General features: G+C 65.0%; 51 protein-coding genes (2 of these 51 cut by a window edge). 26 read left to right on the forward strand and 25 right to left on the reverse strand.

Translation table 11 applies throughout. The features are described from left to right. The 6 genes from ubiA to recG all read right to left on the reverse strand — a co-directional run. Positions 1-27: the 5' portion of a 4-hydroxybenzoate octaprenyltransferase gene (gene ubiA, locus OKW44_RS24760; RefSeq protein WP_018419461.1), read on the reverse strand. The gene continues 837 nt to the left of window position 1, outside the view; only the first 27 of its 864 coding nucleotides appear in the window; its start codon is at positions 25-27; its stop codon lies off the left edge, out of view. Between the two features lie 191 nt (positions 28-218). Then, positions 219-716, reverse strand: a complete 498-nt coding sequence (locus OKW44_RS24765) for a Dps family protein (protein WP_018419460.1) — start codon at positions 714-716, stop codon at positions 219-221. Between the two features lie 153 nt (positions 717-869). After that, positions 870-1,034, reverse strand: a complete 165-nt coding sequence (locus tag OKW44_RS24770; protein WP_018419459.1) for a hypothetical protein — start codon at positions 1,032-1,034, stop codon at positions 870-872. Positions 1,035-1,130: 96 nt separating this feature from the next. After that, positions 1,131-2,585: a catalase gene (locus tag OKW44_RS24775; protein WP_280784300.1), complete on the reverse strand. Its 1,455-nt coding sequence runs from the start codon at positions 2,583-2,585 to the stop codon at positions 1,131-1,133. Between the two features lie 412 nt (positions 2,586-2,997). Continuing rightward, on the reverse strand, positions 2,998-3,957 hold the full coding sequence (locus tag OKW44_RS24780) for a LysR substrate-binding domain-containing protein (protein WP_018419456.1): 960 nt from the start codon (positions 3,955-3,957) through the stop codon (positions 2,998-3,000). A 101-nt stretch (positions 3,958-4,058) separates the two neighbouring features. Next, positions 4,059-6,407, reverse strand: coding sequence for an ATP-dependent DNA helicase RecG (recG, locus tag OKW44_RS24785; RefSeq protein ID WP_018419455.1), 2,349 nt, complete (start codon positions 6,405-6,407; stop codon positions 4,059-4,061). A 189-nt stretch (positions 6,408-6,596) separates the two neighbouring features. Between recG and queA the strand changes: the two genes are divergently transcribed. The 5 genes from queA (at position 6,597) to secF (ending at position 12,641) form a co-directional block, all read left to right on the forward strand. Then, positions 6,597-7,655, forward strand: coding sequence for a tRNA preQ1(34) S-adenosylmethionine ribosyltransferase-isomerase QueA (gene queA, locus OKW44_RS24790; protein ID WP_018419454.1), 1,059 nt, complete (start codon positions 6,597-6,599; stop codon positions 7,653-7,655). 115 nt (positions 7,656-7,770) lie between these two features. Next, positions 7,771-8,961 carry a tRNA guanosine(34) transglycosylase Tgt gene (gene tgt, locus OKW44_RS24795; protein ID WP_018419453.1) on the forward strand — a complete coding sequence of 397 codons (1,191 nt, stop codon included), beginning with the start codon at positions 7,771-7,773 and terminating at the stop codon, positions 8,959-8,961. 168 nt (positions 8,962-9,129) lie between these two features. Further along, positions 9,130-9,459 carry a preprotein translocase subunit YajC gene (gene yajC, locus OKW44_RS24800; RefSeq protein WP_018419452.1) on the forward strand — a complete coding sequence of 110 codons (330 nt, stop codon included), beginning with the start codon at positions 9,130-9,132 and terminating at the stop codon, positions 9,457-9,459. A gap of 116 nt (positions 9,460-9,575) precedes the next feature. Continuing rightward, positions 9,576-11,672, forward strand: coding sequence for a protein translocase subunit SecD (secD, locus tag OKW44_RS24805; protein WP_026225606.1), 2,097 nt, complete (start codon positions 9,576-9,578; stop codon positions 11,670-11,672). A gap of 18 nt (positions 11,673-11,690) precedes the next feature. Beyond that, the gene (secF, locus tag OKW44_RS24810) at positions 11,691-12,641 is read left to right on the forward strand and encodes a protein translocase subunit SecF (RefSeq protein ID WP_018419450.1); all 951 of its coding nucleotides are present in this window, start codon (positions 11,691-11,693) and stop codon (positions 12,639-12,641) included. A 95-nt stretch (positions 12,642-12,736) separates the two neighbouring features. On the opposite strand, the gene OKW44_RS24815 is transcribed toward secF, so the two are convergent. The 4 genes from OKW44_RS24815 to OKW44_RS24830 form a co-directional block, all read right to left on the reverse strand. Then, the gene (locus tag OKW44_RS24815; protein WP_018419449.1) at positions 12,737-14,014 is read right to left on the reverse strand and encodes an MFS transporter; all 1,278 of its coding nucleotides are present in this window, start codon (positions 14,012-14,014) and stop codon (positions 12,737-12,739) included. Between the two features lie 297 nt (positions 14,015-14,311). Next, the gene (locus OKW44_RS24820; RefSeq protein WP_026225605.1) at positions 14,312-14,881 is read right to left on the reverse strand and encodes a YceI family protein; all 570 of its coding nucleotides are present in this window, start codon (positions 14,879-14,881) and stop codon (positions 14,312-14,314) included. Between the two features lie 111 nt (positions 14,882-14,992). Beyond that, positions 14,993-15,556 carry a YceI family protein gene (locus OKW44_RS24825; RefSeq protein WP_018419447.1) on the reverse strand — a complete coding sequence of 188 codons (564 nt, stop codon included), beginning with the start codon at positions 15,554-15,556 and terminating at the stop codon, positions 14,993-14,995. Between the two features lie 8 nt (positions 15,557-15,564). Continuing rightward, complete coding sequence (locus OKW44_RS24830) at positions 15,565-16,125, reverse strand: cytochrome b (protein ID WP_018419446.1); 561 nt, start codon at positions 16,123-16,125, stop codon at positions 15,565-15,567. Between the two features lie 450 nt (positions 16,126-16,575). Between OKW44_RS24830 and OKW44_RS24835 the strand changes: the two genes are divergently transcribed. From OKW44_RS24835 to OKW44_RS24865, 7 genes are all read left to right on the forward strand, one after another. Continuing rightward, on the forward strand, positions 16,576-17,364 hold the full coding sequence (locus OKW44_RS24835) for a paraquat-inducible protein A (protein ID WP_018419445.1): 789 nt from the start codon (positions 16,576-16,578) through the stop codon (positions 17,362-17,364). A gap of 7 nt (positions 17,365-17,371) precedes the next feature. Further along, positions 17,372-18,022 (forward strand): paraquat-inducible protein A, encoded by a 651-nt coding sequence (locus OKW44_RS24840; RefSeq protein ID WP_018419444.1) that lies wholly within the window; start codon positions 17,372-17,374, stop codon positions 18,020-18,022. Next, entirely contained in the window at positions 18,015-19,676 is a 1,662-nt protein-coding gene (locus OKW44_RS24845; RefSeq protein WP_018419443.1) for a PqiB family protein, read from the forward strand. Before OKW44_RS24840 ends, OKW44_RS24845 begins: the two co-directional genes overlap by 8 nt. Further along, the gene (locus OKW44_RS24850; RefSeq protein ID WP_018419442.1) at positions 19,673-20,446 is read left to right on the forward strand and encodes a PqiC family protein; all 774 of its coding nucleotides are present in this window, start codon (positions 19,673-19,675) and stop codon (positions 20,444-20,446) included. Before OKW44_RS24845 ends, OKW44_RS24850 begins: the two co-directional genes overlap by 4 nt. Before the next feature lie 186 nt (positions 20,447-20,632). Then, positions 20,633-21,919, forward strand: coding sequence for a THUMP domain-containing class I SAM-dependent RNA methyltransferase (locus OKW44_RS24855; protein WP_018419441.1), 1,287 nt, complete (start codon positions 20,633-20,635; stop codon positions 21,917-21,919). Between the two features lie 228 nt (positions 21,920-22,147). Next, positions 22,148-22,531, forward strand: a complete 384-nt coding sequence (locus OKW44_RS24860; RefSeq protein WP_018419440.1) for a VOC family protein — start codon at positions 22,148-22,150, stop codon at positions 22,529-22,531. Positions 22,532-22,569: 38 nt separating this feature from the next. After that, complete coding sequence (locus OKW44_RS24865; RefSeq protein WP_018419439.1) at positions 22,570-23,313, forward strand: helix-turn-helix transcriptional regulator; 744 nt, start codon at positions 22,570-22,572, stop codon at positions 23,311-23,313. 66 nt (positions 23,314-23,379) lie between these two features. On the opposite strand, the gene OKW44_RS24870 is transcribed toward OKW44_RS24865, so the two are convergent. Genes OKW44_RS24870 through OKW44_RS24880 form a run of 3 tightly spaced genes read right to left on the reverse strand, consistent with a single transcriptional unit; the run spans position 23,380 to position 26,311 of the window. Further along, positions 23,380-24,831: an NAD(P)(+) transhydrogenase (Re/Si-specific) subunit beta gene (locus OKW44_RS24870; protein ID WP_018419438.1), complete on the reverse strand. Its 1,452-nt coding sequence runs from the start codon at positions 24,829-24,831 to the stop codon at positions 23,380-23,382. Continuing rightward, positions 24,832-25,158, reverse strand: a complete 327-nt coding sequence (locus OKW44_RS24875) for an NAD(P) transhydrogenase subunit alpha part 2 (RefSeq protein ID WP_018419437.1) — start codon at positions 25,156-25,158, stop codon at positions 24,832-24,834. Positions 25,159-25,168: 10 nt separating this feature from the next. After that, the gene (locus OKW44_RS24880; protein ID WP_018419436.1) at positions 25,169-26,311 is read right to left on the reverse strand and encodes a Re/Si-specific NAD(P)(+) transhydrogenase subunit alpha; all 1,143 of its coding nucleotides are present in this window, start codon (positions 26,309-26,311) and stop codon (positions 25,169-25,171) included. Positions 26,312-26,596: 285 nt separating this feature from the next. Here OKW44_RS24880 and OKW44_RS24885 point away from each other — a divergent pair, with 285 nt between their 5' ends. From OKW44_RS24885 to OKW44_RS24920, 8 genes are all read left to right on the forward strand, one after another. Further along, on the forward strand, positions 26,597-27,076 hold the full coding sequence (locus tag OKW44_RS24885) for an NUDIX hydrolase (protein ID WP_018419435.1): 480 nt from the start codon (positions 26,597-26,599) through the stop codon (positions 27,074-27,076). A 58-nt stretch (positions 27,077-27,134) separates the two neighbouring features. Continuing rightward, entirely contained in the window at positions 27,135-28,388 is a 1,254-nt protein-coding gene (mnmA, locus tag OKW44_RS24890; RefSeq protein WP_026225604.1) for a tRNA 2-thiouridine(34) synthase MnmA, read from the forward strand. 261 nt (positions 28,389-28,649) lie between these two features. After that, positions 28,650-30,260 carry an FMN-binding glutamate synthase family protein gene (locus OKW44_RS24895; RefSeq protein WP_018419433.1) on the forward strand — a complete coding sequence of 537 codons (1,611 nt, stop codon included), beginning with the start codon at positions 28,650-28,652 and terminating at the stop codon, positions 30,258-30,260. Positions 30,261-30,441: 181 nt separating this feature from the next. Next, on the forward strand, positions 30,442-31,449 hold the full coding sequence (gene glyQ, locus OKW44_RS24900) for a glycine--tRNA ligase subunit alpha (protein WP_084754037.1): 1,008 nt from the start codon (positions 30,442-30,444) through the stop codon (positions 31,447-31,449). Between the two features lie 15 nt (positions 31,450-31,464). Then, positions 31,465-33,564 (forward strand): glycine--tRNA ligase subunit beta, encoded by a 2,100-nt coding sequence (gene glyS, locus OKW44_RS24905; protein WP_018419431.1) that lies wholly within the window; start codon positions 31,465-31,467, stop codon positions 33,562-33,564. Between the two features lie 10 nt (positions 33,565-33,574). Then, a complete protein-coding gene (gene gmhB / locus OKW44_RS24910) occupies positions 33,575-34,129 on the forward strand; it encodes a D-glycero-beta-D-manno-heptose 1,7-bisphosphate 7-phosphatase (protein WP_018419430.1) in 555 nt (184 codons plus the stop codon). 39 nt (positions 34,130-34,168) lie between these two features. Beyond that, the gene (locus OKW44_RS24915; RefSeq protein ID WP_018419429.1) at positions 34,169-34,927 is read left to right on the forward strand and encodes a lysophospholipid acyltransferase family protein; all 759 of its coding nucleotides are present in this window, start codon (positions 34,169-34,171) and stop codon (positions 34,925-34,927) included. Positions 34,928-34,975: 48 nt separating this feature from the next. Continuing rightward, positions 34,976-35,869 (forward strand): M48 family metallopeptidase, encoded by an 894-nt coding sequence (locus OKW44_RS24920; RefSeq protein ID WP_026225603.1) that lies wholly within the window; start codon positions 34,976-34,978, stop codon positions 35,867-35,869. A 9-nt stretch (positions 35,870-35,878) separates the two neighbouring features. Here OKW44_RS24920 and OKW44_RS24925 read toward each other — a convergent pair whose 3' ends face one another. The 5 genes from OKW44_RS24925 to OKW44_RS24945 all read right to left on the reverse strand — a co-directional run bounded on the left by OKW44_RS24925 (position 35,879) and on the right by OKW44_RS24945 (position 39,747). Continuing rightward, complete coding sequence (locus tag OKW44_RS24925; protein ID WP_026225602.1) at positions 35,879-36,628, reverse strand: IclR family transcriptional regulator; 750 nt, start codon at positions 36,626-36,628, stop codon at positions 35,879-35,881. 99 nt (positions 36,629-36,727) lie between these two features. Beyond that, the gene (locus OKW44_RS24930) at positions 36,728-37,480 is read right to left on the reverse strand and encodes an amino acid ABC transporter ATP-binding protein (protein WP_018419426.1); all 753 of its coding nucleotides are present in this window, start codon (positions 37,478-37,480) and stop codon (positions 36,728-36,730) included. Continuing rightward, on the reverse strand, positions 37,477-38,121 hold the full coding sequence (locus OKW44_RS24935) for an amino acid ABC transporter permease (protein WP_018419425.1): 645 nt from the start codon (positions 38,119-38,121) through the stop codon (positions 37,477-37,479). The genes OKW44_RS24930 and OKW44_RS24935 overlap by 4 nt, the downstream gene beginning before the upstream one ends. A gap of 21 nt (positions 38,122-38,142) precedes the next feature. Beyond that, the gene (locus OKW44_RS24940; RefSeq protein ID WP_018419424.1) at positions 38,143-38,859 is read right to left on the reverse strand and encodes an amino acid ABC transporter permease; all 717 of its coding nucleotides are present in this window, start codon (positions 38,857-38,859) and stop codon (positions 38,143-38,145) included. 51 nt (positions 38,860-38,910) lie between these two features. Further along, positions 38,911-39,747 (reverse strand): ABC transporter substrate-binding protein, encoded by an 837-nt coding sequence (locus tag OKW44_RS24945; protein ID WP_026225601.1) that lies wholly within the window; start codon positions 39,745-39,747, stop codon positions 38,911-38,913. A 351-nt stretch (positions 39,748-40,098) separates the two neighbouring features. On the opposite strand from OKW44_RS24945, the gene gloA reads away from it, so the two are divergent. Then, entirely contained in the window at positions 40,099-40,494 is a 396-nt protein-coding gene (gene gloA, locus OKW44_RS24950) for a lactoylglutathione lyase (protein WP_018419422.1), read from the forward strand. 355 nt (positions 40,495-40,849) lie between these two features. Further along, positions 40,850-41,797, forward strand: a complete 948-nt coding sequence (locus OKW44_RS24955; RefSeq protein WP_018419421.1) for a DMT family transporter — start codon at positions 40,850-40,852, stop codon at positions 41,795-41,797. 42 nt (positions 41,798-41,839) lie between these two features. Here OKW44_RS24955 and rsmA read toward each other — a convergent pair whose 3' ends face one another. From rsmA to OKW44_RS24975, 4 genes are all read right to left on the reverse strand, one after another. Beyond that, positions 41,840-42,682 (reverse strand): 16S rRNA (adenine(1518)-N(6)/adenine(1519)-N(6))-dimethyltransferase RsmA, encoded by an 843-nt coding sequence (rsmA, locus tag OKW44_RS24960; protein WP_018419420.1) that lies wholly within the window; start codon positions 42,680-42,682, stop codon positions 41,840-41,842. Between the two features lie 108 nt (positions 42,683-42,790). Continuing rightward, the gene (pdxA, locus tag OKW44_RS24965) at positions 42,791-43,801 is read right to left on the reverse strand and encodes a 4-hydroxythreonine-4-phosphate dehydrogenase PdxA (RefSeq protein WP_018419419.1); all 1,011 of its coding nucleotides are present in this window, start codon (positions 43,799-43,801) and stop codon (positions 42,791-42,793) included. A 13-nt stretch (positions 43,802-43,814) separates the two neighbouring features. After that, complete coding sequence (locus OKW44_RS24970) at positions 43,815-45,179, reverse strand: peptidylprolyl isomerase (protein WP_026225600.1); 1,365 nt, start codon at positions 45,177-45,179, stop codon at positions 43,815-43,817. 65 nt (positions 45,180-45,244) lie between these two features. Next, on the reverse strand, positions 45,245-47,617 hold the full coding sequence (locus tag OKW44_RS24975) for an LPS-assembly protein LptD (RefSeq protein ID WP_026225599.1): 2,373 nt from the start codon (positions 47,615-47,617) through the stop codon (positions 45,245-45,247). A 224-nt stretch (positions 47,618-47,841) separates the two neighbouring features. Here OKW44_RS24975 and OKW44_RS24980 point away from each other — a divergent pair, with 224 nt between their 5' ends. Next, a complete protein-coding gene (locus OKW44_RS24980; protein ID WP_018419416.1) occupies positions 47,842-48,921 on the forward strand; it encodes an aminoglycoside phosphotransferase family protein in 1,080 nt (359 codons plus the stop codon). A gap of 3 nt (positions 48,922-48,924) precedes the next feature. After that, the gene (gene murU / locus OKW44_RS24985; RefSeq protein WP_018419415.1) at positions 48,925-49,638 is read left to right on the forward strand and encodes an N-acetylmuramate alpha-1-phosphate uridylyltransferase MurU; all 714 of its coding nucleotides are present in this window, start codon (positions 48,925-48,927) and stop codon (positions 49,636-49,638) included. A gap of 3 nt (positions 49,639-49,641) precedes the next feature. Here murU and OKW44_RS24990 read toward each other — a convergent pair whose 3' ends face one another. Then, positions 49,642-51,540 (reverse strand): ABCB family ABC transporter ATP-binding protein/permease, encoded by a 1,899-nt coding sequence (locus OKW44_RS24990; protein WP_018419414.1) that lies wholly within the window; start codon positions 51,538-51,540, stop codon positions 49,642-49,644. A 206-nt stretch (positions 51,541-51,746) separates the two neighbouring features. Between OKW44_RS24990 and OKW44_RS24995 the strand changes: the two genes are divergently transcribed. Beyond that, on the forward strand, positions 51,747-52,142 hold the full coding sequence (locus OKW44_RS24995) for an acyl-CoA thioesterase (protein ID WP_018419413.1): 396 nt from the start codon (positions 51,747-51,749) through the stop codon (positions 52,140-52,142). Between the two features lie 122 nt (positions 52,143-52,264). Continuing rightward, positions 52,265-52,876, forward strand: coding sequence for a glutathione S-transferase family protein (locus tag OKW44_RS25000; RefSeq protein WP_018419412.1), 612 nt, complete (start codon positions 52,265-52,267; stop codon positions 52,874-52,876). A gap of 51 nt (positions 52,877-52,927) precedes the next feature. Here OKW44_RS25000 and OKW44_RS25005 read toward each other — a convergent pair whose 3' ends face one another. Then, a complete protein-coding gene (locus OKW44_RS25005) occupies positions 52,928-56,116 on the reverse strand; it encodes a sensor domain-containing protein (RefSeq protein WP_018419411.1) in 3,189 nt (1,062 codons plus the stop codon). A 253-nt stretch (positions 56,117-56,369) separates the two neighbouring features. Further along, positions 56,370-56,795, reverse strand: the 3' portion of a protein-coding gene (locus OKW44_RS25010) for a nitrate reductase associated protein (RefSeq protein ID WP_018419410.1). The gene runs 51 nt beyond the window's last position; the window shows 426 of its 477 coding nt (coding positions 52-477); the start codon falls outside the window, past its right edge; its stop codon occupies positions 56,370-56,372.

Here is a 56,795-nt window from a genome sequence, read left to right on the forward strand (position 1 = left end):
CAGATACAGGGGAAATCGGGCGAACATGGGACGAATTCGGTGAAGTGCGAACACGGTGCGCCTATTTTACGGGAAGCGCACGGCGGCCCAGGATTCGCACGACCGCGTATCGAAGTGCCACGCGCTCGCATCAGTGCGTTACGCGGCAGCGGCGCAAAAAACAAAGCCTCCCGTGCAGGGAGGCTTGTGCGTTTTTAGCACGGCTCAACTGCGCCAAATCAGGCGAGCAGCGAGCGCAGCATCCATGCGGTCTTTTCGTGTGTCTGCATACGTTGCGTGAGCAGGTCGGCGGTCGGCTCGTCGTTGGCGGCTTCCGTCGACGGGAAAATCGCGCGCGCGGTGCGCACCACCGCTTCCTGACCTTCGACCAGCTGACGGATCATGTCTTCCGCGGCCGGCACGCCGTCCGCTTCGGGGATCGACGACAGCTTCGCGAAATCCTTGTAGCTGCCCGGCGCATGCACGCCCAATGCACGGATGCGTTCGGCGATCGAGTCGACCGCGAGCGCGAGTTCGTTGTACTGCGTTTCGAACATCAGGTGCAGCGTATTGAACATCGGACCCGTGACGTTCCAGTGGAAGTTGTGGGTCTTCAGGTACAGCGTGTAGGTGTCGGCGAGCAGACGCGACAGCCCTTCGGCGATCTTCTTGCGATCCTTGTCGCTGATCCCGATGTTGACGTGCTGTACTGCTGTTGCGGCTTCTTTCTTGGCCATGATGACTCCTTTGAAGAGTGATACGAACCGGTCGGCAGATGACGGTCTGCGGAAACACGAATAAAACGTTCGACAGTGTAGCGTGAATGCCGCAAGGATTGCGCAACACGTGCCCGAGAGCCTTGCTGCGCGGCCACTCTGGCGGTACTGCGCTCAGCCTCCCAGCGCGTGTTGCAACGCCTGCGCGGCGATTACCGCAAAGCCGCTCGCGACGATCGCAAAGCCCAGCGCCTTGCGAAACATCAACGCCTGCCATTGCGCCTGCTTGCTCGGCGCGGCGGCCGGACCGCCGATGCTCGCCATCATCATCCGAATCATGATCGTACTCCGGGTTCGTCTCGTGACGGACCGCAGCAATGCGCCGTGCCGTCGATTACTTTGCCACTGCTTTGCCATCCGCCGCGTATATGACGCCTATCGGTTCCTGCCTTCCCGCAACGCGGCGAGCGCCGCGATCACACCTTCCGCGTAAGCCGGATCGGCGCGGCGGAAATGCTCGATCTGACGCGCGACGATTTGCTGCGGCACGCCGTCGATATGTCGCGCGATATTGCCGAACAAACGCTCACGTTGCGCGTCGTCGAACAGCGCGAACAACATTCGCGGCTGCGTGTAGTAGTCGTCGTCCTCGCGATGCTCGTAACGCGCGACCGCGCCCGCCGCGAGCGGCGGCTCGGACGCGTTCTCGTCCTGCTCGAAGTCGCCGAAGCGATTCGGCTCGTAATTCACGTTGCCGCCGCTATTGCCGTCGGTGCGCATCGCGCCATCCCGATGAAACGAATGCGGGTTCGGAACGCGCGGCGCATTCACCGGGATCTGGTGATGATTGATGCCGAGCCGGTAACGCTGCGTATCGCCGTACGAGAACAGCCGCCCCTGCAACAGACGGTCCGGCGAAAATCCGATGCCCGGCACCACGTTCGCCGGCGTGAACGCCGCCTGCTCGACGTCCGCGAAATAGTTCGCCGCGTTGCGATTCAGTTCGAGCGTGCCGACGTCGATCAACGGATAGTCCTTCTGCGACCACACCTTCGTGATGTCGAACGGATTGAAGCGGTAGCTCGCCGCATCCGCTTCCGGCATCACCTGAATTGCGAAGCGCCACTTCGGGAAGTTGCCCGCGTCGATGCTGTTCACCAGATCGCGCTGCGCGCTTTCGCGGTCATTGGCGACCACCTGCGCAGCATCGGCGTCGGTGAAGTTCTCGATGCCTTGCAGCGACTTGAAGTGGAACTTGACCCAGAAACGCTCGTTGCTCGCGTTGATGAACGAGTACGTGTGCGAGCCGAAGCCGTGCATCTGCCGGTAGTTCTTCGGAATGCCGCGATCGCTCATCAGAATCGTCACCTGATGCAGCGACTCCGGATGACGCGACCAGAAATCCCACGCGGCGACATTGCTGCGCAGATTCGTGTACGGATCGCGCTTCTGCGTATGGATGAAGTCCGGGAACTTCAGCGGATCGCGGATGAAGAACACCGGCGTGTTGTTGCCGACCACGTCCCAGTTGCCTTCTTCGGTGTAGAACTTGATCGAGAAACCGCGCACGTCGCGCTCGGCGTCGGCCGCGCCACGCTCGCCGGCCACCGTCGAAAAGCGCATGAAAAGCGGCGTTTCCTGGCCGACCTGCGCGAATACCTTCGCCTTCGTGTAGCGCGAAATGTCGTGCGTGACCGTCAGCGTGCCGAACGCGCCCGAACCCTTCGCGTGAACGCGCCGCTCGGGAATCACTTCGCGATCGAAGTGCGCAAGTTTTTCGAGCAGCCAGACGTCCTGCAGCACCACGGGGCCACGCGGGCCGGCGGTCATCGAGTTCTGGTTATCGGCGACGGGCGCGCCGGCGGCATTGGTGAGCTTACGTTCGGACATGGGCACTCCTGCGTGGTTTCTATCGAATCGGGGGAAAAGCATGCGGCATCCGTGCGCGACGGACGCCGTCACGGGTAGGCACGTCAGGCGGCCAGCACCCGGTCGGCCAGCAACGACACGGCGACCGTACGGATACTCGGCGCGGCGACCGTCGTGGCCGGTTGCGCGGGAAAAGCGTGGATGGGCTGTGAAACCGCTTGCATGGTGTTTTCCTCCTGGCTTCTCTCGCGCCCCGACTCGGAGTCTGGGCGCTGAGCCTTGTCGAATAAGGGGATCGGGCGATCCATGGAGGAAACTATAGCAATATCTATCTAATATTCGTATTTGATTAAATTAATCTATTCGATAGGGCTTGCGCCCTTTTTGGCGGCAGGCCGCACCGGTGTCCGGCGCGGCTGCGGATGATGGCGAGTCAGTTGACGGCGGCCGGCAGATCGAGCTTTCTGACGCCCGGCAGGTCGCACGCGGCGATTGCTTCGCAGATCGCGTCGATCGCGGGCATGCGCGTGAAGCTCTTGCGCCACGCCAGCACGACGCGGCGATCGGGCACCGGCTCGTCGAACGCGACATAGCTGAGCAGGCCCGCGTCGATACCGCCCGCATGCGGCTTGACCTCGTGCACCGACATGCGCGGCAGCACGGTAATGCCGACGCCGCTTGCGACCATGTGACGAATCGTTTCGAGCGACGAGCCCTCGAAGGTCTTCTGGATGCCGTCGGCGTTCTGCGAAAAGCGCATCAGCTCGGGACACACGCCCAGCACGTGATCACGGAAGCAGTGGCCGCTGCCGAGCAGCAGCATGGTTTCCTGCTTCAGGTCGTCGGGGTCGATCTTCGGGCGGCTTTCCCATGCGTGGCCGGACGGCAGCGCGACCACGAACGGCTCGTCGTACAGCGGACGCAGCATCAGCCCGGTTTCGGGAAACGGCAGCGCCATGATCGCCACGTCGATTTCGCCCTGCTTGAGCAGCTCGATCAGTTTCAGCGTGAAGTTTTCCTGCAGCATCAGCGGCATCTGCGGGACGCGCTGGATCATCTGCTTGACGAGCGTCGGCAGCAGGTACGGCCCGATCGTGTAGATGACGCCGAGGCGCAGCGGACCGACCAACGGGTCCTTGCCCTGCTTGGCGATTTCCTTGATCGCGAGCGTCTGCTCGAGCACGCGTTGCGCCTGCGTGACGATCTGTTCGCCGATCGGCGTCACGCTGACCTCGCTGGTGCCGCGCTCGAAAATCTGCACGTTCAGCTCGTCTTCGAGCTTCTTGATGGCGACCGACAGCGTGGGCTGGCTGACGAAGCACGCTTCGGCGGCCCGGCCGAAGTGCCGCTCGCGGGCCACCGCCACGATGTATTTCAATTCGGTGAGCGTCATTCGGGGATCAATCAGTCCGATGGATTCGATAGGTTCTAGTTATACACCTATAGGGTCGGTTCGCCAACTTTTTAGCCGTTGCGCTTGCGGCGGGACGGCGGTCATGCTTTCAGATACTGCTCGCGCGCGCCGAGCCAGCGCGCCAGATGCTGAATGACCACGTCCGGATATTGGTCGAGCAGCGTCGCGGCGGCTTCGCGCGCCGGCTCGATCAGGTGCTGATCGTTCTGCAGGTCGGCGAAACGCAGCATCGCGGCGCCTGACTGCCGCGCGCCGAGGAACTCGCCGGGCCCGCGGATTTCGAGGTCACGGCGGGCGATCTCGAAGCCGTCTGTGGTTTCGCGCATCGTTTGCAGGCGCGCGCGGGCGGTCATCGACAGCGGTCCGGTGTAGAGCAGCACGCAGACCGACGCGGCGGTGCCGCGCCCCACGCGTCCGCGCAACTGATGCAGCTGCGCGAGACCGAAGCGCTCCGCATGCTCGATCACCATCAACGATGCGTTCGGCACGTCGACACCGACCTCGATCACCGTGGTCGCGACCAGCAGCTGGATCTCGTTGCGCGAGAACGCGTCCATCACCGTGGCCTTTTCGGCGGGCGCGAGGCGCCCGTGCACCAGCCCGACCTTCAGCTCGGGCAGCGCGGCCACCAGCGTCTCGTAGGTCTCGACCGCGGTTTGCAGCTGCAGGGTCTCGCTTTCCTCGATCAGCGGACACACCCAGTACACCTGGCGCCCCGTCAACGCCGCCTCGCGCACTCGGCCGATCACCTCTTCGCGGCGCGCGTCGGACACGAGCTTCGTGAGGATCGGGGTGCGGCCGGGCGGCAGTTCGTCGATCGTGGAGACGTCGAGGTCCGCGTAGTAGGTCATGGCGAGCGTGCGCGGAATCGGCGTCGCGGACATCATGAGTTGATGCGGCTGGAAGTCGGCCGCGCCGTCGGCGGCGCCCTGCGCCTTCGCGCGCAACGCGAGCCGTTGCGCGACGCCGAAGCGATGCTGTTCATCGACTATCACGAGCCCGAGGCGCGCGAACTCGACCGCGTCCTGGATGATCGCGTGCGTGCCGATCACGAGCTGCGCGGTGCCGAGCGCGGCCGCTTCGATCGCGGCGCGCTTCTCCTTCGTCTTCAGACTGCCCGCGAGCCACGCGACATTCACGCCGAGCGGCTCGAGCCAGCCGCGCAATTTGCGCGCGTGCTGCTCGGCGAGAATTTCGGTCGGCGCCATCAGCGCGGCCTGGTAGCCGGCGTCGATCGCCTGCGCGGCGGCGAGCGCCGCGACGATCGTCTTGCCGCTGCCGACGTCGCCTTGCAACAGCCGCTGCATCGGATGCGGCTGCGTCAGATCGAGCGCGATCTCGCCGCCGACGCGCTGCTGCGCGGCCGTCAGCGAAAACGGCAGCGCCTTCAGCAGCCGCGCGACCAGCGCCGACTCGTCGCCGAGCTTGCGGCGTGGCATGGCCGGCGCGGCGCGCGTGCGCCGCTCGTCGTGCGCACGCTTCAGCGACATCTGCTGCGCGAGCAGCTCCTCGAACTTGATGCGCACCCAAGCCGGATGCGTGCCGTCGATCAGCGCCGTTTCGTCCGACTGCGGGCCCGGATGATGCAGCGTGCGCACCGCGTCCATCAGCGCCGGCACCCCGAGCGGTTCGAGAAACGCGCGCGCGACCGGCGCGGGCAGCAACTCCGGCAGCGACGTGCGCGCGAGCGCGTTGTCGATCGCCTTGCGCAGATACGCCTGCGACACGCCCGCGGTGCTCGGATAGACCGGCGTCAGCGCCTGCGGGAGCGGCGTGTCTTCATCGACGACGCGCACGGTCGGATGCACCATCTCCATGCCGAAGAAGCCGCCGCGCACGTCGCCGCGCACGCGCAGGCGCGCGCCGGGCGCCATCTGCTTGACCTGCGAGCCGTAGAAATTCAGAAAGCGCAGCACGAGCTCGTCGCCGTCGGCGTCGCGCAGCTTCACGAGCAGCTGCCGGCGCGGACGATAGGCGATCTCATTGTCGAACACCACGCCTTCGGTTTGCGCGATGCCGCCGGGCAGCAGGTGAGCGATCGGCGTCAGCGAGGTTTCGTCTTCGTAGCGCATCGGCAGATGCAGCACGAGGTCGATGTCGCGTGTGAGGCCGAGTTTGGCGAGCTTGTCGGCGGTTTTGACGGGAGCTTTGGCTGCAGGTTTGGCGGCGGCCTTCGTCGTGGCCTTGGTTTTAGCGGCGGGTTTGTCGCCGTTCGGGGAGCCGGCTGCGAATTCATCAGGAGGGTCGCCCGCGGCGGCGCCGGCATGGTCGCCGTCGCGCCCGGCATCGTGGCCAGCGGCCATCATGCCACCTTGCGCGCCACCGTCCGCCGCATCCCGCTCCCCCGCCTCCGCCCGCGCACCGCGGCGCCTCGGTTCGGCGCCCGCTTCGAGGATGGCAACGGACGATCGGCGGTCGGACAAAGGCATGGGCTGCTTCGCAAGTACAATATCGGCTGTTGTCGAAAAGAAGTCGTGCCGCCCTTCGCGCGTCCAGCGTAGGCAGGATGCGGCACAAAGCGCGCGGGCCGCTTCGGCGTCCCGCCATCATAGCCGCCCGGCTCCGGCTTCGGCTCAATTCAGTCCCAAATCCGTCCCAACCCGCTTCCAGTCGTTCGCATGTTTACGCTTTCCGATTTCGATTTCGATCTGCCGCCCGAGCTGATCGCGCAAGTCGCGCTGCCCGAGCGCAGCGCAAGCCGTCTGCTCGACGTGGACGCCGCAGGCGCCGCCGATGGCGCCGCGCGCCTGATCGACCGCCGCTTCACCGAACTGCCCGAGTGCCTCGCGTCGGGCGATCTGCTCGTCTTCAACGATACCAAAGTGCTGAAGGCGCGCTTCTTCGGCCAGAAGTCAAGCGGCGGCAAGATCGAAGTGCTGGTCGAGCGCCTGACTGGCGAGCGCAGCGCGCTCGCGCAGATCCGGGCGAGCAAGAGCCCGCAGGCAGGCACGACGATCCGTCTCGCGGATGCGTTCGACGTCACCGTCGGCGAGCGCGTCGATCAGTTCTACACGCTGCATTTCCCCAACGACTGCCTGACGCTGATCGAGCAGTACGGCCGTCTGCCGCTGCCGCCGTACATCGAGCACGACCCCGACGCGACCGACGAAACCCGCTATCAAACCGTATTCGCGCAGAACCCGGGCGCGGTCGCCGCGCCGACCGCCGGCCTGCACTTCGACGACGCGCTGCTCGCGAGACTCGACGCCCACGGCGTCGAACGCGCAACGCTGACGCTGCACGTCGGCGCGGGCACGTTCCAGCCGGTGCGGGTCGAAAAAATCGCCGAGCACAAGATGCACAGCGAGTGGTATCACCTGCCGCAATCGCTCGCGGACAAGATCGCCGCGACGAAAGCGCGCGGCAACCGCGTGATCGCGGTCGGCACGACCTCGATGCGCGCGCTCGAAGCCGCCGCGCGCGACGCCGAAGCAGCCGGCCATCCGCTCGCCGCGGCGAGAGCGGAAACCGACATCTTCATCACGCCGGGCTACCGGTTCCGCGTGGTCGACCGGCTGGTCACGAACTTCCATTTGCCGAAATCGACGCTGCTGATGCTGGTGTCGGCGTTCGCGGGCGTCGAGACGATTCGCGCCGCGTACCGTCATGCGATCGACGAGCGCTATCGCTTTTTCAGCTACGGTGACGCGATGCTGCTCACGCGGCGCGATGCATGAGCCGGTTCGAGCACTGCTTCAGCGTATTGGCAGTTTTCCTGGCCGCCGCGATCCCTCGTGGCGGTTTTTCATTGATTGCGCCGGACTGTTTTCCGGTAGCACCGGAGTGATCCCCATGACCCTCGGTCATCCCTCGCAACAACCTGCCCACGAGCGCCCCGAGAACGGCCTCAAATTCGAACTGCTCGGCACCGACGGTCAGGCGCGCCGCGGCCGCGTCACGCTCTATCACGGCGTGGTGGAGACGCCGATCTTCATGCCGGTCGGCACCTATGGCACCGTGAAGGCGGTGCAGCCGCGCGAGCTCGACGAAATGCACGCGCAGATCATCCTCGGCAACACGTTTCACCTTTGGCTGCGACCCGGCCTCGAAACCATCGAGGCGCACGGCGGCCTGCACGGCTTCATGGGCTGGAAGAAGCCGATCCTGACCGACTCGGGCGGCTTTCAGGTGTTCTCGCTCGGCGATCTGCGCAAGATCACCGAGGACGGCGTCACGTTCGCATCGCCGATCAACGGCGACCGGCTGTTCCTGTCGCCGGAAGTGTCGATGCAGATCCAGAAGGTACTGAACTCGGACATCGTGATGCAGTTCGACGAATGCACGCCGTACGCGACCGACAACATCCCGACCTCGCACAAGGAAGCCGCCGAATCGATGCGCATGTCGATGCGCTGGGCGCAACGCTCGATCGACGAATTCCAGCGCCTCGGCAATCCGAATGCACTATTCGGCATCGTGCAGGGCGGCATGTTCGAGGATCTGCGCGACGAGTCGCTCGCCGGCCTCGCGGAGAAGAACTTCCACGGCCTCGCGATCGGCGGTCTGTCGGTCGGCGAGCCGAAGGAAGACATGATGCGGATCCTGAACCACATCGGCCCGAAGCTGCCGGCCGACAAGCCGCACTACCTGATGGGCGTCGGCACGCCGGAAGACCTGGTGGCCGGCGTCGCGGCCGGCGTCGACATGTTCGACTGCGTGATGCCCACGCGCAACGCGCGCAACGGCTGGCTCTTCACGCGTTTCGGCGACATCAAGATCCGCAACGCGACGCACAAAAACTCGCTGCGCCCGCTCGACGATCAATGCGGCTGCTACACCTGCCGCAACTTCACGCGCGGCTATCTGCACCACCTGCATCGCGTCGGCGAAATTCTCGGCGCGCAGCTGAACACGATCCACAATCTGCATTACTACCTGGAACTGATGCAGGAAATGCGCGATGCGATCGAGGCGAAACTGTTCGACGCGTTCCGCAAGCGCTTCCACGAAGATCGCGCGCGCGGCGTCGAACCGTCGTCCTGATGGCGCGATAGCTTACAATTTACTTTCGCCCCGGGGCTGAATTTGCCCCGAATCGGACCTTTAAACGGTTGATCCCAAAGCCGATTCGCCGCGCCGGCGCGCGCGTGGCCGGTGGTAGAATAACCGGCTGATTTTTTTGATCGTTTGACTGATAACGGAGAGACCAACGTGTCGTTCATTTCCAATGCCTTCGCGCAAGGCGCAGCAGCAGGTGGTATCGAATCGAACCTGATGAGCTTCCTGCCGCTGATCCTGATGTTCGGCGTGCTGTACTTCATCATGATTCGCCCGCAAATGAAGCGTCAGAAGGAACATCGCAACATGCTCGCAGCGATGGCCCGGGGCGACGAAGTCGTGACGAACGGCGGCATCGTCGGCAAGGTGACAAAGGTGGGCGAAGCCTACGTCGGCATCGAAATCTCGGAAGGCACGGAAATCACCGTGCAAAAGGCGTCGGTCACGACAATTCTCCCGAAGGGCACGATCAAGTCGCTGTAAGGCCTGCACTCCCCGCGTCCGGTGCGGCCTCGCCGGCGGTTCAGGCACTTCGCTGAACGGCCCGCGCTCATCGCCGGACGCATTGCATCCAAGCCAACCTTCCCGTTGGACCACTCATGAATCGCTACCCCCTCTGGAAATACGCCGTGATGCTGGTGGCTCTGGTCATCGGCCTCGTGTACACGCTGCCCAATCTGTACGGCGAAGCGCCGGCGGTGCAGGTATCGAGCGGCAAGGCCACGGTCAGGCTCGACGCCACCACGCTAGCGTCGGTCGAAGCCGCGCTCGCGGGCAATCAGATCAAGCCGACCGCAATCACGTTCGACAACTCGCAGAACAACGCGAACATCCGGGTGCGCCTGACGGACACGGACACGCAGTTGCGCGTGAAAGACCTGCTGCAGAAGTCGCTCAATAGCGACCCGAACGATCCGCAGTACGTCGTCGCACTGAACCTGCAAAGCGCGTCGCCGACCTGGATGACCGCGCTGCACGCGCTGCCGATGTACCTCGGTCTCGACCTGCGCGGCGGTGTGCACTTCCTGCTGCAGGTCGATATGGCCGGCGCGCTGAACAAGAAGCTCGATTCGGACGCCTCGGACGTGCGCACGCTGCTGCGCGACAACAACGTGCGCGACGGCGGCGTGAATCGCGTGAACCAGTCGGTGGTAGTGAATCTGGCCGATCAGGCCACGGCGGACGCGGCGCTCAAGCTGCTCGGCCGCAGCGTCAGCGAATTGCAGTGGGCGTCTCAGCCGAACACCGGCGCGGACGGCGGCGTGCAGCTCGTCGGCACCTTCACGCCGGCCGTGCAGCGCGCGGTGCAGGACGCCGCGCTCAAGCAGAACATCACGACGCTGCATAACCGCGTGAACGAACTCGGCGTGGCCGAGCCGGTGATCCAGCAACAGGGCACGGACCGCATCGTGGTCGAGCTGCCGGGCGTGCAGGACACCGCGAAGGCGAAGGACATCATCGGCCGCACGGCGACGCTCGAAGCGCGCCTCGCCGATCCGGTCAACACGCATCCGAACCCGAACGACCCGGTGCCGCCGGGCGATGAACTCTTCACTCAAGGCAACCAGACGCCGGTGCTGCTGCGCAAGCAGGTGATCTTCACCGGCGACCGCATCATCGACGCGTCGGCGGGCTTCGACGAGCATCAGCGTCCGTCGGTCAACATCCGTCTCGATTCGGCAGGCGGCCGCGCGGTGCGCGCAGTGTCGCGCGACAACATCGGCAAACCGATGGCGATGGTGCTGTTCGAACGCGGCAAGGGCGAAGTGCTGACAGTCGCGACCATTCAGTCGGAACTGGGCGACCGCTTCCAGATCACCGGCCAGCCGACCCCGCAAGCGGCCGCCGACCTCGCGCTGCTGCTGCGCGCCGGTTCGCTCGCCGCGCCGATGGAAATCATCGAGGAACGCACGATCGGCCCGAGCCTCGGCGCCGACAACATCAAGAAGGGCTTCCACTCGGTCGTGTGGGGCTTCGCGGCGATCGCCGTGTTCATGATCGCGTACTACATGCTGTTCGGCGTGATCTCGACGATCGGCCTGTCCGTGAACCTGTTGCTGCTGGTCGCGGTGCTGTCGATGCTGCAGGCCACGCTCACGCTGCCGGGTATCGCCGCTATCGCGCTCGCGCTCGGTATGGCGATCGACTCGAACGTGCTGATCAACGAGCGCGTGCGCGAGGAACTGCGCCACGGCGCGCCGCCGCAACTGGCCATCCAGAACGGCTACGCGCATGCATGGGCGACGATTCTCGACTCGAACGTGACCACGCTGATCGCCGGCCTCGCGCTGCTCGCTTTCGGCTCCGGTCCGGTGCGCGGCTTCGCGATCGTCCACTGTATCGGCATACTGACGTCGATGTTCTCGGCGGTGTTCTTCTCGCGCGGCCTGGTCAACTTCTGGTACGGCGGCAAGAAGAAGCTGAAGTCGCTGTCCATCGGCCAGGTATGGCGTCCGCAAGCGGCGGCCGCCGAATCGGCTGCGTACGCCGGCGGCAACAGCCTCGGCAGCAGCGACGCCGCGACCGACACCGCGCAGGCCATCGCCACGGCGAAGGCAAGCGCGAAGGCAAGCTCGAAGGCACCGGCCGCGGCCGGGTCGCAGGGTCGCGCGAAGCCGTCCGTGCGCCGCCGCAATGCGCCGGGTACGCCGACGTCGAATAACTCGACGCCGCAGAAACCGGGTTCATCCCGCTGAGTCCCGGAGAACAAGACCATGGAATTTTTCCGTTTCCGTAAAGACATTCCGTTCATGCAGCGCGCGTTGATCTTCAACGCGATCTCGCTGATCACCTTCCTCGCCGCCGTGTTCTTCCTCGTGCATCGCGGGCTGCATCTGTCGGTGGAATTCACCGGCGGTACCGTGATCGAGGTTCAGTATCCGGGCGCGGTGCCGCTCGACCCGGTACGCAACACGCTCGGCAAGCTCGGCTATGCCGACGCGCAGGTGCAGAACTTCGGCTCCTCGCGCGACGTGCTGATCCGTCTGCCGCTGAAGACGGGCTACACGTCCGCGCAGCAGAGCGAGCAGGTGATGGGCGCGCTGAAAGCCGACACGCCGGAAGTGCAGTTGCAGCGCGTCGAGTTCGTCGGTCCGCAGGTCGGCAAGGAGCTCGCCACCGACGGTCTGCTCGCGCTCGCCTGCGTGGTGGCCGGCATCGTGATCTACCTGTCGTTCCGCTTCGAATGGAAGTACGCGGTCGCCGGCGTGATCGCCAACCTGCACGACGTCGTCATCATTCTCGGCTTCTTCGCGTTCTTCCAGTGGGAGTTCTCGCTCTCGGTGCTGGCCGCGGTGCTCGCGGTGCTCGGCTATTCGGTCAACGAGTCGGTCGTTATCTTCGACCGGATTCGCGAAACCTTCCGCCGCGAACGCAAGATGACCGTGATCGAAGTGATCAACCACGCAATCACCAGCACGATGTCGCGAACCGTCATCACGCACGGCTGTACGCAGATGATGGTGCTGTCGATGTTCCTGTTCGGCGGCCCGACGCTGCACTACTTCGCGCTCGCGCTGACGGTCGGTATTCTGTTCGGTATCTACTCGTCGGTGTTCGTCGCCGCGGCTCTTGCCATGTGGTTCGGCGTCAAGCGCGAAGACCTGATCAAGGACAAGAAGGAACGCGTCGATCCGGACGATCCGAACGCGGGCGCCCAGGTTTGATGCGCGCGTAACCGCTGAGGATGCGCGGAATAAAAAAGGCCGGTCTGTCGAACCGGCCTTTTGCGTTTACGTACGCCGTAGTTACCGCCTCGTTCCTAGCGGAATCCCAGCTTGCGCCGCGCGCCGATCAGCGCCGCGATGCTCAGCAGCGCGGCAAACATCACGTAGTAGCTCGGCGCTGCCTTCGAACCGGTTGCGCTGATCAGCCACGCGATGATGAACGGCCCGAAGCCGCCGAAGATCGTCACCGCGATGTTATACGCGAGCGACATGCCGGTCGTACGCGTCTGCACCGGGAATATCTCCGACAGCAGTCCCGGCGTCGCGCCGAAGTAGCCGCTGACGAGAAGACCGAACACGATCTGCCACACGATCAGCGTGCCGAAGCTCGGATGCGCGATCAGGAGCGCGAACGCCGGATAGACGAGCACGAACAGCAGCACGGCCGCGCCCAGCATGATGCGTGTGCGTCCATGCAGGTCCGACCAATGCCCGGCCACCGGCGAGAACACCATCTGGATCAGACCCGTCACCGCGATCGCCGAGAACGCGACCGACGGCGCGAGCCCCAGTTGCCGCACGCCATAGGTCGGCATGAACAGCATCAGATACGCGGACACGGTCCCGAGGATCACCACGCCCATCGCGATCACGAGCCGCAGCTTCTGCGTCGCGAACGTATCGCGCAGCGGCGTCTGCGTCGTTTCGGCGGCGAGGAATTCGGGCGTCTCGTCGAGCCTGGTGCGGATGTAGAACGCAACGGGCCCGATCAGCAGACCGAAGAAGAACGGCACCCGCCAGCCCCACGATGCCATCTGTTCCGGCGACAGCTGGCCGGTCAGCAACGCGCCGAAACCGGCCGCGAGCAGCGTCGTCAGGCCTTGGCTCGCCATCTGCCAGCTCGCGTAGAAGCCGCGCCGGCCCGGCACGTGCTCGGCGAGAAACGCAGTCGCGCTGCCGAATTCGCCGCCGGCCGAGAAGCCTTGGATCAGCCGCGCGAGCACGAGGATCAGCGGCGCGGCGAGACCGATGCTCTGGTAGGTTGGCAAAATCGCGATGATCAGCGTGCCGCTCATCATCAGCAGGATGGAAAGCGTGAGCGCCGCCTTGCGCCCGGCGCGGTCCGAGTACGCGCCGATCACGATCGCGCCGAGCGGCCGCATGAAGAATGATACGCCGAACGTGCCGAGCGTGAGCAGCAGCGATACGGTCTCGTTGCCGGCCGGAAAAAACAGCTTGGAGATGGTCACGGCGAAAAAGCCGTACACCACGAGGTCGAACCATTCGAGCGCGTTGCCGATCGAGGCGGCCACCACCGCGCGCCACGAATTTTGCCGGCTTCCCGCGACGCTTGCTGCTGTCGTTGCATTCATCCAGATCTCCTGTACTGCGCGAAATATTTATCGACACGAACGCATAACGTCCGCCCAGGCCATCCCGGCAACGCGCAGCACCGGCATGACTGTTTGCGCTCTATTTAACTGAAAAAATAAAAGTGTTGCGAGCGACAAATGGCCGATGCGCGCCACCATGGCCGAGGCGTTCGCTACGGGCGACAAAAAACCGCTTCGTCGGTGAACGACCGAAGCGGTTTTCGTATTGCGGCGCAGCGCGGATCGAATCGCAACAGCGGCCCACACGCGACGCCGGCCGCGAAGCTGCCGGCGCGCCTACTGCTGCTTGATACCTTCCGACTGGATATGCAGGCGCGTCTGCATGCTGAAGCCGTACTTCGCGCCGAACTCCATGCCGTAATCGGCGCGATTGAATTCGGTGCTCGCCTCGACGCCGCATACTTCGCGCTTGAGGACCGGGTGCTGCATGCACTTGAACGAATCGATCTTCAGATTCACCGGCTTCGTGATGCCGCGAATCGTCAGCGCGCCGATCACCTCGACGGGCTTGTCGCCGTCGAACTTGATCTCAGTGCCCTTGTAGGTCACGGTCGGATACTTCTCGACGTCGAAGAACTCGGCGGCCCTCAGGTGATCGTCGAGCTTCGGGTTGCCGGTCTGCACCGAAGCGGGATCGACGGTGACGTCGATGGTGCCGGTTTTGGCCGCGCGATCGAGCGTCACCGTTCCCGTGGTCTTCGTGAATTTGCCGCGCCAGATCGACAGACCGCCAAAGTGGTCGGCCTCGAAGCTCGGAAACGTATGCATCGGATCAAGCAGATAGGTATCGGCGGCGAAGGCGCCGAGCGACAGCGACGAAGCCAGCGCGCCAACAGCGATCAACATGGACGTTTTCAATTCGTGCTCCTGTTTTGCGTTGAAAATCGCGGTGCAACCTGCGATGGGAAAGCGGCCGCGCCCCACGTGGCGCGGCGGACCTCGCGATCGCCGTGCGCGTTACGTGCGCGCGGCGACGATATGAAACTTGATCACGACCTCGTCGGCGACGACCGATGTGTCCTTCCATTCGCCGGTGCCGATGTCGAATTGCGAGCGCTTGATCGGCAGCGCGCCGTCGAAAGTCTGCATCGCGCCCTGCTGGCCGACCGTGACCGGCACCACGACCGTCTCCGACTTGCCCTTGATGGTCAGCTTACCGGTCACCTTGAACTGGTTGCCGCCGGCCGGCGCGATCGCGCTCGACACGAACGTCGCGCTCGGAAAGGTCTTCGCGTCGAACCATTCCTTGCCGCGCACCTGCTCGTTGTAGCTCTCGTCGCCGAGATCGTAGCTGGCGACATCGATGTTGAGCTGCGCGCTGCCGGCCGTCGGTTTGGCCGGATCGAAGCTGACCTGCGCCGTGAACTTGTTGAACTTGCCTTCGACCGGCACGTTCATCTGCTTCGAGGTGGCCGTCACCGAACTCTTCGCGACGTCGACCTGCGCGAGCGCCGCGCCCGCGGCGCTCAGCGACGCCGCCGCGAACGCGGCCAGCATGTAGCGATAAAACGAAACCTTCATGGTTGTCCTTATTTGAGGAAGGGGAGCATGCGCGACAGCAGGCCGTCGCGATCGAGCCATTGATGCTTGAGCGCCGCCGCGGTGTGTAGCGCGACCAGCACGAGCAACGTGTAATTCAACGCGATGTGCACGTTCTTCAGCACTTCCTTCAGGTGCGGATCGGGCGCGATGATTCGCGGCAGCGGGATCAGCCCGAGGTAGACGACCGGCACGTTCGCCGCCGAGCTATACAGATAGCCGGACACGGGAATCACGATCATCAGCACGTACAGCAACAGATGTGTGACATGCGCGGCGCCACGCTGCCAGGTGGGCATGCGGCGCGGCATCGGCGGCGCGGCGTGGGTCGCGCGCCACAGCACGCGCACGATCGCGAGCGCGAACACGGTCACGCCGATCCATTTGTGCCACGAGAAATAGCGCAGCTTGGTGGGCGTGAAGCCCGGGATGTCGGTCATCACCCAGCCGAGCGCAAAGCCGCAGACGATCAGCAGAGCGATCAGCCAGTGAAAAGCGATGGCGGTCCGCGTGTACGACTCCCGGGTACCGAACGATGGATTGAGTGTCATGACAGATCAACGCAGGCTATTAGAAGTTAACGGCGCGCCGCGGCCAGCTATTCCGCGATCACCGCCGCGCATCGGCGCTGCGCGCGCGGCCGATGCGGCGGATATCATCGCCGCGAAAGGCCGCCGGGCATGCCACGGGCGCCATGCTACCCCAAGCGCGAAAAGCTGGCTGGAGCGCGTCGGCGGAACCGGCCCGAATTTTGCGGCGCAATGGCCCCAAGGCGTCGCGCCACCGCCCTTGCGTTGAACGATTCGGGGACGGAAAGCCCCGAAGCGACGCAATTTCAGGCCCGGACCAGCGCGCGGCGGGGACGGCGCCACGCCCCGCGCCGCGCGCGGCTCGCCTCGGTCGCGAGGCCGCGTTTGGTACTATTGCTGCTCACCGCCGCCCGACCCCTCGTAATGAGCAGGCCTTGCACGCCGCCATTACCTCGTTAGCCCATCTGCCGCATGGAACATGACAACCTGATCGCGTGCCATGAATGCGATACGCTGTTCCGCAAGCCACGGCTTGTCGGGCGCGTCGCCGCGCGTTGTCCGCGCTGCGGCGCGTCGCTCTATCGCGGCGTCTCGCGCAAGCTCGACGCGATCTGTGCACTGACACTCGCCGCGCTGATCACGTTCGTGATCGCGCAGGGCTTTCCGATCGTCGAACTCGAAACCAACGGCATCACGTCACAGACTACGCTGTTCGGCGCGCTCGTCGCGCTGTGGGGCGAGGACATGGAGATCGTCGCCGTGATGGTGTTCTGCTCGACGATCCTCTTTCCGTTCACCGAACTCGTCGCGCTGCTGTACGTGCTGGTGCCGCTACGCGCCGGCTACGTGCCCGCGCACTTCAATCGCGTGCTGCGCGCGATCCAGTTCGTGCGGCCGTGGGGCATGATCGAAGTGTTCATGCTCGGCGTGCTGATCACGATCGTGAAGATGGTGAGCCTCGCGCGCGTGATTCCCGAGGCGGCGCTGTTCGCGTTCGGCGCGCTGACGCTGATGTTCGCGGTCGTCGTCACATTCGATCCGCGCGTGCTGTGGGATGTCGCCGACGAGATCGACGCGAGCGGCGATCGGCCGTTGCCGCGCACGTCGGCCGACAGCGCGGCGGTCGCGGTCGGCTCGCTCGCCGGCCCGCCGGCGCCGTCCGCGCTCGCGGGCTCGACCAGCGGCAACGCTGGTGGCACAACCAACAGCACGGCGGACGGCACCCCGCCCGGCTTGCCGCCCACGCCGCGCGAAGGATGAGCCCGCGATGAAATACGTCACCGCGAAACGCGCGGGCCTGCTGTCCTGCCATTCGTGCGGGCGCGTCGAACCGCGCATCCGCTCGGTCATGCCGCAGCACTGCGGCCGCTGCGGCGCGCATCTGCACTCGCGCCACCCCGACAGCCTGATGCGCACATGGGCACTGCTGATCGCCGCGGCGCTGCTGTATATTCCGGCGAACCTGCTGCCGGTGATGCACACGTCGTCGCTGCTCGGCTCCGAGGACGACACCATCATGAGCGGCGTCGTCTATTTCTGGACCTCCGGCGACTGGCCGCTCGCGATGATCGTATTCATCGCCAGCATCCTGGTGCCGATGCTGAAGCTCTCGGTGCTCGTGCTGCTCACCGTCACCGCGCAGCGCCGCTCGCGCTGGCGTCCGCAACAGCGCACGACGCTGTACCGGATGGTCGAGCGGATCGGCCGCTGGTCGATGCTCGACGTGTTCGTCGTCACGCTCACCGTGGCGCTCGTGCGTTTCAAATCGCTGGCCGAGATCACGGCCGGGCCGGGCGCGATCGCGTTCGGCTCGGTCGTGATCCTGACGATGCTGGCCTCCATGCAATTCGATCCACGACTCATCTGGGACCCCGTGGAAAGCAGTACCCCAACACCTCAGGATCTCGACCATGACTAGCCCGCAAGGACCGACGCCCGCTTCCGATGACGCGCCGCGCAACGATTCGAACGGACCCAGACTGCCGCCCCAACTGCCCGACCCCGACATCGAACCACGCAGCCGCTGGCTGCCGTCGCTCGTCTGGGTGATTCCGCTGATCGCCGCGCTGATCGGCATCGCGCTCGTGATCAGGTCGGTGACCGAGCGCGGCCCCGTGATCACGATCAGCTTCATCAGCGCGGAAGGGCTCGAGCCGGGCAAGACCAAGGTCAAGTACAAGGACGTCGATGTCGGTGCGGTGAAGACGATCACGCTGTCGCCGGATCTGTCGCACGTGCTCGTGCAGGTGCAACTCACCAAGGAAGGCGGAAAGTTCGCGGTCAAGGACTCGCGCTTCTGGGTGGTGCGTCCGCGCATCGGCGCAAGCGGCGTGTCGGGTCTGACGACGCTGCTGTCAGGCTCGTACATCGGCGCCGACGCGGGCCGTTCGTCCGATAGCGAGAGCAACTTCGTCGGCCTCGAAACGCCCCCGCCCATCACCGGCGACCAGAAAGGCCATCAGTACACGCTGCACGGCGATTCGCTCGGTTCGATCGACATCGGCTCGCCCATCTTCTATCGGCGCGTACAGGTCGGTCAGGTGGTCGGCTTTTCGCTCGACAAGAGCGGCACCGGCGTGACGATGCAGGTGTTCGTGTCGGCGCCGTTCGACCAGTACGTCGGCACCAACACGCGCTGGTGGCATGCGAGCGGCGTCGATCTGCGGCTCGATTCGAGCGGCTTCAAGCTGAACACGCAGTCGCTCGCGACGGTGATTGTCGGCGGTCTGTCTTTCCAGTCGCCGCCCGGCCAGAACATGGGCCCGCAGGCGCCGAACAACCAGACGTTCCGCCTCGGCTCGGACGAAGCGGACGCGATGCGCGAACCGGACGGCGTGCCCTTGCGCGTCGTGATGAACTTCAACCAGTCGCTGCGCGGGCTGTCGATCGGCGCGCCGGTCGATTTCCGCGGCATCGTGCTCGGCCAGGTGACCAATATCGGCATCGACTACGATCCGAAGACGCAGAGCTTCACGATGCCGGTCACGGTGAACCTGTACCCGGACCGCCTCGGCAAGCGCTTCCGCGAGAGCTCGCCGCAGCCGGGCACGCTCGCCGGCGAGAACCTGCTGCAGGAACTCGTCAGGCACGGCCTGCGCGGCCAGTTGCGCACCGGCAATCTGATCACGAGCCAGCTGTACGTGGCGCTCGATATCTTCCCGAAAGCGCCGCCGGCCAAGGTCGACGTGACGACCGATCCGCTCGAGCTGCCGACCATTCCGAACACGCTCGACGAACTGCAACTGCAGGTCGCCGACATCGCGAAGAAGCTCGACAAGGTGCCGTTCGACCAGATCGGCGCGAATCTGAACACCGCGCTGAAGAACGCCGACCAGCTGTTCTCGCGTCTCGACAAGGAAGTCGTGCCGCAGGCGCGCGACACGCTGACGGCCGCGAAGCAGACCTTCAGTTCGGCCCAGGCGACCTTGCAGCAGGATTCGCCGATGCAGTCCGACGTTCATCAGGCGTTGCAGGAACTGACGCGCACGTTGCAGTCGCTGAACGCGCTGTCGGACTACCTCGAGCGTCATCCCGAATCGCTGTTGCGCGGTAAATCAGGAGATAAACCATGATGTTTGCCCGGCTCCCCCGTCCGACGCGCGCGTTCGTGCGCGGTGCCGTACGCGGCGTCGCGTATGGCACCGCGCTGGCTGCGGCTCTCGCCATCGCGGCGTGCTCGTCGCCGTCGAGCCGTTTCTATACGCTGGGTGGCGCGGATAGCGCAAGCACCGCCGCGAATGGCGCCGCGCCGGCCGTTGCGCGCACGAGCGCCGCGCCTGCCTGGCTGATCGAAGTCGCGCCGGTCAACGTGCCGCCGCAGGTGGCGAGAAATCAGCTGGTCGTGCAGACGGGGCCGACTCAGGTGCAGTTGCTCGAACAGGAGCGTTGGGCGTCGCTGCCCGGCGATGAAATCCGCCGCGCGCTGTCGACGAATCTGACGCAGCAGCTCGGCACCATCGATACGTTCGGCACCGCGCACCCCGACGACGCGGCCGTCTACCGGATCGCCATGAACGTGCAGCGCTTCGAGTCGTGGCCCGGCTCGCATGCGTTGATCGATGCGGTGTGGAGCGTGCGAGCCGTGCGCAGCAATGCGGTGATGACGTGTCGCAGCGTGGTCAGCGAGACGGTTGGCGGCGGGTACGACGCGCTCGTCGATGGACATCGGCGCGCGCTCGCGGAAGTGTCGACACAGATCGCGATGGGCGTGCGCGCGATGGCGGCAACGGCCGTCGCTTCCACGAACACGACGGGCCGGCCTTCGTCTCCGGCCAGACCGGCCGCGGCGCCGGCCGTGCCGCCCTGTCCTTCGGCGGGAACGGCCGCGGGAGCCGGCGCCTGACAGTCCCGGCTGGCGCGGCGAGCTCAACGGTGTCCGGATGCCGGCGGGCGTCGCCGGCCAAAGCGGGACGCGAGGCGAGATGACGCGACGACAGACGACGACGACAGCCCGGCGCGCCAATCGCGCCGGCCCGCCGATCTCGACCGCGTACAATAGCGCCTTATCCAACGCCTTGCGGCAACCTCAATGTCCTTCGATTTCTTCCTTCCTTGCCCGCGCGGGCTCGAAGCTCCGCTCGCGGCCGAACTCGCCGAAATTGCCGCCAAACATCTGAACGGCGCCGCCTTCACGGACGGCGCCCAGGTACCGGGCGGCGTGCATTTTCGCGGCGGCTGGGCCGCCGGCATGGCTGCCAATCTGCACTCGCGTCTCGCGAGCCGCGTGCTGCTGAAAATCGCGCAGCGGCCCTATCGCAGCGAGCAGGACATCTACGCGCTCGCGCTCGAGCAGCGCTGGGAACAGTGGTTCTCCGCGCACGATACGCTGCGCGTCGACGTCACCGCGATCAAGTCGCCGCTGCGCAGTCTCGAGTTCACGACGCTGCGCGTGAAGGACGCGATCTGCGATCGTCTGCGCGAAAAAAGCGGCGCGCGGCCGAGCATCGACACCGCGATGCCCGACGTGCGCGTGTTCGCGTTCCTGACCGCGACCGACTGCACGCTGTACCTCGACACTTCCGGCGATCCGCTGTTCAAGCGCGGCTGGCGTCTCGACAAGGGCGCCGCGCCGCTGCGCGAAAACCTCGCGGCTGGGATTCTGCGTCTGACTGGCTGGCAGGCCGACACGCCGCTCTACGATCCGATGTGCGGCAGCGGCACGTTCCTCGCGGAAGCGGCGCAGGTCGCGTTGAACATCGCGCCGGGCGTCGAACGGCGCTTCGGCTTCGAGAAGCTCAAACAGTTCGACGCGCGGAGCTGGCAAGCGCTGAAGGGCGCCGCGCTCGAAGCGAAAGACGCGGCGCGCGGCTCGCGCGGCGCGGATCTGCAGATTTTCGGCAGCGACATCTCCGGCGACATGCTCGAAAAAGCGCGCGCGAACTTCGAGCGCGCCGGCTTGCCGCCCATTTCGCTCAAGCAGCTCGATGCGCGCGACATGACGCCGCCTGGCTGGGCGCCGGGCATCCTCGTCGCGAATCCGCCGTATGGCGAGCGGATCGAAGTGCGCGGCCGCAATGCGCGCGGCGAGCTTCGCGAAGGCCGCGGCAATCGCGACGACGACGGCTTCCGCCGCATTCAGGAAGAAGCGCCGGACAGCGAGTTTTTCCAGTTGCTCGGCAATGCGTTGAAGCAGCGCTTTGCCGGATGGCATGCGTTCATCCTGACGTCGGATCGCAAGCTTCCGGGGCAACTGCGGCTGCGAGAATCGACGAAGACGCCGCTCTTCAACGGCGCGCTCGAATGCCGGCTGTTCCGCTTCGATCTGATCGCGGGCAGCGTGCGGCAGCGTCCGCAGGGCGATACGCCGGCGGCTTGAGGCTGTTTCTAGCGGGGCGGCGCGCTGTCGTCGCCCTGTCGTCATCGCGTCGCTCGAAAAGCAGGCCACGCGCATGAGCGATGTGGTCGGCGTGTTTCAGTTGCTGGTGGGGTGAAGCGGGCGCGTCTTCGCACCCTACTGCCACCACGCTGTCAGCAGCACCCCCGCACACTCCTTCTCACGCCATCCGGCGCTTGAACGGCCTACTGCCAACCGAAGGAGAGTGTCATGTCCGCATTGCCCAAAGTCGTTGCCTGGTTCGAAATCCCGTCCGTCGATTTCGATCGCGCGGTGCGCTTTTACGAAGCCGCGCTCGACGCCCCGTTGAATCGACAGGAGATCGGCGGCCAGCCGATCGCCGTGTTCAGCTACGAGGAGCCCGCGAGCGGCGGCGCGGTCGTCCATAGTCCGTCGATGACACCCGGCGCCGACGGCGTCACCGTCTACCTGAACGCGCTGCCCACCGTCGACGCGGCGCTTGCGCGCATCGAACGGGCGGGCGGCAAGACTGACGGCCCGGTGATCAAGCTGCCGCAGGACATCGGCTATATCGCGTTCTTCACCGATACCGAAGGCAACCGCGTCGGCCTGCATTCGCGCACCAACGGCTAAGCGCGCCTGAAGCCGCCGCGCCCCCAACGAAGGCCGCCATGCGGCGCTATCATCGCGGGACCGTCCCCCTCCTCCTCTACCCGACGCCCACGATGACGCGCCGCGCCGACCGCCTGTTCCAGATCGCCGAACTGCTGCGCGGCCGGCGCCTGACCACCGCTCAGCAACTGGCCGACTGGCTGAACATCTCGCCGCGCACGGTCTATCGCGACGTGCGCGATCTGCAATTGTCAGGGGTGCCGATCGAAGGCGAAGCGGGCATCGGTTATCGGCTGTCGCGCTCGGCGAGTCTGCCGCCGCTCACCTTCACCGCCGACGAACTCGCCGCGCTCGCCGCCGGCGCGCGCATGCTCGAATCATGGGGTGGCGCGGGCTTCGCGAGCGGCGCGCGGGGCGCGCTGGCCAAAATCGCATCGGCGATGCCCGCCGACAAGCGCGCGACGCTCGAACGGCTCGCCATCTTCGCGCCGTCGTTTCACATCAAGGGGGATTTTTCGACGCAGCTCGACACGCTGCATCGCGCGATCGATGCGCGCCAGGTGGTGCGCTTCGCGTACACCGACGCGAACGGCGCCGACACCGAGCGCCGCGTCTGGCCGCTCGCGCTCGCGTACTGGGGCGCGCGCTGGACGCTCGGCGCATGGTGCGAGCTGCGTGCTGATTTCCGCAACTTCGGACTGGAGAAGATGCGCGATCTCGAAGTGCTCGAGACGTATCCGGATCAGGAAGGCAAGCGGCTCGCGGATCTGCTGCGGCATCTGAACGCGAAGCCGAACAGATGAAAAGGATCGCGGCAAAGGATCGCGGTGACCCACCGCGATCCTGACGCCTATTTCACCGCTAGCGATCTAGTCGACCGCCTTCACCATATCCTCGATCACCTTCTTCGCGTCGCCGAACACCATCATGGTCTTGTCCATGTAGAACAGGTCGTTGTCGAGCCCGGCGTAGCCCGCCGCCATCGAGCGCTTGTTGACGATCACGGTGCGCGCCTTGTACGCCTCGATGATCGGCATGCCGGCGATCGGCGACTTCGGATCGTTCTTCGCGGCCGGATTCACCACGTCGTTCGCGCCGAGCACGAGCACCACGTCGACCTGGCCGAACTCGCCGTTGATGTCCTCCATCTCGTACACCATGTCGTACGGCACTTCGGCCTCGGCGAGCAGCACGTTCATGTGACCCGGCATGCGGCCGGCCACCGGGTGAATGGCGTACTTCACCTCGATGCCCTTCTCGACCAGCTTGTCGGTCAGCTCCTTCAACGCATGCTGCGCGCGCGCGACGGCCAGCCCGTAGCCCGGCACGATCACGACCGTTTCCGCGTTGCCCATCATGAACGACGCGTCATCGGCCGAACCCGATTTCACCGGACGCTGCTCCGCTGAGCCGCCCGCGGCCGCGCCCGGCTCGTTGCCGAAACCGCCGAGGATCACGTTGAAGAACGAGCGGTTCATCGCGCGGCACATGATGTACGACAGGATCGCACCCGACGACCCCACCAGCGACCCGGCGATGATCAGCATCGGATTGTTCAGCGAAAAGCCGATGCCCGCCGCCGCCCAGCCCGAGTACGAGTTCAGCATCGACACGACGACCGGCATGTCCGCACCGCCGATTGGAATGATGATCAGTACGCCGAGCACGAAGGCGATGATCGTCATGATGATGAACGGCAGCCACGACTGCGTGAGGAAGAAGAGGACGCCGAAGCCGAGCATCGCGAGCGCGAGCATCAGGTTGATCAGATGCTGGCCGCCGTAGACGACCGGTGCACCCTGAAACAGCCGGAACTTGTACTTGCCCGACAGCTTGCCGAACGCGATCACCGAGCCGCTAAAAGTAATCGCGCCGACGAAAGTGCCGATGAACAGTTCGATGCGGTTGCCGTACGGCAGGAAGCCCTCGATCGGCACGTCGGGATCGACGAGGCCGAATGCGGCCGGCTCCGACACCACCCCATACGCGATGCACACGGCCGCGAGACCGATCAGCGAGTGCATCGCCGCGACCAGTTCAGGCATCCTGGTCATCTCGACGCGCGCGGCGACGAACGCGCCGATCGCGCCGCCGATCACGAGCCCGAACAGCAGCAGGCCGAGACCGAGACCGAGATTGGAACCAAGTGCTTCGGCCTGCCGCGAGATCAGCGCAATGGTCGTCAGAATCGCGATCGCCATGCCGACCATGCCGAAGGTATTGCCGACGCGTGCGGTTTTCGGATTCGACAGCCCCTTGAGCGCCTGGATGAAGCAGACCGACGCGACCAGATACAGCAGCGTGACGACGTTAAGGCTCATTTACGTACCCTCCTTGCCGCCAGCCGGTAGTTTCCTGGGTTCCTTCTTCTTGAACATCTCCAGCATTCGCCGTGTGACGAGAAATCCGCCGAACACGTTGACGGCCGCGAGCGCCACCGCGATCGTGCCGAAGAACTTTCCGGCGCTGCCGACGGTGAGACCGGCCGCGAGCATCGCGCCGACGATCACGATCGCCGAGATCGCATTGGTCACCGCCATCAGCGGCGTATGCAACGCTGGTGTGACGTTCCAGACCACGTGATAGCCGACGTAGATCGCCAGCACGAAGATGATCAGATTGATCACCGTGTGATTGATGACTTCCATCTTCGGCCTCCTATGCGTTGCGCGTGACCTGGCCGTCGCGTGCCAGCAGCGTGGCCGCGACGATGTCGTCCGCGAGATCGATGTTCAGCGTGCCTTCCTTGGCAATAATCAGCTTCAGGAAGTCGAGCACGTTGCGCGCGTACAGCGACGACGCGTCGGCGGGCACCATCGCGGCGAGATTCGTATAGCCGACGATCTGCACGCCATAGCGCACCACCACCTGGTCCTCCTCGGTCAGCGGACAATTGCCGCCGCGCCGGCCGTCGACTTCCGCGCCGCGGCCGGCCGCGAGGTCGACGAGCACCGAGCCCGGTTTCATCGCCTGCACGGTTTCGACCGACAGCAGCGTCGGCGCGGGGCGGCCTGGAATCAATGCGGTCGAGATCACCACGTCGGCCTGCTTCGCGCGCTCGTGCACGAGCGCCGACTGGCGCGCGAGCCACGACGGCGGCATCGGCCGTGCATAGCCGCCCACGCCTTGCGCGGCCTCGCGCTCCTCGTCGGTCTCGTAGGGCACGTCGAGGAACTTCGCGCCGAGCGACTCGATCTGCTCCTTGACCGCCGGGCGCACGTCGGACGCCTCCAGCACGGCGCCGAGGCGCTTCGCGGTGGCGATCGCCTGAAGGCCAGCCACGCCCGCGCCGAGAATCAGCACGCGCGCGGCCTTCACGGTGCCGGCCGCGGTCATCAGCATCGGCATGAAGCGTGGATAGAGCGTCGCCGCGAGCAGCACCGCCTTGTAGCCGGCGATGTTCGCCTGCGACGACAGCACGTCGAGGCTTTGCGCGCGCGTGGTGCGCGGCGCGGCTTCGAGCGCGAACGCGGTGACGCCGGCCGCGGCGAGCTTGCCCGCGTTGTCGGCGTTGAACGGATCGAGCATGCCGACGAGCGTCGCGGCGCGCTTGAGCAGCGGCAGTTCGGAATCGGTGGGGGATTGGACTTTGAGGACGAGATCTGCGCCGAATGCAGTGGCGGCATCGACGATTTCCGCGCCCACGGCCGTATAGGCGTCATCGGGAAAGCTCGCGCCGGCGCCGGCGCCGCTCTGGAGCGTGACCCGGTGGCCTTGCGCCACGTATTTCTTGACCGTCTCGGGCGTCGCGGCAACGCGGGTTTCATGCGCGCGCGTCTCGGCTGGCACTCCGATGTGCATCGTTGTTCCTCCTCGACTTCCTGTTTGACGACAGACCTGCCGACGAGGCTCGCCGGCTTGCACATGCAACGGCTAACGCAGGCCCCACTTTAACCGGAAACCGCCACATCACAAATATCGGGGTCGATGCGAATGCGCGGCAGACCGCCAAACTGGTACGGATCGGTCGCGATCGCACCTCGAACACGCTGCGAACCGGCTGCCAGCGGTCACCGGCCGTAGCCCGGCCCAGCGCCCCGCCCGCCGCCCGGCAGTCGGCGCGCATAACCGGTAAAATGCGCACCCATGAAACCGGAAACCTGGCTGCCGCATGTGACCGTCGCGGCGATCGTCGAGCGCGACGGGCGCTTCCTGCTAGTCGAGGAACACACTCCCGCCGGCCTGCGCCTGAACCAGCCCGCCGGCCACCTCGAGGCGGGCGAAACGCTGCTGGAAGCGGTGGTCCGCGAAACGTTCGAGGAAACCGCGCATCCGTTCGTGCCCCAGGCGCTCGTCGGCATGTACATGACCCACTTCGAGCGGCCGGACCGCGCGGGCACCACGTACCTGCGCTTCACCTATTGCGGCGCGGGCGGCGAGCCGGACCCGGCGAGTTCGCTCGATCCCGACATCGTCCGCGCGCTGTGGATGAGCCCCGATGAGTTGCGCGCGTGCCCCGAGCGGCATCGCACCCCGCTCGTGATGCAGTGTATCGACGATTACCTGGCCGGCCGGCGTTTCCCGCTCGACTTCGTCCATACGCATTCGGTTGGGCCGAAGCAATAAGGCCGTCACGAGCGGCCCCATAGATCCGTGCAGTCATGCAGCACCCAGTGAGTACCTTATGAGCAAGCGTAAAGTCGTAGTAGGCATGTCGGGCGGCGTCGATTCGTCGGTCACCGCGTGGCTGCTGAAGGAACAGGGCTACGACGTGGTCGGCCTGTTCATGAAGAACTGGGAAGACGACGACGACAGCGAATACTGCTCGACGCGCCAGGATTGGATCGACGTGGTGTCGGTGGCGGACCTGATCGGCATCGACGTCGAGGCGGTCAACTTCGCGGCCGAGTACAAGGACCGCGTGTTCGCCGAGTTCCTGCGCGAATATTCGGCCGGCCGCACGCCGAACCCGGACGTGCTGTGCAACGCCGAGATCAAGTTCAAGGCCTTCCTCGATCACGCGATGTCGCTCGGCGCGGAAACGATCGCGACCGGCCACTACTCGCGCGTGCGCGAGAACGATGGCCGCTTCGAGCTGCTGAAGGCGCTCGACCATACCAAGGACCAGTCTTATTTCCTGCATCGGCTGAACCAGGCGCAGTTGTCGAAGACGCTGTTCCCGCTCGGCGAGATTCCCAAGACGAGGGTCCGCGAGATCGCCGCGCAGATCGGCCTGCCGAACGCGAAGAAAAAGGATTCGACCGGCATCTGCTTCATCGGCGAGCGGCCGTTCCGCGACTTCCTGAACCGCTATCTGCCGACCAGGCCCGGCCCGATGAAGACCACCGACGGCAAGATCGTCGGCGAGCACATCGGCCTCGCGTTCTATACGTTCGGCCAGCGCAAGGGCATCGGTCTCGGCGGCAGCAAGGACGGCAGCGGCGAGCCCTGGTTCGCCGCCGGCAAGGATATTCCGACGAATACGCTGTACGTCGCGCAGGGACACGACCATCCGTGGCTGCTGTGCCATACGCTGTCGGCAGGCAACACGAGCTGGGTCGCGGGCGAGCCGCCGGCCGACGGCTTCGCGTGCGGCGCGAAGACGCGCTACCGACAGGCCGACGCGGCGTGCACGTTCAACGCCGCGGCGGGAGGCGGTTCGGGCGAAGGCCTCTTCGAACTGACCTTCGACGCCGCGCAATGGGCCGTCACGCCGGGCCAATCGGCGGTGCTGTACGACGGCGACGTGTGCCTCGGCGGCGGCATCATCGAACGCGCGATGACCGGGCAACCGGCCGAACTGCCGCAGGATCAGGCGCCGAAGCAAACCCGCGCGCAGCGTCGCAAGCAGGCGCACAAGCCAAAGCAGCCGCAAGGCCACGCGCAGGACGAGCCGCCAACCCCGCGGCAAAAAGCGGCTCTGCTCGGCGCGCGTTGAGCGATGCATAACGGCGGGCGCGGCGGGTCGTACCACTCCGGCAGGTTCGCGCCGTTCACTAAGTTTCCCCCGCCTGGCGCATTCACACACGCTTCACCTTCGCGTGCAACGCTTGGCTTCCATTCGCAGGCCTTATCTTCGGGCTTCGCCGGTCCGCGTCGCACCTTGACCCGCAACCGCCAGTTTTCCTTCGCGACCGGTACCGCCCGCGCCCCGTGCGGACGATCCCGCCGCAATGATCTTCACTGCACTGGAGTCCCCATGTTTTCTCGACGCTATCTGGCCATGTGGTGCGCAATCGCGCTCACCGCGGCATGTGCCGCGCTCGCCGCGATGCATCGCCTGTCGTGGTTCTGGATCCTCGTGCCGGCCGCGCTCGTCGCGCTCGGCGTGTTCGACCTGAGCCAACAGCGCCATGCGATCCTGCGCAATTACCCGCTGTGGGGCCACCTGCGTTTCATTTTTGAATTCATCCGCCCCGAAATCCGTCAGTATTTCGTCGAAGACGATACAGACGAAAAGCCGTTCTCGCGCGCGCAACGCAGCATCGTCTACCAGCGCGCGAAGAACGATGTCGACAGCCGCCCGTACGGCACGCGGATCGACGTGAAGGCGGTCGCGCACGAATGGATCAGCCACTCGCTCGCGCCGACCACGCTCGACGGTCACGACTTTCGCATCGTCGTCGGCCCCGATCGCGCGCGGCCATATTCGATGTCGATCTTCAACGTGTCGGCGATGAGCTTCGGCTCGCTATCGGCCAATGCGATCATGGCGCTGAACCTCGGCGCGAAGAAGGGCAACTTCGCGCACGACACCGGCGAAGGTTCGATGTCGAAATATCATCGCGAACATGGCGGCGACATCATCTGGGAAATCGCGTCCGGCTATTTTGGATGCCGTAACGACGACGGCACCTTCAACGCCGGGAAGTTCGCGAAGCAGGCCGCCGAACCGCAGGTGAAGATGATCGAGGTGAAGCTGTCGCAAGGCGCGAAGCCCGGTCACGGCGGCGTGCTGCCGGCCGCGAAGATCACGCCCGAAATCGCCGAGACGCGCGGCGTGCCGATGGGCCGCGACTGCATCTCGCCGGCGACGCACTCCGAGTTCTCGACGCCGCGCGAGCTGCTCGAATTCGTCGAGCGGCTGCGCACGCTGTCGGGCGGCAAGCCGACCGGCTTCAAGCTGTGCATCGGGCATCCGTGGGAATTCTTCGGTATCGCGAAGGCGATGCTGGAAACGGGCATTCTGCCGGACTTCATCGTCGTGGACGGCGCGGAAGGCGGCACGGGCGCGGCACCGCTCGAATTCACCGATCACGTCGGCGTGCCGTTGCAGGAGGGGCTGCTGCTCGTGCACAACACGCTGGTCGGCATCGGTCTGCGGCAACGCATCCGCATCGGCGCGAGCGGCAAGATGATCACCGCGTTCGATATCGCGAAGACGCTCGCGATCGGCGCGGACTGGGTCAACGCGGCGCGCGGCTTCATGTTCGCGGTCGGCTGCATCCAGGCGCAGACCTGCCATACCGGCCGCTGTCCGACCGGCGTCGCGACCCAGGATCCGGTGCGCCAGCGCGCGCTGGTGGTGCCGGACAAGGCCGATCGCGTGTTCAACTTCCACCACAACACGCTGCACGCGTTGCAGGAAATCATCCAGGCGGCCGGGCTCCGGCATCCGGCGGAGCTGCGCGCGCATCACATCGTGCGGCGCGTGTCCTCGCATGAGGTGCGGCTGATGTCGGATCTGCTCAAATATCTCGAACCGGACGACCTGCTCAACGGCAACTATCGCTATACCCTGTTCGAGACGTACTGGCCGATCGCGCAAAGCGATTCGTTCTCGCCGAAGGCGGAGCTGGCGGCGAGCTGAACGTGCGCGCGGCCCTTGCCGCGTCGCCTGTCGCCCAAAAATCGCATCGCGGCCCGTCCGACCCCGCAAAACGGGCCGCCCCCCTTCCTTTCCGCTAAAATCTCGGGTTTAGCACTTCGCTCCACGGCCCCGTCGCGCGCTTAGGCGCACGCGGAATGGCCCCATGCCCGAAAGGCACTTCATGCTCACGTTTCAGCAAATCATCCTGACCTTGCAGTCCTACTGGGACAAGCAGGGCTGCGCGTTGCTCCAGCCGATCGACATGGAAGTCGGCGCGGGCACGTCCCACGTCCATACGTTCCTGCGCGCGATCGGCCCCGAGCCGTGGCGCGCCGCCTACGTGCAGCCGTCGCGCCGCCCGAAAGATGGTCGCTACGGCGAGAACCCGAACCGTCTGCAGCACTACTACCAGTATCAGGTGGTGCTCAAGCCCGCGCCGGAAAACATTCTCGACCTGTACCTCGGCTCGCTCGAAGCGCTCGGCTTCGACCTGAAGCAGAACGACGTGCGTTTCGTCGAGGACGACTGGGAAAACCCGACGCTCGGCGCATGGGGGCTGGGCTGGGAAGTGTGGCTGAACGGCATGGAAGTGACGCAGTTCACGTACTTCCAGCAGGTCGGCGGTCTCGACTGCAAGCCGGTGCTCGGCGAAATCACCTACGGGCTCGAGCGCCTCGCGATGTATCTGCAGAAGGTCGAGAACGTCTACGACCTCGTCTGGACCGAGTGGGAAGAACAAGGCCCGAACGGCCCCGAACTGCGCCGCCTGACCTACGGCGACGTGTATCACCAGAACGAGGTCGAGCAGTCCACCTACAACTTCGAGCACGCGAACGTCGATCTGCTGTTCACGTTCTTCAACAGCTACGAAGCGGAAGCGAAGCGCATGATCGATGCGCAGATCGCGCTGCCCGCCTATGAACTCGTGCTGAAGGCCGGCCACACGTTCAACCTGCTCGACGCGCGCGGCGCGATTTCGGTCACGGAACGCGCAGCGTACATCGGCCGGATTCGCGCGCTGTCGCGTGTGGTCGCGCAGGCCTACTACGACTCGCGCGAAAAGCTCGGCTTCCCGATGCTCGGCAATCCGGTGCACGGCGTGCCCGGCCTCACCACCGACGAGCAGGAAGCCGCGATGCCCGCGTGGGCGCCGCCGCTGAAAGTCGAACGCAAGATCGACCAGGACTGACGAGAACTTCAACCAATGACTCAATCTCAACACGCTACCCTGCTCGTCGAGCTGCTGACCGAAGAACTGCCCCCGAAGGCGCTCGCGCGTCTCGGCGACGCCTTCGCCGAAGGTATTGCGCAGCGCCTCGCGGCGCGCGACCTGATCGAAGGCGAGCCGTCGTTCGAACGCTTTGCTACGCCGCGTCGTCTCGCGGTGACGATTCACAACGTGCGCGCGGTCGCGCCGGAAAAACACGTGCGCGAAAAAGTGCTGCCGGTTTCCGTCGCGCTCGATAAAGACGGCCAGCCCACAGCGCCGCTCGCGAAGAAACTCGCCGCGCTCGGCTTCCCCGACTTCACGGTGAACGACCTCGAACGCGCCCAGGACGGTAAAGCCGAAGCGTTCTTCCTGCGCTACGCGGCGCCGGGCGCGACGCTCGCCGACGGCTTGCAGGGCGCGCTCGACGAAACGCTCGCGAAGTTGCCGATTCCGAATCCGATGACGTATCAGCGCCCCGACGGTTCGAGCGTGAAGTTCGTGCGCCCGGTGCATCGTCTGACCGCGCTGCACGGCGAGGAAATCGTGCCGGTCAGCGCACTCGGCATCGACGCCGACGACACCACGCTCGGCCACCGCTTCCTGTCTGAAGGCTTCGTGCAGATCCAGCACGCGCAGTCGTATGCCGAAACGCTCGAACACAGAGGCCGCGTGATCGCGAGCTTCGCGAAGCGCAAGGAATCGATCCGCTCGCAACTGCTCGCACAAGGCGGTGACGACAAGGTCGTGATGCCCGAAGCGCTGCTCGACGAAGTGACGTCGCTGGTCGAATGGCCGGTCGTCTATGAGTGCCGCTTCGAGGACGAATTCCTGCAAGTGCCGCAGGAATGCCTGATCCTGACGATGCAGACGAACCAGAAGTACTTCGCGCTGACCGATGCGAACGGCAAGCTGCGCTCGCGCTTCCTGATCGTGTCGAACATCGAGACGGCGACGCCGGTCGAGATCGTCGAAGGCAATGAGCGCGTGGTGCGTCCGCGTCTCGCCGATGCGAAGTTCTTCTTCACGCAAGACAAGAAGAAGCCGCTCGCGGATCGCGTGCCACTGCTCGCGAACGTCGTTTATCACAACAAGCTCGGCTCGGCGCTGCAACGCGTGGAGCGGCTCGAAGGGCTGGCCGGCGCGATCGCCGCACTGACCGGCGCCAACGTCGCGCTCGCGACGCGCGCCGCGCGCCTCGCGAAGGCCGACCTGATCACCGACATGGTCGGCGAATTCCCCGAGCTGCAAGGCACGATGGGCACGTACTACGCGCGCCACGACGGCGAGCCGGAAGAAGTCGCGCTCGCATGCTCGGAACACTACCAGCCGCGCTTCTCGGGCGACGCCTTGCCCACCACCGCGACCGGCACCGTCGTCGCGCTCGCCGACAAGCTCGAAACGCTGGTCGGCATCTGGGGCATCGGCCTGCAGCCCACCGGCGAGAAAGACCCGTTCGCGCTGCGCCGTCATGCGCTCGGCGTGCTGCGCATTCTGGTCGAGAGGCAGCTGAACGTCGACTTCGTCGAGCTGCTGCGCATCGCTTATGCGCAATTCGCCGGTGTGCCGAGCGTTGCCGATTCGACCGACGCGATCTACGAATTCAGCATGGACCGCCTGCGCGGCCTGCTGCGCGAACGCGGCTACGCGGCCGGCGAAATCGACGCGGTGCTCGCGCTGAACCCGACGCGGCTCGACGACCTCGTCGCGCGCCTCGACGCGGTGCGCGAATTCGCGTCGCTCGCCGAAGCGGCGTCGCTCGCGGCGGCCAACAAGCGTATCTCGAACATCCTGAAGAAGTCGGAAGGCGTGACGAATGGCGGCGTGCAGCCCGGCTTGCTCACCGAGGCAGCGGAGAAGGCGCTCAACGCGCAGCTCGAACAGGTCACCCCGCGCGTGCAATCGCAACTGGCCGTGCGCGACTACACCGGCGCGCTCACGGCGCTGGCCGCGCTGCGCGAGCCGGTGGACACGTTCTTCAACGACGTGATGGTCAACGCCGAAGACCCCGCGTTACGCGCGAATCGTCTGGCTCTGCTAGGCGCGCTGCATCAGCAGATGAACTGCGTCGCCGATATTTCCCGACTCGCCGCCTGAGCACCGCGCCATGCCGATCAAGAAAGTGGTGATCCTCGACCGCGACGGTGTGATCAACGTCGACTCCGACGCGTTCATCAAGTCGCCGGACGAATGGGTCGCGCTGCCCGGCTCGCTGGAAGCGATCGCACGCCTGAACCAGGCGGGCTATCGCGTCGTGATCGCGACGAACCAGTCGGGCATCGGCCGCGGTCTGTTCGACATGGATGCGTTGAACGCGATGCATCTGAAGATGCACCGGATGGCGGCAGCGGTCGGCGCGCGCATCGAAGCGGTGTTCTTCTGCCCGCACACGGCGGAAGATCACTGCGATTGCCGCAAGCCGAAGCCCGGCATGCTGAAGATGATCACCGAGCGATTCGAAATCGATCCGGCGCATACGCCGACAGTCGGCGATTCTCTGCGCGATCTGCAGGCGGGCGCGGCGCTCGGTCACCCGGTGCATCTGGTGCTGACCGGCAAGGGCCGCAAGACTCTCGCCGCGGGCGGCTTGCCCGAAGGCACGATCGTGCACGACGACTTGCGCGCGTTCGCGCTCGACTTTCTCGCCGACGCTCAGGAGTAAACGCGCACCGCGCGCTCCTAACCCTCACCGACCACGCCGATGCGCTTTATCCGTTCCCTGCTGCTGCTGATTTATTTCGTTGTGGTCACGGTGCCGTACGCGACCGCATGCTTCATCGCGTTTCCGTTCCTGCCCGCGGAAAACCGCTACTGGATGGCGGCCGGCTGGTGTCGTCTGACGCTGTGGACGGTGCGCTACCTGAACGGCATCCGCTACCGTATCGAAGGTTTCGAGAACCTGCCCAACGGCCCGGCCGTGCTGCTGTCGAAGCATCAGTCGGCGTGGGAAACGCTCGCATTTCCGGCGATCATGCCGCGCCCGCTGTGCTACGTGTTCAAGCGCGAGCTCTTGTATGTGCCGTTCTTCGGCTGGGCGCTCGGCATGCTGAAGATGGTTCACATCAACCGCAAGGCAGGCAAATACGCGTTCGTATCGGTCACGAACCAGGGCAAGGCCCGCATGGCCGAAGGCGCATGGGTCATCATGTTTCCGGAAGGCACGCGCACGCCGACCGGCAAGCAGGGCAAGTACAAGACCGGCGGCGCGCGCTTCGCGATCGCGACCGGTGCCCCCGTCGTGCCGATCGCGCACAACGCGGGCCGCGTGTGGCCGCGCAACTCGTTTCTTAAATATCCGGGTATAGTCACGGTGTCGATTGGCAAGCCGATCGACACGACGGGGCTCACGCCCGACGAAGTGAACACGCGCGTCGAGCAGTGGATCGAAGCCGAGATGCGCCGCATCGATCCGACTGCCTACAGCGCGGCGGCTAACGATTCCGCCGCCGCTCCCATCTGACGCGCCACGCCCTCGAAGTCCGAAGGCGTATTGCGCGAAGCGAAGCCGATGCAGAAGTCTCCCACGCCGCAGCCCGCCGCGGCGCTCGAAAACCGGCAGCTCGATCTCCCGCTCTTCGCCGAGCCGGGGTCGACGTCGTCGTCTCCTTCACCTTCCGCGCCGGGTTCATTGGGCTCAGCGCCGGCCCTGCCGCCCGCCGCACCGCTCGCGCCGGACGGCAGCAAGCTACGTCGTCTCATCATCGGCTCACGCACGCTGCATTACGCGCTCAAGCGTTCCGCGCGCCGCTCGATCGGCTTTGCGATCGACAGCACCGGCCTCACGATCACCGCGCCGCGCTGGGTCACGCTCGCCGATATCGAAACCGCGATCACCGAAAAACAGCGTTGGATTTTTACGAAGCTGATCGAATGGCAAACGCGCGTCGAGCAGCGTGCATTGCCGAAGATCGACTGGAAAGACGGCACCGAAGTGCCCTACCTCGGTCAGCCGGTGCGCGTGACGCTCGGCGCGCCGCAAGGCGTGCTCGCGTTCAGCGCCGAACATGGGTCGCTGCAATTGCCGCTGCCGTTGCAAGCCGACCCGCAGCAGATCAAGGATCGCGTGCAGGGCTGGCTGCAAGGAGAGGCGAAGCGGCTGTTCGGCGAGCGTCTGGCGATCTACGCGCAGAAGCTCGGCGTCAACTATCGCGCGTATGCGTTGTCTTCGGCGGCGACGCGCTGGGGGAGTTGTTCGAGCGACGGCAAAATCCGCCTGAACTGGCGGCTCATCCACTTTCCGCTGTCGATCATCGACTACGTCGTCGCGCACGAGCTGTCGCATCTGCGCGAGATGAATCACAGTCCGCGCTTCTGGCAGACGGTCGAATCGATTTTTCCGGAATTCCGCGAGGCGCGGCAGACACTGAAGTCGCATCCGCCGGAGCTGTTGCCGACGCTTTGAGGCCGGGCGCTATCTATGCGAGAGCGCTTTCGCGGACTGCAACAGATCGGCGAGCATCACGCCGCGCCTGTCCGGGCTCGTGTCGCGGCCGGTCATGAAACACAGCGCCGCAATAGGCAGTCCCGCACGGTCGCGAATCGGCGCTGCCATACAAAGCCTGAACGCATTCGAGAGTCCTTCGGTGCAGCAGTAGCCTCGTTCTTTTGCGGCCTGCACGTCGTTCAGGAATTCGTCGAATTCGATATTCACCCCGTTGTCGAGGATGAAATCTTCGGCCGGAATGAGCGCGCGAATCTCGTCGGCATTCAGGTGACCTAGCAGCAGACGTCCCGTGGCGGTCCACGGAATCGGCACTCTCACGCCGATGTCCGAACTGATGTTGAATGGCCGGGCACTGTTCTCGGACAACACGACCGTGTACTTGTTGCCTTCCAGCATGCACAGCTGCGTGGTCTCGTCGTACTTCCGCACCAATGCCAGAATGGATTGATGCGCGCGGCTGATCAGATCGTTGTGCGTTGCATAGTCGGACCCGTAGTAGTGCATCTCGCGCCCGAAGAACACGCTCCCATCCGCGGCCGTCTCGAGCCAGCCCACTTCCGCGAGAATCGCGACCAGCTCGTAAATGCTCGAACGCGGTGCGCCGGTCGCCTCGATTAATTCGCGCATGGTCAGCGGGCGTTGGGCGACGTGCAATTGCCGGAACATCGCGATGACGCGATCCACGCCTCTCGCCCGAGACGATTCTGTTACAGCCATGCGTTCACTCCGTAAAGCGTTCATCCGACCGGTTGTCTTTCAAGCGACGGGAGTTTATCGCGCGCTGACCCGCGAAAGCGACTTTCAGGCCGCGACAGGTCAATGGTCGAGAACTCTGTGCAGAAACTGCCGCGTGCGATCGTTCGCGGGATTGACGAAGATCTGTTCCGGATCGCCCTGCTCGGCGATGACGCCCTTGTCCATGAAGACGACGCGGTCGGCGGTCTTGCGGGCAAAGCCCATTTCATGCGTAACGACGACCATCGTCATGCCGTCGCGCGCGAGCCCACGCATCACCTCGGTGACCTCGCCGACCAGCTCCGGATCCAGCGCGGACGTCGCCTCGTCGAAGAACATGATGCCGGGCTCGACCGCGAGCGCTCGCGCAATCGCCACGCGTTGCTGCTGACCGCCCGACAACTGGCTTGGATAGTGTTCCGCGCGGTCCGCGAGCCCGACACGGTCGAGTGTGTCCATGGCGCGCTTGCGCGCGTCGTCCGGACTCATGCGGCGTGCCTTGATAAGCGCGAGCGTGACATTGCCGAGCGCGGTCTTGTGAGGAAACAGATTGAACTGCTGGAAGACCATGCCGACATGGCCGCGAATCTCTCGCGCTCGGCGCGGATCATGCATGGGCACATCGTTGACCCAGACCTCGCCGGAATCGGTGGTCTCCAATCCCGCCATGATTCGCAAGACCGTGCTCTTACCCGAGCCGGATGCGCCAATGAGCACCAGCACCTCGCCCGAGCGAACCTGGAGATTGATTTCGTTCAACACCCGAGTCGAACCGAATGCTTTGCTGACGCCCGTCAGTGAAATGATGGGTCTGGTTTGGCTTTGGTTACTCACGACAATCTCCTGCGGTCATGGTGGCGCACCCATTGCGAGAGCGGGAAGCACACGGCGAAGTAAATGAGTGCGACGAGTCCGTAGATTTCCACGGGCTTTCCGACCCGGTCGACGATGGCCTGGCCACCATGCATCAACTCGGACATTCCGATCATGCTGACGATCGACGTGTCCTTGATGAGCGACAGATACTGACCGACGAGAGGCGGCAACACGATCTTTCCCGTCTGAGGCAGCACGACGAACGAGAACGACTGAGCCCGCGTGAGGCCGAGGATCTGAGATACCTCCCATTGACCTTTGGGTACCGCCTCGATCCCTGAGCGGAAGATTTCGGCGATGTAGGCGCCCTGATAGATGCTCAAGCCGATGACGCCGGCTGCGAAGACGTCGATCGCGTAACCGAAGTACGACACGCCGAAATAGATGAACATCAGCGTGATGAGTACCGGCGTGCCGCGAAACAGCTCCGTATAGAGTCTGGCAATGCGGGCTGTGCCCCACGGTCCGAACGACCGCAAGACCGCGGCGAAAAGACCGATCAGCGTGCTGCCCACGATGGACGCAATGGAAAGCAACAGCGTCGTCACCAGACCCTGCAGCAGGATGGAGAAACTGGTTTTCAGCAATTCGACTGACATGATCCAACTCCAATCCGGGAATCAGGCCCGTTTCGTCCGGCGCATGAAGCCGGTCCCGAAACCGGTGCGCGCCGGCATGACGAGGGGAGGATGGAAGATCCGCGCTCCGAGCTGGCCCGCAAGCCAGGACAGTACGTTACTGAGCACGAGATACGCGACGAGCGTCACGCTGAACGTCTGAAGGTAGAGAAGCGTCCGCGAGTTGATCACGGTCGCAGTGCCGGTCAACTCCGGCAACGCAATGGCGGATAGCAGCGACGTACCGAGCAGCAACTGGATCAGGTAGTTGACGATGGCCGGATAGACCGCGCGCGTCGCCTGCGGTAGCACGACCTCGACGAAGATCTGCGCGCGTTCGAGACCGAGAATGCCGGCGGCCTCGAGTTGTCCGCGCGGCACCGACTGTATGCCGGCGCGGAACACTTCCGATAGGTAAGCACCGACGTTGACGCCGAGCGCAATGACGCCCGCCCAGTATGCGTCGAGCGAAATACCCGCCGACGGCAGACCGAAGAAAACGATGAAAATCTGCAAGAGAACAGGCGTGTTGCGGATGATTTCAACGTAGCCGCGAGCAATCAACCGAAATGGCGCGAGCGGAGAAACGCTGGCAAGCGCGGTCAACAAGCCGAGGACTAGCGCCAGTACGAATGCCAGCACGGTGACTTGCAACGTCAGCCAGCTCGCGCTCAAAAACTCGGGCACGTAGCCCCACAGAGTGAGCCACTCGTAACTCATCTCACCCTCCGCATCGTTCGGGTTTCATTAGATATCGGCATCTCGCGCTCCTCAAAACTGCGGATTGAGCGGGTAGCGCGGATCGGTGCCGAACCACTTGTTGTAGAGCTGCGCGTTGAGCTTCGACGCATTGACGTTGAAGAGGAACAGATTCAGATAGTTGAGCCATTCCTGATCGCCGGCCTTGACACCGAACGCGTTGTATTCGAGCGGGACCAGCGCTTCGTTCGTGACGGCAAGTTCAGGATCGAGCTTGGCCTGATACGCGAGAAAGTTGTTGTCCTCGATCATCGCGTCGGCCTGCCCCTGCTTGACGGCGAGAATCGCGGCCTGCGAGCTGTCGTATTCCTGGATCTTGATCGGGATATTCAGCGAGCGCACTTCGTCGCCATTGGTCGAGCCCTTGACCGTCGCAATCGTGCGACCGCCCATGTCCTTGATCGACTGAACGCCACTATTTTTTCTGACCAGCAGTGCTTCGCTGGCAACCACGTAGGGGGTCGTGAATTCGATTACTTTCGCGCGCTCCAGATTACGCGTGAAGTTGCAGAACACGACATCCACTTTGCTGGTCTGCAGATTCGGAATCCGGTTCGCGCTCGTCGTATTCACGACCTCGAGCTTCACGCCCATCTGCTTCGCGAGTTCCTTCGCGAGGTCCACGTCATAGCCGTCTGGTTGGCCGTCCTTGTTATAGAACCCGAACGGCGCGAACGTCAGGCAGTCGCCGACGCGCAGCGTGCCTCGCTGCAGCACGGCCTGAAGCGTCGAGGGGGATGCCGCTGCGCTCTGCCCTGGCGTGGCAACCTTGGTGCAGCCAGAAATTGCGAGCAATCCAGCAACAGCGAACAGGAAGGCGGCTTGGGCGCCTCGTTTGGCAAGCTTCATGGCAGGGTCCTAAGCGGAGAAGAGTGGTCCGGAGCGGACGAATCGGCTTCAGCGCCTGTCTGCACGCTCAACGAATCGCCGGGTCACGCATCGATTGTCCGATATATCAGACTGATATCTGACAAACCGGATTGATGCTGAGTGTTGGACGCTAATATCAAACCGGCAACCGCACACAAACCCTTATTGCCTATACTTTTTTGTTCAAATAGGTCCGATCGAATTCCACGAGGCGCATCGAGTCCGGTGTGGGCCGGGCGGGCGGCGCGGCTTCGGGCTCACGCTATACGGCAATCATTTACAATTGCCGCAGGTCGATGCATTTATCGACAAACTATCAAAGGAGTCCTCATGCGAATCTTGCATACCATGCTTCGAGTCGGTGATCTGGATGCATCGATCCGGTTCTACACCGAAGTTCTAGGAATGCGCCTGCTTCGAAAGAACGACTACCCGGACGGGAAGTTCACCCTCGCATTCGTCGGTTACGAGGACGAATCCGAAGGCGCAGCGATCGAACTGACGTACAACTGGGACACGAGCAAGTACGACCTCGGAACCGGCTACGGTCACATCGCCCTCGAAGTCGACGACGCCTATGCGGCATGCGAGGAAGTGAAGAAACGCGGCGGTGTCGTTACACGCGAAGCGGGGCCCATGAAACACGGCACGACTGTCATCGCCTTCGTCGCCGATCCGGACGGGTACAAGATCGAGCTGATACAGAAGAAGGGGCGAGTCGACTGACGTCCGGTGGCGGGCACGAGTCGCGCTGTCAGCCAGAACGATGAAAACACAGCCCGGCTTCACGTTGCACCCGGCGAATTGACGCCGGGCGAATTCGCCCGGCAATCTTGCCTCGTGCCGACGCCATCAATAAACGCCGACGACTGACGCTCGGCGTTGCCCGCAAGAAAATCAGGCAACTCAGACGCATCAACGACCGGCATCCGAGCGCGCCCACCGAAATCCCTACGGCTCGGCGCGCGCTCGCAGAAGACAGGGCTTCGGCTCGCGCAGGCAGGTTTGCTATCGTATGGCCTTCGCCGCGCACCGGACCGACCGGCTCGCCGTGCACTCTCCACCTCTTCACTGCACCGCTATGAGCACGACCACCGCCCTGCCCGCGCGCCGCGCCCCGGATAGCTTCGCGATCCTGTTGATGATCGGCCTGTGCGCAATCTGGGGGCTGCAGCAAGTCGCGATCAAGACCACCAATGCGGCGGTGCCGCCAGTCTTTCAGGCGGGGCTGCGCTCGACGATCGCGGCGCTGCTCGTGTGGGCATGGGCACGCTCGCGCGGCACACCGCTCTTTCGCGATGACGGCACGCTCGGCGCGGGCCTGCTCGCGGGCGTGCTTTTCGCGGCCGAGTTCGTCTGCATCTTTCTCGGCCTGACGCTGACGAGCGCGTCGCGCATGGCGGTCTTTCTGTACACGGCGCCGTGTTTCACGGCACTCGGCCTGCACTGGTTCGTCGATGGCGAACGCATGCGGCGCATCCAGTGGCTCGGCATCGTCGTCGCGTTCGGGGGGATGGCGCTCGCGTTCGCGGACGGCTTCCTGCACACGGACGCGGGCACGGCTGCAAGCGCGGCCCACGGCTCGACGCTCGCGGGCGCGGCCGGCGATGCGCTCGGCGTGCTCGGCGGCATCGCGTGGGCCGCGACCACGGTGGTCGTGCGCGGCTCGCGGCTCGCGCGGACGAGCGCGAGCAAGACGCTGTTCTATCAGCTGACTGTGTCGGCGGTGGTGCTGCTCGCGCTGGCGCTGGGGCTCGGCGAGGTGCGCGTGGAAAGCGTGACGCCGCTCGCGCTCGCGAGCCTCGCGTATCAAGCCGTGATCGTCGCGTTCGTCAGCTATCTGTTGTGGTTCTGGCTGTTGACGCGTTACATCGCGTCGAGGCTGTCGGTGTTTTCGTTTCTGACGCCGCTGTTCGGCGTCACCTTCGGCGTGCTGCTGCTCGGCGAGTCGTTCAGCGCGCGCTTTCTGATCGCCGCGCTGCTGGTGCTGAGCGGCATCGCGCTCGTCAACGCACCGGCGAAACGGTAAGCGGGCTCGACGGCGGCGCCCCGCCGCCGTCGAGCGTCGAGTCTATTCCGGCGCAGCGGCCGAGCGCGCCGCCACCGCTTGCGCCACTCTCACGTATTCGGCTACCGGCACGTCCTCCGCGCGGCGTTGCAGATCGAAGCCGAGCGCGTCGAAATCGACGGTGTCGCGCAGCGCGGCAAGCGTGTTGCGCAACATCTTGCGACGCTGCGAGAACGCCGCAGTGACCACCCCGCCGAGCACGCTTTCGTCGACCACCGGCAGTTCGTGCCGCTCGTACGGAATCATCCGCACGATCGCCGAATCTACCTTCGGCGGCGGCTGGAACGACTCGGGCGGCACGTCGAGCTGCTTGTCGATCACATAGCGGTACTGCAGCATCACCGACAGGCGACTGAACGCCTTCGTGCCCGGCTCCGCCACCATCCGCTCCACCACCTCGTTCTGCAGCATGAAGTGCTGATCGATCACGCGCTCCGCGAACGCCGCCAGATGAAACAGCAGCGGGCTCGAAATGTTGTACGGCAGATTGCCGACGATGCGCAGCGACGCCTTGTCGCCCGGTGCCGCGAGCGAGCCGAAGTCGAACTCGAGCGCGTCGCCCGCGTGCAGTTCGAGCAGGTTGCCGAACTTCGTTTTCAGACGGCCGATCAGATCGCGGTCGAGTTCGACCGCGTGCAGCGGCGTCTCGGGCGTCGCGAGCCGCTCGATCAGCGGCTCGGTCAGCGCGCCGAGGCCCGGACCGATTTCGACCATGCGCTCGCCGCGCTGCGGCCGGATCACGTCGACGATCGAATCGATCACGCCCATGTCGACCAGAAAGTTCTGACCGAAACGCTTGCGCGCGAGATGGCCCTGGTGCCGGCCTTGCTGTCTGCTGGTGGACATCGGAGCAACGCTAGAAAGGAAACTGCTTGAGAATGAAAGACGTACCGGTGGAAACACGTCGCCGCGCGGCGCGTCACGCGCGCCGCATCCGCTCACATCAACCGCCCGTCAGCCCGCGCGACGATGCTGCGCCATCGACACCGCCGTGTCGACGGCGGCCATCAGGCTCCCCGCGTCGGCGCGGCCGGTGCCGGCCAGATCGAGCGCGGTGCCGTGATCGACCGACGTGCGGATGATCGGCAGGCCGAGCGTCACGTTGATCCCTTCGCCGAACGTCGCGAATTTCAGCACCGGCAGGCCCTGGTCGTGGAACATCGCGAGCACGCAGTCGGCTTCGTCGAGATAACGCGGCTGGAACAACGTGTCGGCCGGATACGGACCGCGCGCGTCGACGCCCTCGCTGTTCACCTGCTGCAACGCCGGGGTGATCACGTCGATTTCCTCGCGGCCCAGATAGCCGTTTTCGCCAGCGTGCGGATTGAGCCCCGTCACGAGGATGCGCGGCGCGGGCAAACCGAAGTGGTGACGCAGGTCGTGATCGATGATGCGCAGCGTCGCGACGAGGCTTTCGATCGTCAAAGCCGCCGACACGTCCTTCAATGGCAGATGCGTGGTCGCAAGCGCGACGCGGAGCGGCCGCTTGCCGGTGCCCGCGAGCATCATCACGACGCGCGGCGTATGGGTGCGCTCGGCCAGATATTCGGTGTGGCCGGTGAACGGCACACCCGCGTCGTTGATCGTGCTTTTTTGCAGCGGCGCGGTGACGATCGCGTCGAACCTGCCGGCCACCGCGCCGTCGATCGCCGCATCGAGCAGATCGAGCACATAGCGGCCGTTCGCGGCGTCGAGCTTGCCTGCCTGCGCTGGTGCGTCAAGCGAGTGATGTTCGAGCCGCACGCGCGGGCCCTGCGCGAGCAGCGCGGCCCAATCGACGCCGACCGCGCGCGCCCGCTCAGCGAGCAGTTGCGCATCACCGAGCACGGTGAATTGCGCCTGCGGCCAGTGCGCCGCCGCGCCGGCCAGCGCCTGCGCGGTCAGCTCGGGACCGACGCCGGCGGGCTCGCCGGTCGTGATCGCGATCTGCAGCGGGCGGTGGGGGGGCTGGGCAGCGCTGGTCATCGCATTGGCTCTGTTATTGCACGTTCGCCGTGGTCGGCTTCACTTCGACGTACGCGGTATCGCGCAGCTCGCGCAGCCAGTCGGCATATGCCTGTTCCGCCTTGCGCTGGCCGATGGCCTGACGCGCGAGATCCATCTGCTGCGCAATCGAGCCTTCCGCATCGCGGCGGCCGAGCACCTGAATCAGGTGGTAGCCGTATTCGCTGCGCACCGGGTCGCTGATCTGACCGTCCTGCAGCGAGTTCATTGCGCGCTCGAACTCGGGCACCGTCTCGCCCGGGCTGACCCAGCCGAGGTCACCGCCTTGCGACGCCGAGCCGTCCTGCGAGTAGGTGCGCGCGAACTTCGCGAAGTCGCCGCCGGCGGCGATCTGGTTGCGGATGTCGAGCAGCTTCTGGCGTGCCTGCGGTTCGGACAGACCGTCGCCGACGCGCAGCAGAATATGGCGCACGTGCGTCTGCACGAGCTTCGGCGCGTCCGCGCTGGTGCCCTGGCCGGCACGGCGCTCGACCAGACGCACGATCTCGAAGCCGTCGTTGGTGCGGATCAGATCCGGATTGATCTCACCCGGACGCAGTGCCGACGCAGCCTTCACGAACTCGGGCGGCAGCTTCGACGGCGCGAGGAAGCCGAGATCGCCGCCGTTCTTCGACGCGTCCGGCGCCTGCGAATTGGCTTTCGCGAGCTTTTCGAAATTCGCGCCGCCCTTCGCTTCGGCGAGCAAGCCCTCGGCCTTCTTCTGCGCCGCCTCGATGTCGGTCTCGGACGCGTTCAGCGGCGCCTTCACGAAAATGTGCTGGACGTGCAGGTCGTTCGTCTGGCCGGCGCCCGGGCCGCGCTGGCTGGCGATATAGTTCGCGACCTCGGCGTCCGTCACCGTGATCTTGCTGTCCACTTCCTTCTCGCGCAGACGCGACAGCGTCAGCTCCGTGCGCGCGTCGCTCGAGAAGGTGGTCCAGGGCACGCCTTGCGCCTCGATGCGCGCGCGGTACATGGCGAGCGACATGTTGTTCGCCTGCGCGAGACGCTCGAGCGTGCGCTGCACGGCTGCGTCGTCGATGGTGATGCCGTCTTCCTTGGCCTTCTGCAACTGGATGCGCTCGAGCACCATCTGCGTGAGCACCTGCTGGCGCAACTGGTCCGTCGGCGGCACCGGAGCGTTCTGCTGGTTCAGCCGGTGCGCGATCAGACCGACCCGCTCGTCGAGCTCGCGCTGCGTGATGACACCGTTGTTGACCACTGCGGCGATGGTGTCCACCGTCTGGCCGCTATTGCCGCCCAATGCCTGCGCCTGTACCGACGCGACTGGAACGAAGGACGCCGCGGCGACGAGACCCGCCGCGAGTATTGCCAAGCGAAGCTGTTTCATGATTGCCACAGATACTCCAATGATGTCGGGCGCTTCGCCCGTCTTTTCGCAAGCCGTGAATGACCGGGCGACCGTCATTCGTAGTTGGTGAACCGCGACTCCGGCGGTGGCGGTGGCGGCAACGGAGTGTAGCCGGCCACACTGCTGCGGAACGCGGTCATCAGCCCGTTGTCGACGCTCGACAAGCCCTTGAACGTCAACTGCGCCAGAAACCGTGTGCTCGACTGATTCTGTCCCGACGAGTTCAGGCCGTTCGCGTAGCGCTGGATGCCGGCGCCGAGCGTCCAGCAGTCCGCGTCGTATTGCAGGCCGACCAGGCCGTCGACGATACGGTGGCCACCGAGGTCGTAGTTGAACCGGCCGACACCGTACATCCGGTGCGACAGCGGCCATTGGCCCGAAATCAGCACCTGATTGATCGGCTGGTTGTCGAGCGTGGTGTTGGCGCGCGTGTAGCGGTACGCGACGTTGATGACCTTGCCGCTCTCCGGACTGAATCCGAAGCCGACACTCGTCTTCGTGAGTTGGTTATTGTCCGCATTATATTGGAACGCCGTTTCCGAAGCGAAACCGGCGCCCAGCTTGATCGATGCACCCGCGATCAGGTCCGAGTGCGTGGCCTGGGTACTGGTCTGGCTCGGCGTCAGCGTGACGCGCTGATCACGGAAGTAGTACTGCTGCGCGATCACGAAGCGCGCGCGTTCGTCGCCGGTGGCCGCGTTGATGAAGCGCGTGGTGAGACCGGCGGTCAGGCGGTTCGCGTCGGCGATCCGGTCGTTACCGACGAACGTATTCGGCGTGAAGATCTCCGCGAGACCGAAGTCGGATTCGGCGGTATCGAACAGCGGCGCGTTGTTCTGGTTGCGGTACGGCGTGTACACGTAGTACAGGCGCGGCTCCAGCGTCTGGATATAGTCCGCGCCGAAAATGCGCACCGAGCGCTCGAACGTCAGTCCCGTGTCGAACGTGAAGGTCGGAATCGACTCGGTGAAATTCTTCTGCGCCCCCGGCACGTTCGCCAGATCGGTGCCGATGTTGTTCAGGTTGTACGACGCAAAGTGCCACTGCACCTTCGGCGTGACGAAGTAGCCCGGCCCCACCACCGAATACGACAGGTACGGGTTGAACAGCACCCGCTGGCCTTCGGTCAGATCCCCGGTGGTGATGCGGAAGTTCGTGTAGTCGGCTTCGGCGCCGAAGTCGAAGCCGCCGATGTTGTACTTCGCGTACTTGACGTTCAACTGCGGCTCGCGGCCGTACGGCGCGACCGACGGCTCCAGCGTCTGCCAGTGCTGCTCGCGCGCCAGCACGGACCACGGTCCGTTGTTGTAGGTCAACCCGGCTTCCTGCTGATACAGGAGCTGGGTGCCGTTCATGAACTGGTTGACCGACGACGCCAGGTCTTCCGGATAGGTGTTGTCCGAAACCTTGTTGTAATAGATGTAGCCGCCGAAGCCGTTACCGAAATTCTGGTTGTGCTGGATGTACAGCGCGTAGCGGTTGGTCTTCGTCAGACGATCGTCGGGCAGAAATTCACCGGTGATCGACCCGGAATACGTTGGCGACAGATAGCGGAACGTGCTCTGCAACTGCACACCGCGCTTCGAGATCAGACGCGGCGTGACCGTCAGATCGCGATTCGGCGCGATGTTGAAGTAATACGGCACCGACAGCTCGAAACCGTTCGTCGAGCTCAGCGAGAACGTGGGCGGCAACAGGCCGCTGCGCCGATCGCCCGACAGCGGGAACGACAGCCACGGCGACGCGAACACCGGCACGCCCTGGAAGAACAGCACGCTGTTATAGGCGACGCCTTCGTCCGCGCCGGTGTCGAAATCGAACTCGCTGCCCTTGATGTACCAGGCCGGATTGTCCGTGCACGCGCACGCCGTGTAGGTGCCCTTCGTGAACACGGAGCGCTCGGCGTCGAGCAGGTCGACGCGCTGCGCGCTGCCCGAGCCGCCCGTCAGCGTGAAGTGGTACTTCGGCGCGGTCATGAAGCCTTCGGTCGAATCGACGCGCAGATGCGCTTCGGGTCCGATGAAGGTATTGCCGGTATTGATCACGTGGACATTGCCGTACGCATCGGCCATGTCCGTGTCCTGATCGTAGTGCAGCGCGTCGGCCTTGATCACGGACGTGTTGTGCCGCACTTCCGCCGAGCCCTTGGCGGCCAGATCCTGGTCGATCGTGCCGCTCGCGTGGTCGCCGAGCACGAAGGTGGCCGGCCGCTGGCCCGTCTGCAACGGATGATCCTCGAGCTGCGGCGCGAGCTGCATGCCCCACGGCGGATAGACCGCCTGCGGTTGCGCAGCTTCCCCCACCAGCTGGGCGTGCGCAAGCGCGGGCATCAGGCCCGGAACGGCGATCAGCGCCGCGACGAGCCGCCTTTTGCGCGGCACTACTGCACAGGAAGGAGTGGTATCGGAAAGCTGTCTGGGCGGCATGTATCGTTTGGCGAGTCGACCCGTGCGCAAGCTTTCGTCGTCACGATCCACCGCCTGCACACCGCGACCGTTAGAGTCGGCTGCACGTCTGGATTCCCAATTTGCCGAGTAATAAGGCGGGCGGTAAAACGGAGCACGCGAAAGCTGGCGTGTGAGTCGCGTCAAAAAAGTCGTGGGGTATTATATGGCAAGACGTTGTCCCCAAGAATTTGCCGCCGCTTTTCATGACGCTGCCTTCCACCCAAGATTTCACCGACACCCGTCTCTCCCTGCTCAAGGCCTGGCTGCAAGGCCACGCGGCGCGCCATGCGCTCGAGCCCGACACCCTCGTTCCGGCCTCGTCCGACGCCAGTTTCCGCCGTTATTTCCGGCTCGCCGGTAAGGCGGCGCAAGGCAACGGCGCGGCCACGCTGATCGCCGTCGACGCGCCGCCGCCCGAAAAATGCCGCGAATTCGCGCAGATCGCGCAATTGCTCGAGGCCGCCGGCGTGCACGTGCCGCGCGTGCTCGAGGCCGACTTCGACGCGGGCTTCATGCTCGTCACCGATCTCGGCACCGCGTCGTATCTGGGCGCGCTGACCGACGCGCAGGCCGCGGGCGACACGCGCGCGGCTCGCGCGCTGATGCGCGACGCGCTCGACGCGCTGATCCGCTGGCAACTCAGCTCGCGCGAAGACGTGCTGCCGCCGTTCGACGAAGCGTTCCTGCACCGCGAGATGGAGCTGATGCCCGAGTGGTTCATCGGCCGGCACCTTGGCCGCGAGTTCGATGCCGCCACGCGCGCGCAGCTCGATCGCACGTTCGCGCTGCTGATCGCGAGCGCGCGCGCGCAGCCGCAATGCTTCATGCTGCGCGATTTCATGCCGCGCAATCTGATGATCGCCTCGGCGCCCAACCCGGTGAACCCCGGCGTGCTCGACTTCCAGGACGCGGTGTACGGACCGATCACGTACGACGTCGTGTCGCTGCTGCGCGACGCGTTCCTCAGCTGGGACGAGGAGTTCGAGCTCGACTGCTTCGTGTACTACTGGGAGCGCGCCAAAAAAGCCGGCCTGCCGGTCGATGCCGATTTCGGCGAGTTCTACCGCCAGCTCGAATGGATGGGGCTGCAGCGGCACATCAAGGTGCTCGGCCTGTTCTGCCGCATCAACTACCGCGACGGCAAGGCGCATTACATGAACGACCTGCCGCGCTTCATCGGCTATGCACGCAAGGTGGCGGAGCGTTACGCGCCGCTGCGCGGGTTCGCAAAACTGCTCGACGACCTCGACGGCCGCGCGCAGGAAATCGGCTACACCTTCTGACCGATGACGATGTCCGTAAAGAAAGCGATGATTTTCGCCGCGGGCCGCGGCGAGCGCATGCGTCCGTTGACCGACGCGTGCCCGAAGCCCTTGCTCGAAGTGGGCGGCAAGCCGCTGATCGTATGGCAGATCGAACGGCTCGCGCGGGCCGGCATCCGTAGCATCGTGATCAATCATGCGTGGCTCGGCGCGCAGCTCGAAGCCGCGCTCGGCGACGGCTCGCGCTGGCAGGTCGAGCTGCGCTATTCGCCCGAGCACGAGGCGCTGGAGACCGCGGGCGGCATCGCGCAGGCGCTGCCGCTACTGACCGACGAGGGCGCGGATCAGGTGTTCGTCGCGGTGGCCGGCGACGTGTACACCGATTACGACTACGCCGCGCTGCACGCGCACGCCGGCGCGCTGAAGGCGCTGCCCGAGCCCGGCATGCATCTGGTGATGGTGCCGAACCCGCCGTTTCACCCGAACGGCGACTTTGGTCTCGTCGACGGCATGCTGTCGCTCGACGCGCAGCCGCGCCTCACTTTCGGCAGTTTCGGGCTGTACGACACGCGCATGTTCCGCGATCTGCCGCGTGGCACGCGGCGCGCGCTGAGCCCGTATTACCGCGGGACCATCGCGCGTGGGCTCGCGAGCGGCGAGCTGTACGAAGGGTTGTGGGAGAACATCGGCACCCAGGCGCAGCTGGAAGCGCTCGATCGGCTGCTGCGCGCGCGCTGAGCTTTACTTCGCCGGGCTCTCACCTGCCCCGACCGCTTCCGCTCTTTCCACCGCATCCGTGGTCTGCGCGGCGCGCTGCTGCAGCGCCCACATCTGCGCGAACAAACCGTTCGCGCGCAACAGCTCCGCGTGCGTGCCGCGCTCGACGATGCGCCCTTTGTCCATCACTATGATCTGCTGCGCGTGCACGACCGTCGACAGCCGGTGCGCGATGATCAGCGTCGTGCGTTCGCGCGCGATCAGGTCGAGCTCATGCTGGATCGCGCGCTCGGAGCGTGAATCGAGCGCGGACGTTGCTTCGTCGAACAGCAGGATCGGCGGATTCTTCAGGATGGTCCGCGCGATCGCGACGCGCTGCTTTTCGCCGCCGGACAGCTTGAGCCCGCGCTCGCCGACCGGCGTGTCGTAGCCCTTCGGCAGACTCTCGATGAACTCGTGAATATGCGCGGCGCGCGCCGCCGCGATCACTTCGTCGCGCGTCGCCGACGGCCGACCGTACGCGATGTTGTAGTAGATCGAGTCGTTGAACAGCACCGTGTCCTGCGGCACGATGCCGATCGACGCGCGCAGCGAATCCTGCGTGACGTCGCGAATATCCTGCCCGTCGATGCGGATCGCGCCGCCCGTCGCGCGGTCGAGATCGTAGAAGCGGAACAGCAGCCGCGCGAGCGTCGACTTGCCCGAGCCGCTGTGGCCGACCACCGCCGTCGTCGTGCCGGCCGCGATCGTGAAGCTCACGCCGTGCAGAATCTGCCGCGCGGGCTCATACGCAAAGCTCACGTCATCGAAGCGCACCTGCGCGCCGCTTACTTGCAAAGCCACCGCATTGGGCGCATCGGGCACTTCCTGCGGCGAGCCGAGCAGCGAGAACATGCGGTCCATGTCGGTCAGGCTCTGCTTGAGTTCGCGATAGACCACACCGAGAAAATTCAGCGGAATATACAGCTGCAGCATGAACGTATTGATCAGCACCAGGTCGCCGAGCGTCAGACGCCCGGCCATCACGCCCTGGGTCGCGCGCCACAGGATGAACACGAGCCCCGTGCCGATGATCGCCTGCTGCCCGAAGTTCAGCGCCGACAGCGAACGCTGCGACTTGATCGCCGCCGCGCGATAGCGCTTCAGGTTCTCGTCGTAGCGGCTCGCTTCCCACTCCTCGTTGCCGAAGTACTTGACGGTCTCGTAGTTGAGCAGCGAGTCGATCGCGCGCGAATTCGCCTTCGAATCGAGCTCGTTCATCGTGCGGCGAAAGTGCGTGCGCCACTCGGTGACCTTCACCGTGAACGCGATGTACACCGCGAGCGCGACGAACGTCACGATCGCGTAATAGGCCTCGTATTTGACGACGAAAAAGCCGAGCACGAGGCCGACTTCGACGAGCGTCGGCAGAATGCTGTACAGCGAATAGGAAATCAGCTGCGTGATGCCGCGCGTGCCGCGTTCGATATCGCGCGACATGCCGCCCGTCTGCCGCTCCAGATGAAAGCGCAGCGACAGCCCGTGCAGATGGCGGAACACCTTCAGCGCGAGTTGGCGCACCGCGCTTTCCGTCACTTTCGAAAACAGCATTTCGCGCAACTCGGTGAAGAGCGACGTCGATAGCCGCACCACCGCATACGCGACCACCAGCAAGCCGACGCCGCCGAGCAGCACGATGCCGGGCGCGTCCTGCGCGCGGCCGAGCGCCGTCAGATGTCGGACCGACGCGAGACTGTCGACGATGCGCTTCATCACGACCGGCACGCCGAGGTTCGCGACCTTCGCGCCGATCAGGCAGCTGAGCGCGAAGCCGACTCGCCATTTGTAGGTGGCAAGGTATGGCAGCAGCGACAAGATCGTTTGCCAGTCGTTGCGGGGTGCGGTAGAAATCGGCGAGGGTTCGGACGAAGGAGCGCGGCGCATAAATCGTGGGGAGAGTGTGGAGCTGCCGGAGTTCGCAGCGGCGCGCGGCTCGCGCGCTTCGCTGGGTGCTTTCCCGTACAATTCCTGATCTTTCTATTGTCGCAGAAGCCGACTGGCGGCGCTTTGCATGGCCTACTGTCGAACTGGCCCAGCCGTTCCGTCAATGCGCGTCAATACACTCGAATACGTTTCCCAAGGATGTCCCGATGACCGATCTTCTTCAACTTCCGTCCAAGCCGTGCGCGCTGCGCGTGATGCCGCAGCCATCGGATGCGAACATTCATGGCGACGTGTTCGGCGGCTGGATCATGGCGCAGGTCGACATCGCCGGCTCGATTCCGGCAAGCCGTCGCGCGAATGGGCGGGTCGCGACGATCGCGGTTAATTCTTTCCTGTTCAAGCAACCGGTGTTCGTCGGCGATCTGCTGAGCTTTTACGCGGATATCGTGAAGACCGGCAATACGTCGGTGACGGTGTCGGTCGAGGTCTACGCGCAGCGGATGAGCCTCTCGCAGGACGTCGTCAAGGTCACTGAAGCGATCCTCACCTACGTTGCCACCGACAGCGACCGCCGGCCGCGCGCGCTGCCCGCGCTGGACTGAGCCGGCGAGGATGCTTAAGCTAGCGATTCCACGCGCCACGCGCCGCGCCACCCGCTAGCCGTTCCAGCCGATCAGCGCACGAGGCCGGGGCGCCCCATAGTCGCTCTTCTAATGGAAACGAGATGAAACTGATCGGAATGCTCGACTCGCCCTACGTGCGGCGCGTCGCCATCTGCATGAAGCTGCTCGCGCTCGACTTCGAACATCAGTCGATTTCGGTATTCCGCACCTACGAGCAGTTCGCGAAGATCAATCCGGTCGTCAAGGCGCCGACGCTCGTCGCCGACAACGGCGCGATCCTGATGGACTCGACGGTGATCCTGCAGTATCTGGCAACGCTCGCCGGCCCCGCCCCGCTGTTCCCGACGCAAGCCGACGCGGCGTTGCGCGCCGCGCGTCTGACGGGTCTCGCGCTCGCCGCGTGCGAAAAGAGCGTGCAGATCGTCTACGAGCGCAATCTGCGGCCTCAGGAGAAGCAGCATGAACCGTGGGTCGAGCGCGTGCGCGCGCAACTGCTCGCCGCCTATGCCGAACTCGAACGCGAGTTGGGCGAAGGGCCGCTGCCCGACACGCAGCAGCAGTTCAGCGCGGCGGACGTGGCCGTCGCCGTAGCCTGGCAGTTCACGCACATGATGCTGCCGGAGGCGGTCAGCAAGGCCGATCATCCGCGGCTCAAGAAGTTTTCCGCGTTCGCGGAAAGCCTGCCGGTGTTCAAGGACACGCCGGCGGAGTGACCGGCGTTGGACGCGACGCGCGGCGACACCCGTCGCCGCATCTCGCTCCCCTCACACCGGCTCCAGCTCCGCCACCAGCCCGCCGTGCAGCAGTTCGGAAATCCCTTCCGTCGATAGCGGCTTCGCGAAATAGAAGCCCTGCATTTCGTCGCACGCGCGTTCCTTCAGGAAGTCGAGTTGCGCGGACGTTTCCACGCCCTCGGCGATCACCTGCAACTTCAGCGAATGGGCGAGCGCGATGATCGCCGACGTGATCGTCTCATCGTCGCCCGATACGCCGATATCCGACACGAACGAGCGGTCGATCTTCAAGCGGTCCACCGGGAAGCGCTTCAGATAGCTGAGGCTCGAATAGCCGGTGCCGAAGTCGTCGATCGCGAGGCCGATGCCGAGCGCGTGCAGTTCGTTGAGCATCGACACCGCTTCTTCCGCGTTGCGCATGATCGTGCTTTCGGTCAGCTCGAGTTCGAGGTACTTCGGTTCGAGTCCGGTCTCGTCGAGCACCTGCATCACGAGCTTCGCGATGTCACGCTGCTGGAACACCCGCGCCGACAGATTCACCGACACGCGCGCCGGCGGCAAGCCCTGATCCTGCCACGCCTTGTTCTGCCGACACGCCTCGCGCAGCACCCACTCCGACAGCGGCCCGATCAGCCCGCTTTCCTCGGCGAGCGGAATGAACGACGACGGCAGCACGAGCCCGACCTCGGGATCGTGCCAGCGCACCAGCGCCTCGATGCCGACGATCTGTCCGCTGCCGATATCGACCTGCGGCTGATAGTGCAGCAGGAACTCGTTGTCGCGCAGCGCGCGGCGCAGGCGTCGTTCGAGATTCAGGCGCGCGCCCGCGCTCGCGTTCATCTCCGGCTGATAGAACTGGAACGTGTTGCGCCCCATGTCCTTCGCGCGATACATCGCGACGTCGGCCTTCTTCATCAGCGTTTCGGCATCCTCGCCGTCCTGCGGGAACAGGCTTGCGCCCATGCTGCAGCCGACGTACAGCTCGGTGCCGTCGAGCCACACCGGCTCGGCGATCGACGCCCGCACGCGCTCCATCCACGTGATCAGCGATTGCTCGTCGACGGTGTCGGTCATCACGATCACGAACTCGTCGCCGCCGTGGCGCGCAACCGTGTCGCTAGTGCGCGAGCAGCGCGCGAGCCGTTCGGCGACTACGCCGAGCAGCCGGTCGCCGACGCTATGGCCGAGGCTGTCGTTGACGTTCTTGAAGCCGTCGAGATCGAGGAACACGACCGCGACGCCCGAATGATGCCGCTGCGCGACGACGAGCGCATGTTCGAGTCGGTCGCGCAGCAGGTTGCGGTTCGGCAGCCGCGTAAGGCCGTCGTAGTTGGCCTGGTATTCGAGCTGCTCCTGATAGCGGATTAGCTCGGTCACGTCGTTGACCACGCCGATATGATGCGTGATCACGCCTTCCGCGTTCGGTACCGGCGCGATGAACAGCTGATTCCAGAACAGCGCGCCGTCCTTGCGATAGTTGCGCACCACCGCGCTGACCTCGCGATTCGCCGCGAGCGCCTCGCGGATCAACGCGACGCCTTCCTGGTCACGGTCGTCGCGTTGCAGCACGCGGCAGTCTTGGCCGATCACCTCGGCGGGATCGTAGCCGGTGATGCGCATGAACGCCGGATTCACGTATTCGATCAGATTGCCCGACGGCGACGGCGCGGTGATCAGGATCGCGTTGACGCTCGCGTCGAGCGCCCGGCTTTGCAGACGCAGCGCGAGATCGGCGCGCTTGCGCTCTGTGATGTCGGTGTACGAGCCGAGCACGCCGATCACCTGACCGTCGCCGTCGGTGAACGGCAGCTTGCTCGTGACCGTCGTGCGATGCACGCCGTCGATCACGAAGTCGACCTCGAAGTTCATCTTGGGCACGCCGGTATTCACGACTTCGCGATCGTGCTGGGTCAACAGGTCGGCGAACGCGCGCCACGCCAGGTCGGCGTCGCTCTTGCCGACCACCTGTTCGGGATACGCGAGCCCTGCGTCGCGCGCGAATGCCATGTTGCAGCCGAGATAGCGCGAGTTCAGGTCCTTCCAGAAGATGCGCTGCGGAATGTTGTCGATCACCGCTTCGAGCATCTGATTCGAGCGTTGCGCTTCGGCTTCGGCGTTGATCTGGTCGGTCACGTCGTCCGCCAGCACGAACGAGGCGTCGCGGCCCATGAAGTTCAGTGCGTGATAGGACACGTTGACGCTGAGGATCGAGCCGTCCTTGCGCCGATGCCGCCAGATGCCCGCCATCGTGTGGCTCTGGCGGAGGTCGGCGCTACGCTGCAGGTGCGTCTCCAGGCGGCCGATTTCCGAGTTCGGGCGGATCGCGCGGATCGTCATGCCCAGAAACTCCTCTTCCGTGTAGCCGTATTGCTGGATCGCGGCCTTGTTGACGGCGAGAAAGCACAGCGTGTCGCGATCGAAGATGTACATCGGCACGGTGTGATCGTCGAACAGGCTGCGAAAACGCTCGTCGTTGCGCACCAGCGCGCGGGCGCTGCGCAGTTTTTCGCGCGCGCTGTTCTCGCGCACGCCGAACGTGAGGAACAGCAGCACGCTGCCGGTGAGCATCGTCACGAGCAGCACGAACGTCGCGCGCTCGCTGTCGCTCGCCGATGCCGCGAGCCAGCTCTGCAACGAGCGGTTTTCCTCGCCGCGCAACGTGGCGAGCGCGGCTTCGACACGCTCTAGCGCGGGGGCAAGATGCGAGTTCGACGGCGCAGGGTCGAGGGATGCCTCGAATGGCGCGTCGAGGGGGGCCGCCCCTGGTGCTTCGGTCGATGCCGCGTGCGCCGCGCCCGACGCCGCACTTGCCGCTCCTGGCAGGTCACTCGCATGGTTGCGCAGCGTGTCCTCGAGATCGTGCTGCAACGCGTGCCGCGCCGCGCTCAGGCTGGCGAGCGCCCCCGACATGTACGGCTCGCTCGCGAGCTCGTCGCGCAGTGATTGCTCGCGGCTCGCGAGTGTGTTCGTCATCGAAGCGGCCGCGTCGGGCGGCACCGGCTTGCCCGATTCTTTCAGGCGGTGCAGAGCGGCGAATGCGTGATCGAGCGCGGCGTGATACGCATCAAGGTTCTGGCGCACGCTGGTCGAGCGCGCGAGGCGCGCATCGGCGTCGCGCTGCCCGCGAATCTGCGTGTACGCGACGAACGCATTTGCACCGACCGCGACGACCACGACCGCAATATTGATCAGCAGTCGCTTCGATAGAAAAGGATTCATGGGTTCCGAACGTCAATCGTTCCGAGGGCGGGAGAGCGCGCTCGCTGCCGGTGCGTCGGGCCGCATCGATGCAAGTCTTTTACGCGCCAACCTTTGGTTATCGGCAGCGATCGGAAGCGGGTTGAGGGTCGGCGTGAAAAAAATCTGATGATTTGGGGGAAGGCTGCGAGTTGGTGGGGGCGCCTGGCTGGGAGCGGCTAGCCGGCCGCACCTAGCCGGCCGCACCTAGCCGGCCGCACCTAGCCGGCCGCGCCTAGCCGGCCGCTCCAAATTCCTTCATTGCCGGGACGAAATCGTGGCTCGCCTCGGGCTTGCGCGACAGCTTCGCGAGCACATAGCGTTTGAAAGGATCGAGCTCGGCCCAGCGCGCGACGCTCGGCGCGGCGAGACCGGCCAGCCCCGCCTGATGCGCGACACCGTCGGGCACGCTGTCGGTTTGACGCCAGGCCGGCGACTCCTCCGGCGTAAACCACTCCGGTTCGACGTTCGCGTGCGTGCGCAGCATCTCGAACAGCGCGTGATCGAAATTCGGTTCGATCTGCGTGTCTTCTTCGACCGGGAAACGCGCGAGCAGCTTGCGATCTTCGAGCGGCAGTTGCTGCCACTGCGCGAGCGTGATGCGCAGCCCGAAACGGTCGAGATTGAAGCGCACCGACATCGGGATATAAGTGAAATTCTC

It is taken from the genome of Paraburkholderia lebeckiae (assembly GCF_050436325.1).
Lineage (GTDB): Bacteria > Pseudomonadota > Gammaproteobacteria > Burkholderiales > Burkholderiaceae > Paraburkholderia > Paraburkholderia tuberum.

Excerpts from the sequence above, each read along its gene's own strand:
- OKW44_RS24765 (WP_018419460.1), bottom strand. The coding sequence starts at position 716 with ATGGCCAAGAAAGAAGCCGCAACAGCAGTACAGCACGTCAACATCGGG.
- OKW44_RS24770 (WP_018419459.1), bottom strand. The coding sequence starts at position 1,034 with ATGATTCGGATGATGATGGCGAGCATCGGCGGTCCGGCCGCCGCGCCG.
- OKW44_RS24775 (WP_280784300.1), bottom strand. The coding sequence starts at position 2,585 with ATGTCCGAACGTAAGCTCACCAATGCCGCCGGCGCGCCCGTCGCCGAT.
- OKW44_RS24780 (WP_018419456.1), bottom strand. The coding sequence starts at position 3,957 with ATGACGCTCACCGAATTGAAATACATCGTGGCGGTGGCCCGCGAGCGG.
- recG (WP_018419455.1), bottom strand. The coding sequence starts at position 6,407 with ATGCCTTTGTCCGACCGCCGATCGTCCGTTGCCATCCTCGAAGCGGGC.
- queA (WP_018419454.1), top strand. The coding sequence starts at position 6,597 with ATGTTTACGCTTTCCGATTTCGATTTCGATCTGCCGCCCGAGCTGATC.
- tgt (WP_018419453.1), top strand. The coding sequence starts at position 7,771 with ATGACCCTCGGTCATCCCTCGCAACAACCTGCCCACGAGCGCCCCGAG.
- secD (WP_026225606.1), top strand. The coding sequence starts at position 9,576 with ATGAATCGCTACCCCCTCTGGAAATACGCCGTGATGCTGGTGGCTCTG.
- secF (WP_018419450.1), top strand. The coding sequence starts at position 11,691 with ATGGAATTTTTCCGTTTCCGTAAAGACATTCCGTTCATGCAGCGCGCG.
- OKW44_RS24815 (WP_018419449.1), bottom strand. The coding sequence starts at position 14,014 with ATGAATGCAACGACAGCAGCAAGCGTCGCGGGAAGCCGGCAAAATTCG.
- OKW44_RS24820 (WP_026225605.1), bottom strand. The coding sequence starts at position 14,881 with ATGTTGATCGCTGTTGGCGCGCTGGCTTCGTCGCTGTCGCTCGGCGCC.
- OKW44_RS24825 (WP_018419447.1), bottom strand. The coding sequence starts at position 15,556 with ATGAAGGTTTCGTTTTATCGCTACATGCTGGCCGCGTTCGCGGCGGCG.
- OKW44_RS24830 (WP_018419446.1), bottom strand. The coding sequence starts at position 16,125 with ATGACACTCAATCCATCGTTCGGTACCCGGGAGTCGTACACGCGGACC.
- OKW44_RS24835 (WP_018419445.1), top strand. The coding sequence starts at position 16,576 with ATGGAACATGACAACCTGATCGCGTGCCATGAATGCGATACGCTGTTC.
- OKW44_RS24840 (WP_018419444.1), top strand. The coding sequence starts at position 17,372 with ATGAAATACGTCACCGCGAAACGCGCGGGCCTGCTGTCCTGCCATTCG.
- OKW44_RS24845 (WP_018419443.1), top strand. The coding sequence starts at position 18,015 with ATGACTAGCCCGCAAGGACCGACGCCCGCTTCCGATGACGCGCCGCGC.
- OKW44_RS24850 (WP_018419442.1), top strand. The coding sequence starts at position 19,673 with ATGATGTTTGCCCGGCTCCCCCGTCCGACGCGCGCGTTCGTGCGCGGT.
- OKW44_RS24855 (WP_018419441.1), top strand. The coding sequence starts at position 20,633 with ATGTCCTTCGATTTCTTCCTTCCTTGCCCGCGCGGGCTCGAAGCTCCG.
- OKW44_RS24860 (WP_018419440.1), top strand. The coding sequence starts at position 22,148 with ATGTCCGCATTGCCCAAAGTCGTTGCCTGGTTCGAAATCCCGTCCGTC.
- OKW44_RS24865 (WP_018419439.1), top strand. The coding sequence starts at position 22,570 with ATGCGGCGCTATCATCGCGGGACCGTCCCCCTCCTCCTCTACCCGACG.
- OKW44_RS24870 (WP_018419438.1), bottom strand. The coding sequence starts at position 24,831 with ATGAGCCTTAACGTCGTCACGCTGCTGTATCTGGTCGCGTCGGTCTGC.
- OKW44_RS24875 (WP_018419437.1), bottom strand. The coding sequence starts at position 25,158 with ATGGAAGTCATCAATCACACGGTGATCAATCTGATCATCTTCGTGCTG.
- OKW44_RS24880 (WP_018419436.1), bottom strand. The coding sequence starts at position 26,311 with ATGCACATCGGAGTGCCAGCCGAGACGCGCGCGCATGAAACCCGCGTT.
- OKW44_RS24885 (WP_018419435.1), top strand. The coding sequence starts at position 26,597 with ATGAAACCGGAAACCTGGCTGCCGCATGTGACCGTCGCGGCGATCGTC.
- mnmA (WP_026225604.1), top strand. The coding sequence starts at position 27,135 with ATGAGCAAGCGTAAAGTCGTAGTAGGCATGTCGGGCGGCGTCGATTCG.
- OKW44_RS24895 (WP_018419433.1), top strand. The coding sequence starts at position 28,650 with ATGTTTTCTCGACGCTATCTGGCCATGTGGTGCGCAATCGCGCTCACC.
- glyQ (WP_084754037.1), top strand. The coding sequence starts at position 30,442 with ATGCTCACGTTTCAGCAAATCATCCTGACCTTGCAGTCCTACTGGGAC.
- glyS (WP_018419431.1), top strand. The coding sequence starts at position 31,465 with ATGACTCAATCTCAACACGCTACCCTGCTCGTCGAGCTGCTGACCGAA.
- gmhB (WP_018419430.1), top strand. The coding sequence starts at position 33,575 with ATGCCGATCAAGAAAGTGGTGATCCTCGACCGCGACGGTGTGATCAAC.
- OKW44_RS24915 (WP_018419429.1), top strand. The coding sequence starts at position 34,169 with ATGCGCTTTATCCGTTCCCTGCTGCTGCTGATTTATTTCGTTGTGGTC.
- OKW44_RS24920 (WP_026225603.1), top strand. The coding sequence starts at position 34,976 with ATGCAGAAGTCTCCCACGCCGCAGCCCGCCGCGGCGCTCGAAAACCGG.
- OKW44_RS24925 (WP_026225602.1), bottom strand. The coding sequence starts at position 36,628 with ATGGCTGTAACAGAATCGTCTCGGGCGAGAGGCGTGGATCGCGTCATC.
- OKW44_RS24935 (WP_018419425.1), bottom strand. The coding sequence starts at position 38,121 with ATGTCAGTCGAATTGCTGAAAACCAGTTTCTCCATCCTGCTGCAGGGT.
- OKW44_RS24940 (WP_018419424.1), bottom strand. The coding sequence starts at position 38,859 with ATGAGTTACGAGTGGCTCACTCTGTGGGGCTACGTGCCCGAGTTTTTG.
- OKW44_RS24945 (WP_026225601.1), bottom strand. The coding sequence starts at position 39,747 with ATGAAGCTTGCCAAACGAGGCGCCCAAGCCGCCTTCCTGTTCGCTGTT.
- gloA (WP_018419422.1), top strand. The coding sequence starts at position 40,099 with ATGCGAATCTTGCATACCATGCTTCGAGTCGGTGATCTGGATGCATCG.
- OKW44_RS24955 (WP_018419421.1), top strand. The coding sequence starts at position 40,850 with ATGAGCACGACCACCGCCCTGCCCGCGCGCCGCGCCCCGGATAGCTTC.
- rsmA (WP_018419420.1), bottom strand. The coding sequence starts at position 42,682 with ATGTCCACCAGCAGACAGCAAGGCCGGCACCAGGGCCATCTCGCGCGC.
- pdxA (WP_018419419.1), bottom strand. The coding sequence starts at position 43,801 with ATGACCAGCGCTGCCCAGCCCCCCCACCGCCCGCTGCAGATCGCGATC.
- OKW44_RS24975 (WP_026225599.1), bottom strand. The coding sequence starts at position 47,617 with ATGCCGCCCAGACAGCTTTCCGATACCACTCCTTCCTGTGCAGTAGTG.
- OKW44_RS24980 (WP_018419416.1), top strand. The coding sequence starts at position 47,842 with ATGACGCTGCCTTCCACCCAAGATTTCACCGACACCCGTCTCTCCCTG.
- murU (WP_018419415.1), top strand. The coding sequence starts at position 48,925 with ATGACGATGTCCGTAAAGAAAGCGATGATTTTCGCCGCGGGCCGCGGC.
- OKW44_RS24990 (WP_018419414.1), bottom strand. The coding sequence starts at position 51,540 with ATGCGCCGCGCTCCTTCGTCCGAACCCTCGCCGATTTCTACCGCACCC.
- OKW44_RS24995 (WP_018419413.1), top strand. The coding sequence starts at position 51,747 with ATGACCGATCTTCTTCAACTTCCGTCCAAGCCGTGCGCGCTGCGCGTG.
- OKW44_RS25000 (WP_018419412.1), top strand. The coding sequence starts at position 52,265 with ATGAAACTGATCGGAATGCTCGACTCGCCCTACGTGCGGCGCGTCGCC.
- OKW44_RS25005 (WP_018419411.1), bottom strand. The coding sequence starts at position 56,116 with ATGAATCCTTTTCTATCGAAGCGACTGCTGATCAATATTGCGGTCGTG.